Genomic DNA, 57,142 nt, shown 5'->3' with positions numbered 1-57,142 from the left:
TCGCTGCACCGGCAATATCTAAACGAGGAGGGGGCGGTGGGCCCGGCGGGCGATTATTTTCAGTTGGTGGTTCGGGCGGTTTGGCTGGTAGCCCCAATGCTTCGATTAACTCGGCTTCGGTGATTCCTAATTGTTTGGCCGCAGCGGCAAAATCTATACGGGGCGGATGTCTGCGCTGTCGATCGGGCGCGGGTTGGCTTTGGGCTAGCGGGATGTTAAAACTGACTGTAGTTCGATCGCCCAAAGTCAAGCTGCTCAATCCCAGCAGCAAAGCTGTAGCAGGTAATGCGAGTAGTGCAGGATTTTTCATGGTAGTTATAATTGCCGATCGCCAAATAGTTGATAGCAGCATCAAACTACCCAAACATGACGGGGAACTCTGCTGATAGATTACAATTTTGTAATTTAATTAAATAAACAATCACTGTATAATCACAACGCATCGGTGAATTTATGAATATTCTCTACGTTGAAGATGAAGAAAAAATCGCTAATTTTGTTTGTATCGGCTTGAAAGAACAAGGCTTTGTTGTGGATTATTGCGATAATGGCAACGATGGCTACGGGCGGGCGATGGATAATCAGTACGATGCGATCGTGCTTGATATTGTTTTACCGGGAAAAGACGGATTGTCTATCCTCAAACTGCTGCGAAAAGCGGGGCGCAATGTACCTGTGATTTTATTGACGGCTCGCAATGAATTAGACGATCGCATTGAAGGCTTGCATCTCGGTGCTGATGATTATTTGGCTAAACCGTTTTTTGTTGAGGAGTTAGTTGCTCGGATTTATGCTGTTGTGCGGCGTGCTTCTGGAAGCGGGCAAAATATTTTGAGTGTTGGCCCAGTTAAGCTCGATCGCATTCTCCGAGAAGTTACTTGCGATTCCCATACAGTCGAACTGACAACCCGCGAGTTTAATCTGTTGGAATATCTGATGCGATCGCCTGGTAGGGTACTCACCCGCACGCAAATTCTCGAACATATCTGGGGCTATGATTTTAATCCAAATACGAATGTGGTAGATGTCTGTATTCAACGCATTCGCAAAAAACTTGAACCCATCGGCGGTACGGGATGGGTTGAGAGCGTGCGCGGTGTTGGCTATCGGTTTCGCAAACCAGATTCCCCATCATGAAATTGCAATCTTTTCGCTTTCGGATTACTCTATTCTCTGCTGTTCTGGCAAGTATTTCTATAATTGGCTTTAGTATTGTTTCGTGGTGGTTGATTTACGATGCTAAGGTAAAACGTCTTGATGCTGAAATTAAGAATCAGTTAATCCAATCTACTCGCCCGCAATCAGCTCAATGGGATAATTATGCTAATTCTTTGCCATCAGTTTTGGGCATGAATGATGGGGAAACAACCGCGGCTTTGCTGGTGAATGACAGAGATGGTAATTTGCTCTACCGATCGCGCCAGTGGCAAGATGGACTTGATCCTAATTCATTATGGCGATCGCTGCCCCAACCCCCTCCCGATCCTGCCAGAATACCTTTTGAATTAGAACCTCCCCCTCCACCACATTCACTCTATCCACCACCTCCCCATCAACCACCTCCCGATCGACCCGATTCATTCTTACCGAGAGAAAGAAGACCCCCGCGCGATCGGCCTCCTCAATTCGATCAACCGGATTTTCCTCGAGTTTTCAAAGCTAAGCTAGCAACCCAGCGTACTAGCACGGCTGTTTGGCGTGTAGGCGCGATTCATTCTCCTCAGACTCAAATAGCGATCGCTGTTAACTTACAAGCGATCGATCGGGAAATGGCATCGATTGGCAATATCTTTCTAATTTCTATTCCCGTAGTGCTGTTATTCGTAGGAGGTGGAGCGTGGTTGATATCGCGGAGTATTCTGTATCCCATTGGGCGACTCACGATGGCTATTCGCAATGTCACCGTACAAGGGCTCGATCGGCGCGTCCCTGTTGGTTCGACGGATATTGAATTTTTAGAATTAATTTCTGTGTTCAATCAGATGTTAGAACGTCTGGAACGGAGTTTTAAACAAGCTTCTCGTTTTAGTGGAGATGCGGCTCACGAATTAAAGACTCCGCTGGCAATTTTGCAAGGGCAAATAGAGCTTGCTTTGCATCAAGTTGAATCTGGTTCTCAAGTGCAGCAAACTCTGAGTAATTTATTGGATGAAGTGCACCGCTTGAGTGAAATTACCCGCAAACTTCTCTTACTTTCTCTAGCCGATGCCGGACGTATGGGTTTACATTTGGTTGAGGTGAATCTGTCGGCTTTGCTATCGGAAATTGCCGAAGATATGGAACTGCTAGCACCACATTTAGAGGTGGACATGGAAATTGCTCCCAAGTTATTTATACAGGGCGATCGCGATTTGCTTGTGCAGGTTTTGCAAAATCTGGTGGGTAATGCGATTAAATATAATTTACCGAAGGGTTGGCTCAGGTTACAGGCTAACTGTCAGGGAAAAAGAGTAATTGTCAAAATTGTCAATAGCTCTCAAGATATTTCTTTGAGGGAGCGCAAGCTAATTTTTGAGCGCTTCCATCGCGGTGACTCCAGTCAAATCCAAAAAATAGAAGGATCGGGATTGGGGCTAAGTTTAGCAAGGGAAATCGCACGGGCCCACGGCGGCGATATTCAACTAGATGCTGCCATACTTGGTCAAACAGGGTTTATACTGAGTTTACCTGTGGGCGATCGCGATTAACCCGATCGATAATATGGTTGCGATTGTTTTGACTTTAATTGAGCGATCGGGTTAACTTAGAATTGAGAGTTTTTAGGAGTTGAAGTGGGAGCTATATTTGCGCGATCTCGCCACAGCAACAACGGAATGCTTAACGTTCCTAAAATCATCACAACTCCCGTCAGAATCCAAACTAGCACGCGATTAGGGCGATAATCACTTCGCTCGATTTGCCAGAAAACTCGATTGTAACGCCATGCTGCTAAGGCTATGACCGCAATGCCAAAAACGACTAAACTCAGCCCTAAAGTTTCGGAGTTGAAGAAGGGAGGGGAAGAAACTTCTTGTTGAGTCACTGTAGCTTGAAATTGACGGAGAAATAAACTGAACCGAGCGATCGCAAATCCAAAACCAATTAAAGCGAGTGAAGTTCGCAACCATGCAAGAAAGGTGCGTTCATTTGCCTGATGTTCGCGCTGTCGGTCTATTTTAGCACCCTTGTTCATCAACCCTACCTTTATAAAAAATCTTAAGCTTTCCCTCGTTGATTATTGTGTCATTTCTGGTTGCGGAGGGAAGTATCAGTATGGCGATCGCGATTCATCATTACCCAAAAATATACTATCAGTAAATCGACTAAAAAGCGATCGCCTCCTTCTCTACCCACACAAAAAAACAGGACACAGCACTGCTGCGTCCCTACAAATATCGAATTTAAAACCCAGTTTAAAAAGATTTCAATTCGCTTCCATACTTAGTTTTTTTGCTCAACCAATCCTTGCCCAATCTGATTGTCACATCCGACTGCAAAGAACCCGTACTCTCAACCAGCACATCTCCAAAACCCAAAGACTGTTGAATCGCTCGGGCACCTTTAATATCGCCGTCTTGAGCGACAATCGTGGTCTCTTCTAGCGGTTCTGGCCAATCTTTATAAACCTGGACATTCCGATAGCCAGCGCGAGTCAGAGTATTGACAAAATCTTCAACAGCCGATTCATTGCCCGTACTGTCTTGAATCGCCACCTTCAGAAAAGTCGCATCAGCATTCTCGATTGTCCAAGTATTTTGACCGAAGTCAAAATGCTCTGCCACCATAGTTTCGATCGCATTTTGGTCTGGCAACCAAAAACTTGCCTTATAGTCTTTAGGATCGCTGAATCTGCCGGGAACCATCAACATCTGCACGCCAGCGCGATCGGTTTGAGTAGCAAAACCAGCCAAAGCCACCAATTCTTCTATACTCAAATTTGTGTCAATGTGAGACTGAATTACCGACAAAATCTTCGGCAAGCGAGACAGCAAACCTACATTAACTTCCTGTTCCACAAAAGCCCGCATCAACAATTGCTGGCGCTGCACCCGCCCAATATCGCCCAAATCGTCGTGCCGGTAAAGCAAATATTGCACGATTTGTTCGCCGTTGAGAAGCTGCTTGCCAGCCTTTAAATCTATATATAAATGTTGGCTTTCATCGGTATACTTCATGTCTTTAGGGACATTAATAGTAATGCCGCCCAGTGCATCTACCAAGCTTTTGATGCCTTGAATATTGACTGTGACATAACGGTCAATTCCCACGCCGCCCAAGAGTCCGCTGACTGATTTAGCTGACGAAGCCGGGCCACCGTAGTAATTAGCTTCGTTGATTTTCACTTCACCCCTACCTTCAACATAGGTGCGGGTGTCACGGGGAATCGAAAGCACGCTTAATCTTTTATTTTGAGGGTCAAACCTCACCAATAGCATGGTATCGGTTAACCCTTTAAAAGAGTTTTGCCAGACATCGTATCCCTGTTCCTTGTCGGGATGGCCGTCGAGGTCTGAACTCAGAACCTTAAGTCCTAAAACTAAAATATTAACTGGACGAGTCAGTTCCGGCATCTTCATGTTGAGCTTTGCCATGTCGCCTTGAGAAAACACCGCCGCTTCTTCGGGAGTCAACTTTTGTTGCTGAAGCGGTGTTGTGGAAAGCGAGACGGCTAGCAGCGCTCCGGCGGTGGCTGAGAGCATTGCTACTCCAGCCAAACCAAAACCAAAACCCAACCAACGGCCTCGATGTGGCTGGTTCGATTTTTTAGTTGCAGGTTGAGCGGTTGATTGTTCGATAGGGTCTTGATTAGGAGTTTTTTGAACTGGCACTGGCTTCCTCACAGACAACAAAAATAAAAAAACATCGCGGAAATATGTAGTATCAAGCGGAAACTGCACTCAATCAATAGGGTCGGGCTTAAAAGAACCCTAAATTATGATAAATGTTTGCCGACCACTTGCTCGGCTACGCGACTTATTCCGGGCAACCATAGCGGTTGACGCTTCCAGAGACGAACCATCAGTCCCACAGAAACAATAAAATAACTGGTTGTTAGCAGGCTACTCATTAATAACATGGTAAGTGTCGGAGATTCCGCAGAAATCGCTGCACCTTCTAAAAGAATATGTCCTAGGAGCCAACTAAAAGCAAGGGCAATTGCCAAGCGGCTGACGGCTTTGCGTTCGGGGCTGCCCTGACGCCGGTAAAGATTCCACAGGGCGGGGAAAAAGCCGATGACTGGGATCATTAATACAAACAGACTTGCCCGATCGAGTTCAGGATTTTCTGAGGGATGTGTATTTTTCATAATTTGCATTCAAAATTTACAGGAGGTCTAGTTTTGCACAAAATCTATTGGTTTGACAGAAAATTGAGCTCGCAGACCAAAATTCGCAGCAGGGCTGGTTTTGCACAAACGTTGTCTGTCAGAGGCAAAATTTTTCGGTGATTGCTGGCGGTCGATCGCCCGCCAGCAACTTTTCGACCCGGAGAGCCGTATTTTGATAAACTGGATACAGCACCGCAGACAGGAGAACAGACTTAGCCATGACCAAATCTCAAAAACCGATCGTTATTTCTCCATCAATATTATCAGCCGATTTTAGCCGTCTCGGAGAAGAGATTCAGGCGGTCGATCGAGCTGGGGCTGACTGGATTCACGTAGATGTGATGGACGGTCGCTTTGTTCCTAATATTACTATCGGGCCGATGATTGTCGAAGCAATTCGTCCCGTTACTACCAAGATAATAGATGTCCACCTGATGATTGTGGAGCCGGAGAAATACGTCGAAGACTTTGCTAAGGCTGGTGCGGACATTATTTCCGTTCACGCCGAGCACAATGCTTCGCCTCACTTGCACCGCACCCTAGGTCAAATTCGGGAATTGGGCAAGCAGGCTGGTGTGGTGCTGAATCCTTCGACACCCCTAGAGTTGATCGAGTACGTGCTGGAACTTTGCGATTTGGTGCTGATTATGAGCGTCAACCCGGGCTTTGGCGGTCAAAGTTTTATCCCGGCGGTGCTGCCGAAAATTCGCCAGTTGCGCCAAATGTGCGATGAGAAGGGCCTCGATCCTTGGATTGAGGTGGATGGCGGTTTGAAGACGAACAATACTTGGCAGGTTCTGGAAGCGGGCGCAAATGCGATCGTCGCGGGTTCTGCCGTGTTTAAGGCGAAGGATTACGCAAGCGCGATCGAAGGTATCCGCAACAGCAAGCGCCCGACTCCTGAGTTGGCTGCTGTTTAGTTGAAAATGCGATCGTTTCCGGCGAATTACCCAGAATAAAACTGGTTCGCAGTCAGGACTTTAGTCCTTAGTGGCTAAAAGATTTAAGAAAGGACTGAAGTCCTCACTACAAACTGTTGCATGACTTTTTAGCTAAACAGACGGGAATCCCCACACTATACCGATCGAGGTTAGTGTGGGATGAAAAGGGATAGAAAGGATGAACGAAAGTGAATCGTCTCGACTATTGCAGGTTGCGAACCTTGGAGGGCAGATAAATTCACGATCGCCCCGGCAATAAACTACTCGCCCAGATTAATCCCGGTTGTTTGCGGCGGTATCGATCGGCCTGTCCTAGTTCTAAAATTTGCTGAATTTATTTTACATTAAATACTGACGAGTCGCAAAACAGGGTTCAACTCAACGATATACACTCTGGATTAAAGAAACACTACGAGGCTGATGTAATTCTTCACCAAAATTCAGCATTCGGTTGCGCTCTAACAAAACTTCAATTCGTCGATATGGTTGCCCATCTAAAATCAGATAACGTAATTTTTGATTGATTTCTAATGCATAAATGAGCGCTTTTTTTCCCAAATTGCCAATTCCATTCCGACAAAGATTGAGTTTCAATAAGGTTTGGTTCCGTGCGATCGAATGGGCGATCGCACTTGCACCGATATCTCCAATCTGATTGGGCTGCGATCCCAACACTCCTGTAGAAGGACTATAACCTAAATCCAGATTACTAAGTTTGGGATGGGTTGCCACTGCTGCTAATAATGGATTGCACCCTGCTACCCCAATTCCATTGCTAGCTAGTCCTAAATCAACCAGTGTTTTATTTTCTGCCAATCCATCCACTAAAACTGTAACACCTCGATCGCCCAGATGATTGACATTAAGAAATAAGCCAGTAATCACAGGATTATCAGCTAAAAGATTAGCCAGTAAAGCAGCATGGTTTTCCTGAATTTGATTGCCGCCCAAGTACAGCCGTTCAACAGTACGATTGGTGTAAGTCAAAACCTCTAAAATGGCTGCTAATCCCTCATCTCCTATTTGAGTATTGACCAAATCTAGGGTGCGGATACTTGTATTGTGACGCAACATTTCCGCTAGACTATCTGCACCTTCTACGCCAATCGGATTGCGTTTTAACCACAAACCAGTTATAGATTGATTCTGCGTCAGCGCTTCGGCAAGTGCAGCAATACCTGTCGATGAAATCGCATTGCAACCTAAATAGACAATCTCTAAACGGTGGTTACGTTGAATCAATCGCGCCACATCCTTAGCACCCCGATCGCCAATACCATTGGTTCCCAATAATAAGCTAGCGATCGCATCATTGTTTGCCAATGCTTCAGTCACTAAATGACATCCCATTACACCTAAATCTTGCTTGCACAAATCAAGTCGTCCATCGGGCATGACTGTGCCGCGCGGGAAGACTATTTTTTGAGCTATCGGTCGATCGGTTTGGAGATAATCGATTAACGATTTGAGTTCGATTACAACTTCGGAGGAAGACTCTATAGGATTGGGTAACGGACAGTGAAGAGCGGTATTTATCATCATTTGCTACCAGGGATAGGGGGCGTAGTCTTTAAGAAAATGACCGTAAATGGGAGGCTCGGGATTTTCAATACCTTGAACGATCGGATCGTAAATTCTTGCCATCCCATCTATCGCATCTAATGGCGTGTAAAAGCCTTGTTCTCCTTGAACTCGTATTTTCTTAGGATCGGGATTTTCATTGGTAATCCAACCCGTATCGACGCTGTTCATGAAAATATTATATCGAGCATAATCAACCGCCGAGGTTCGCGTCATCATATTCAAAGCTGCTTTTGCCATATTGGTATGGGGATGATAGGGTGTTTTACTGTCGCGGTTGAATTGTCCTTCCATTGCTGAAACGTTGATGATAAATCGTCTTTCAAAGGATGAACGAAGTAGTAATGGTTTGAGTTTACTGTTAAGAATGAAGGGTGCGATCGCGTTGACCACCTGTACTTCAAGTAACTCAATCGTATTTACGTCATCCAGTTTTAGCAACCAGCTATTCTCGGGGCGAAGATCCAGTTGTTGTCCGTCAGCATCGAAGCAATCGCGCGGGAAGTGATCGGCGATCGCACCCGGTAGGCTAGCTTTGTAATTCGGTTGACTTTCGAGTAAAATAGATTGATGTCGAGGTAATTGCTCCTTTAATAGATTGCGATCCATCGGGATTAATGCTTGCGCGTTGTTGCTGAGTATTTGTGATGCTTCTTCTTCTCGCTCTAAGAGATGCTGATAAAATGCCAATGGACGCTTGATAGTTTGAGCTGCATTGTTGATAATCAGATCGAGAGCGGATTCAGTATGGAATAAATTCCGTACAAATGTTTCTAATGCTGGAATATTTCGCAGATCGAGTCCGTGAATTTGCAGGCGATCGCGCCACTGCTCGAAATCGGGTTCTAGACTATAGCGATTAGCACAGTCATAGGGGAATCTTGTGGTGAGAATCACCCTAGCACCATCTTGCAACAGTCGCAATCCCATCTGATAGCCAATCTTGATGCGTCCGCCTGTCACTAATGCAGTTCGCCCAACTAAATGGGTTCGCTGTTGTCGTTTTTGGTAATTAAATTGAGCACATTTTGGGCAGAGTGAATGATAAAAAAAATGAATTTCTGTATAGGGTGTTTTGCAAATGTAACAAAGGATGGGCTTGTGCAAATGCTGCGATCTGGTTGTTGATTCTGGTAAGGCAGCCGATGGCTGTTGTTGGCGCTGATGCTGCACCATGACGGTTGATGCTTTGAGTTGCCTATCTTCAATTCGTCGTTGTTGTTGTTGAGTTTGACGCCCACCTTTGCGTCCCTGTTTGTAGATTTTGGCAATCAAACTTTTGAAGCGATCGTGTTCGCCAATGACCGCTGGATCTTCTGAAATTTGTTGCAGAACATTGAGGCAAATTTCTAATTGGTCTGGTGGGATATTCATCTTGACCAACCCCTTGAGAAATTGAGCGCGAAAACCCCTTCATATATCCACATTTGATATTGATGGGTGGGGCTAAGAGGATTTGAACCTCTAACTTCTTTCCTGCAGAGAAAGCGCTCTTCCATTGAGCTATAGCCCCCAAAAAGGTGGAACTGAGGGAGACTCGAACTCCCAACCTCTGCGATGATGTCGCTAGTGCTCTTCCAATTGCGCTACCAGTCCCAAATCTTAGAAATCGCTGATACTACATTATAGTTATATCAATTCCGGTAGCATCGGAATAATTATTGGCCGGAATGAGGAGACTATTGTTGTGCAACTCAAGCTGTTTTACGATCGCACCCGCAACGTCAGGCGCACTGTATCCCCAATAAAGTGAGGAATACGCCAGCTAAACAGCCATTTTTTGATGATTTTCAGCAACTCCACATCCGCCAAAGTCGAAGCATCAGCATCCACGACTATTCGGCTGGCGCGCACCTTATCGAAAACAATTTCTAACACCAATTCGCCGTTGATACCGGGCGGGACAGTCAGAGTTTCCAAGTGTTCGTTTAAACTATCGATCGCCTCTTCATCCAATCCCGTAGCGCTAACAACTTCTACAGGTGAGGTGCCGCGCGGGCGGGCCGGTGCGATCGGGGCGCTGGCTGGTGCGGGCAATGGATACACCCGTTTTTCTAGGCGATTAAATGTGATGCCGCGTTCTAATTCTTGTTCTTGTTCCATCCAGTCTGTGCAGCCATTATCTTCTACATAGCCTGTGCCACCAAATACACCTCTATATTCCACCGCTTCCGGCATTTCTACTGGCACATTCATCGCGATCGATTCCGTACCCGGTTCGACGCGCACATCATCGCTGACAGCCACAAAAGCCGTGTACTGCGACAGAAGCTGATATGTTAGCGCCGTTTCTGTCACTGTTTCCACCCCCACCTTGGTTTCGTACTGCACCATCTGATTCATCAAATCTTTGATGCGGTGCCGCCCCCAAAGCTGGGCAACTGCCGGATTTCCAGGATCGGTAAAGTCGAGTTGGTAGGTTTGGACGTACTGGTGTCCGCCTGCGCTAACCCCTTTAATCTGCAATATTCCAGCTTCGCGATCGCCCTTTTTTCCAAATAAAACCAGCGGTTGTTCGGCAAATAAATCCGGCGCAACTGACGGATAAATTACCGGATTTTCGCCCTCTCCCTGCCAAGTAATTTCTAGATTTATTAACACCGGATTGTTGATTTGCCGGAAGAACTTTTCCACAAATTCATTAACAGGTTCGTCATGCCGGATAATCCGCGAGATTCCCCGCCCGATTTCGGCAATGCGATCGAGCAAAAAGCGATTTACGGAACTCCCGGCACCGAAACTGTACAGGCGATTCCCAGATTTAAGGTGTTGCTGCACTTCGGCGAGAACTTGATTTTCGTTGCCGATGAAACCGTCGCTGAGGAATACCACAGTTCGCAAGCGCCCGGATGGTGCGGGAAAATCGATCGCCGCCCGAATCCCGCCCAACATTTCCGTACTATTTTCAGCGCGCAGTTTGTTGATATATTCGATCGCCTGTTGTCTATTTTCTGCTGTATTCGGTAGCGGTTGTTTTGACAGTTGTCGCACTTTGTCGGAAAAATCCAAAATCGAGAAAGTATCCGCTGGATTCAGTCCGTTAATAAATTGTCGCAACAATGCCTGACATTGCTGCAAAGGCGCACCGGATTGCGAACCGGAAGTATCGACTAAAAATACAACATCTTTCGGTACAATTTCATCAGCTTTGTATTCGATCGCCGGAATCAAATAAACTGCAAAATGTCCGCCGCGATCGTCCGATTGAGTTAATACCGTCGATTGAGTTTCTCGACCGGCAACTTGATAGCGAACAATCAAATCTTTGTTAGGAATTGTATCTTGATTTGCCAACTGAACGCGCACCTTCAGCCCATTCTTTTGCTCGCTGTTTGGGGAAGTTTGGGGAGAGTCGAAATATTCAATTTGCAGTTGGTGGGATGGAGAATTGACATTGCGAATCGGTACGCCCGCCTCAATTTCCAGCGTCACGCCGATATCCTGTCCCGATCGCATTCCCGGCGGCAAAATCGGGGCATTCAGCCGCGACGCATCGGGAACAATATCGGTAGACGAATTAACTGTCATTGGGGCTGGGGCGCTACCGCTGGCTGCAGTTTCATCCAGCGGCGTACCGGGAATATATCGCGGCCCGACAACCATCGGAAACACAAATTCATAATCCCCAGCTTGAAATTTCAAGCTGTCCGTATAGCGAATCACAACCTCGATTTCTTCTCCCGGTTTGATGTTTGCGAGGGATTGAGTGAAAATATTATCTCGCTCTTGTTCCAACAAACCCGCTGTCCGCCCTTCTTGTTTGGCTTGTTGGTAAATTCTTTGTGCTTCTTCGCGTTTTTTGATGCTGCCTTTAATAGTGTTACTGCCAATTTTAATTTCCATCTCATCAACCGCTGCTTCGGCTGGTAGCGGAAAAATATAGACGGCTTCCAGCGGCTTGGTGAAAGGATTTTCAAATGTTTGCGAGACTTCAACTCGCGATAGATTTCCGGCTATTTTGGCTCTGACTTCTGTATGTTTCAGGGGAAAAACGAGTTTTTCTCCATCGGGGGAACGCACGTATAATCCACTGGTTCGATCGGTTGGAGATATCAAGGGTGTCATGAGGTTGTTCCTCCATTCCTCCATCACTGATATATAGCGGTTATCAAAAAAGTGAGGTATGTCCTATGCCCTATGCCCAGTTTGGCTTATGCCCGATCCCGGATAGTACCTCATCTTTCGCTTGAAAGGCTATATTATAACATCATACAAACAGTAATGCTCAGTTGCGATCGACTTAAACTGCCAGTCAAACCGCAGCATTACTGTTGGCTGGTGCGATCGTAATAATGCCCATTTGCCAAATTCAATAGCAGCGTTTCTGTCAACTCCGGTTGCACTTTTTTGCGATAGAGAGGAGACAGCAATGCCCTGTCCCTACTGAGATTAATTGTAGGGACACCGCAGGTGCAGTGTCCTCATTTCGGAGAATATTAATTCCGATGCAACCGGAAATGAGATTGATTATTTCGAGACATTCGCGAGAATATTTTCCATCTCAGAAAGCTCGACAGCCCCGGAGAAAGTTTGGCCGTTCATGATAAAGAACGGAGTGCCTTCAATGCCAAGTTGTTTAGCCAGTTGCACGTCTTTCGCAATGGCGGCTTCGGCGGCGGGGCTGTTGCGATCGGTGTTGAACTTATCTAATTTTAGATTGAGCTTTTGGGCGATCGATCCGTAAAATTCTTCGCCTAAGTCTTTCTGCCCTTCAAACAAAGCATTGTAATATTCCCAGAATTTGCCCTGCTGCCCAGCAGCCCAAGCTGCTTTAGCCGCTGGCAGCGCTTGAGGGTGAATTGAAGTCAAGGGAAAATGTTTGTAAGCTAAAGTAACTTTGTCCTGGTGTTTTGCCATAAACTGCTTGACAGTCTCGTGAGCCTTCGCGCAAAACGGACATTGAAAGTCAGAGAATTCTACAAGTACAATCTGCTGCGCCGCCGAGCCCGTGGTAGGAGCATCCCCGATCGCAGATTTGGGATTAGTTTTCATCGCCTGCAAAAAAGACTCCTGCGCTGCTTTGAGAGACTGCTGCTGCTGTTGCTGGTACGCTTGTACCGAGTCTAAAATTGCTTGGGGGTTTTCGCGGAGCACCTGCAAAACTTGCTCTTTAAACTTGGGATCGACTGAATTGCCAGCCGCTGACTGGGCGGGGGAACAACCGATAAATACAAGGCAAGCTGCCAGCAGTGCAGCGAAGCAGAAGGCTTGCTGGCTGCGGAGTTTTCGCCAAATAGTGGATACGTTCATCTTTTTTTTTCTGATTCAAGGCAACACTTAATCCTACATTCTATTTTGCGGAGTGTCAGGTAGAGCCTTCCTCAAAAAGGCGAGCCATCCATCGATTTTAGATCCTTGGGCTTGTTTCGGCTACGCTGGCTCACAAGTCGCTCAGTACGAGTTTTAAATTTTAAATTTAAGATTGAATAATTGGGGAATTGAAGAAGTTATCGATTGAATAAATGAAGAATTTAATAATTGAGGTAGCCCTGAGCACCATCAAAAAGGTTTGATCGTTCGGACTTCAGTTTTTTTCCAACAAAAAATGACTAAAGTCCGAACATCCAACCTTTTTTGATAGCGTTTGATGTTCAGACTTCAGTCCTTCCTTAAACTATTTGCGACTGTTGAGCCATTTAGCAGCAACTATTCCCAAAATACCCACTACTACTGGATTCCCCAAAAACTTCATCAAACCAGGCTCTTGGGCGAGCACATCTCGGAAAATATCCGGGTGATTGTGATAGGTAAACGAGGCCAGTTTGGTAACATCGTCAGCAGTCATGCGGCTGGCGTGGTGAGTAGAAAGTCCTAATTGCTTTTCCAATTGGCGATCGTTCAATCCTCTCTTGTCCAACTGCTTGAGGAATTCGCGGGCCACATCATCGAGTTCCTTTGGCTTAATTTGGGCGATCGCCTTTTGCAATTCTGGTTCCAACTGCGCCGGCGGTAGCGAGTCATGATTCAGAGAACGCCCGAATAATTGTTTGCGCTGATCCGGCGAAGTTCTCTGAGCAAAATCGTCAAAATTTTCGTACTCTTCACCGGTTGTTTCCGGCATCACTTCTTTATTCCCCTGAGCCAAATCCTTCATGATTTGACTCTTATAATTATCGCTGCTACTCATGGTGTTTTTTCCCAAATCTACACAACTGTTATGTTTCAAATTTCGATAATTTCGCCAGCCCCCAATTCCAAAATGTTATTAAAGCTACGCGCTCATTTAAACTTTGTTGCCAAATCAAGAATTGTATTCAATTTGATTTGATTGCTGGTCGTACTTCGCCGTCAAAATTAGCTTTTTATCAGGAGCATAAATCAAAACACTTACATCCTGGTTGGGAAAATTGCGGTGAAAACCTTGAGCTAAAGACTTCGCCAAATCTTTTACTTCTTTAGGGTTCACTTGCGGGGTAATTACAACTCCCAACTTATTATTGTCACGCACGTAAGCATCCTGAACTAAGCCTTGAGCAGTCTTTGTTACCCATTGACCAAAATCTTGACCTGCAGCGGTATTGCCGCGTTCTAGCTGCGCGTAATAACCCTGACTGCCGCCAATTGCTACAGGTACATTAGTCGGTTGTTGGGCGGAAACGCTGGGGGCGCAGGCAGTAGTAACAGCCAGCATTAAAACCAACATTAGACCCGCAATTATTTTTCGACTCTGCTGCAATAAACTCACCTTTTTTCCTCCGGTATGACAACATTTTCAATAATTGAGAGGGTCAGCTTTCTCGACCCTCTCAATTAGTATTAGAATTAGTCTAATTTCTTTTTGACTTCATCTTTCACATCTTCGACTGCGTGACGAGCTTGTGCTTCTGTTTGCTTCGCTTTGCCTTCAGCTTTGTCCTTGGGATCGCCAGTAACATTACCTAGGGCTTCTTGAGCTTTGCCTTCGATGTTTTTGCCAGTTGCCTTTGCTTTATCTTCAATGCTCATTTGTTTTTCCTTATCTGTATCTAGTTTTACACTTTCTAATTATTATCATAGGGAACAACCAGCTCGGTTGCACTCTACCTGTAGGAAGAAAGTTTGGTGTACTCGGAGTGTACAGAATCTCATGGAAGCCAGGAATAGGGAATAGGGAATAAGGAATAGGGAATTAGGAAAAATTATTCTTGAATTGAGGATAGACTACGACTTTGCTGCTGACGGTTTTTTGACCTAAATTACTAGCTGCAACAAACTAAGTGTAGTATCGCAAAAAAAACTCGGCGCAAAGCTACTTGTGCACCGAGAACAGGATTGTTTTAAACTCAAAAAATGGAAAATTTTAAACTTATCTTGAATTGTACCGACTTTTATATAACTTCAAAAAGCGGGTGCGGGCAAGACCGTATTTTACCCACACCCTCTAAACATTGGCATTAGTTTTAATCGGGCGTATGGTGACATTCTTTATCTATTTTGTGCTGCAGTTCTTCTTTTAACTGTTCGACAGCGCGCATAGTTTCAGCATTGTGTTGTTTCTGCTCGCCGAGGGCTTTTTCTGTTTCCTCGCCGAGCAATGTTTCTCTGGATTTTGGTAGCGTGACTTGTAGGTCGCTGACCCTGTTGGTTGCGTTTGGTTCAATATTCATTAGTTTTCACCCAACTATTTGCAAAAGTTATTTTTAAGAAGGTTACTTATAGAGTCAACCTTAGATTTATCGTAAGGGCGATCGCAGAGACTTTCCTCTGCCTGAAGGGAGATTAGGGCTGGGGAATAGTTTTTAGTTTTTATTTCTTAATCTAATAGTTAGAGAAATCAGGGAAACTTGAATCGGCCGGAAGAGAGATATAGCCTTTCTCGTAAAGATGAGGTATGTCCGGTAATGGGTAATGGGTAATTGGGAATTGGGAATTGGGAATTGGGAATCGCAAGTGCCTATAGGCTTTCAGAGGTTTCTGGAGGTAAAGACGGCCTCCGTGCGAAAAGCTGATCGTCGCATAATTTGGCATACCTCATGTTTTTGAGAACCGCTATATAGCCTTTCGAGTTCTCCTATGAGGTACTATCCGGCATAGGGTAAACCTCACCACGCTTGAAAACCGCGATATAGCAGTTAGAACTCTCATATGAGGTATCGAAAATCGCCCAATTGCCCAATCTCCCAATCTATAATCTAAAATCTAAAACTCGTACTGAGCGAGTTGTGAGCCAGCGTAGCCGAAGCAAGCTGAAGTATCTAAAATCGATCGCTCTTCACCTTTTTGAGAAAGTCTATAGGGGAAGGGGAATAGTGCTTGAGTGCGTGAGATTGCTTTGTGACTCGCGCGTGGGGAGTGCGGGGAGTGTGGGGAGTGCGGGGAGTGTGGGGGAGTGCGGGGAGAATTTTTGGGGTATGGCGCATTTATGGACTTGTGTCGTTTGTTTGATGAGGCGGTTTCGACATCGGGACAAAATGAAGAGAGAAATAGGCGACAGATTGGTGCAGACTGAGGTCAAGGCGATCGAGTTTGACCGTTAAAATCAACAGGGTGCGGCAATTCCCAAGTTTTGTGGCGATCGCCCGAACAAATCTGCTAAACAGGAGTTAGCATCAAGGCTGACTTCCAGCAGGATCGAACTAAAATTTCTGTTATTAGTAAAAAGTATCTAAAACCCTATGGGAGCAAGCAGCAGTAACCCTCTCGAAGCAGCAGGCCTAATTCGTGAGTCGATAAAAATAGGCGTGCTGCATTCGCTCACGGGCACGATGTCCATCAGCGAAATTTCTGTTAAAGACGCGACGCTGTTGGCCGTTGAGGAAATTAACGCTGCTGGAGGAGTGCTCGGACGCCCCTTGGAAGCGGTGATAGAAGATGGAGCCAGCGATTTGCAGACTTTTGCTCAAAAAGCTAAGCAATTGCTCCTAGAAGCCCAGGTGGCGGTGGTATTTGGCTGTTGGACTTCGGCGAGTCGGAAAGCTGTACTGCCGGCTTTTGAGCAATATGGCGGGTTGCTGTTTTATCCGGTGCAGTATGAAGGGCTAGAACAGTGTCCGAATGTTTTTTATACTGGTGCTGCGCCAAACCAACAGATTGTACCTGGGGTGAATTACTTACTCGCACAGGGGAAGCGGAAAATTTTTCTGTTGGGTTCGGATTATATATTTCCCCGCACGGCAAATATGATTGTGAAAGCTCAACTGGCGGCACTTGGGGGAGAGTTGGCGGGGGAAATGTATCTGCCGCTTGGTTCGAGGAAGGTGGATGAGGCGATCGCACATATCTTAGCAGTGAAACCGGATGCGATTCTCAATACTCTTAACGGCGACAGCAATGTGGCTTTTTTCCAAAAGTTGCGGGAAGCTGGCTTAAAACCGGAAAACTTGCTGGTGATGTCGGCGAGCATAGCAGAAGAGGAAGTGCGGGCGATCGGGTCTCAAAATATTGCCGGACATTTGGTAGTTTGGAATTATTTTCAAACCGTAGATACACCCAAAAATCAACAATTTGTCAAGGCTTATAAAGCTCGATACGGGAAAAATAGAGTGACGGACGATCCGATAGAAGCGGCTTATTTTGGCGTTTATCTCTGGAAACAAGCAGTAGAAAAAGCTGGTTCGATAGATGCAGTTAAAGTCAGGGAGGCTGCTAAAAATATTGAGTTTGCCGCGCCTTCGGGCAAGGTAAAAATAGATGCCAAAACGCAGCATACCTGGAAAACTGCTCGGATTGGCAAGGTGCGATCGGACGGTCAAATTGAGGAAATTTGGAATTCCGGCGCGCCGCTGGTGCCCGATCCTTTTCTGAAAAACTATCCTTGGGCGGCGGCCCTTGCTCCGAGGCGGATTTCTGTGGGAACTCGGGCTTCTTTGATCGGACTGTTTGCGATCTTGGTACTGATAACTTGGATGGCGGCGGGAGTCGGGTGGATGGGGGCGGTGCAGATGAAGAACTATCTGGTGGCAATAGAGGCTGCCTCTGCTGCAGCGGGGGTTTCTGAGGCAGCCATGACGGTGCTGGTACAGCAAACTCTGTTGGTGGCGAGCCGCACTCAGCACTGGCTGCTGGGGACTTTGGTTTTGAGTTCGATCGCGGGGATAGTTGCTTGTGTGTCGGTGTCGGGGATTATTCGGAATCTCGGCTTGCTCAGGGAAGCAGCCCAACTGATGGCGAGCGGTGATTTGACGGCTCGATCGCCTGTGGTGTCTAATGATGCGATCGGGGTGCTATCTTCTACTCTCAATACAATGGCTCAGCAAATTAACAGTTTGCTCAAGGGTTTGGAGGTGCGGCAGCGGCAGCTAGAGGAGCGATCGCGCGAATTGGAAGTTGCTAAGAACTATGCGGAAGCTGCCAACCGGGCGAAAAGCACATTTTTGGCAAATATGACTCACGAGTTGCGAACGCCCCTGAATGCGATTATTGGCTACAGCGAGCTGCTGCAAGAAGAGGCGATCGAACTAGGCGAAGAAGAGTTTGTGATGGATTTGGCAAGCATTAATCTTGCAGGCAAACAGTTGCTAAATATTATTAGCGATATCCTTGATATTTCTAAAATTGAAGCAGGAAAGATGACTCTTTTTCTGGAAACTTTCGATGTGTGGAAGTTGATCGAGCAGGTTGTGACTACGGTTCAACCGCTGGTGGGGAAAAATGGCAACACTTTGATCGTCAATTGCGATCGCGATATTGGCACGATATATTCTGATTCCTCGAAGCTGCGACAAGCGCTGTTGAATTTGACGAGCAATGCTGCTAAGTTTACCGATCGAGGGAAAATTACGATTAATGTTTGGAAGGAAGAAGAATGGGAAGTTTTGCCTCCTGATAATTCTGAAGGACTTTCTATCGTGAACTCTGGGTGTCAAAATTCTGCGATCGTGTTTCAAGTCACCGATACTGGCATCGGGCTGACTGACGATCAGTTGTCGAGGCTGTTCGGGGCTTTCTCCCAAGCCGATGATTCTACTACTCGCAGGTACGGTGGCACCGGTTTGGGGCTGACTATTAGCCAGAGGTTTTGCCAGATGATGGGCGGCGACATTACGGTTGAGAGCGAGTTTGATTGCGGTTCTACTTTTACAATCCGGTTGCCCGTTGCGGTTAAAAGTCAGAAAGAAGCCCAAGGCGATGAATCGCTGCCGGAAACAACGGACAAATTGGGGCCGCAACCCTTGGAATTGCCAGATGCTGCTATGGTGCTGGTGATTGACGACGATCCCGACGCCCGGGATTTAATCACTCGCTGTTTGTCGAAAGAGGGATTTGAGGTGCGATCGTCAGCTAGCGGTGAAGCTGGGCTTGAGTTGGCAAAGGAGTTGCTACCGGATGCGATTACTCTGGACGTAATGATGCCGAGTATGGACGGCTGGGCGGTGCTGTCGGCATTAAAAGCAGATCCGGATTTAGCGGATATTCCGGTGATTATGTTGACTTTTTTGGACGACAAAAATCAGGGTTTGGAATTAGGAGCGGCGGAGTATTTAAGGAAGCCTGTAGATTACAAGCACTTTGCTGATTTGTTGAACAAATATCAACGTCCGTGAAATTAGCGAGCGGTCAATCGATTTTAGATTTTAGATTTTAGATTTTAGATTGAAGCATTGACCCCACGGATAAATTCGGGGGGCAAGTTTCATCGGATACAGGTTTTTTATTTCTCCACGGATGAATGCGGGGGCTTGTATCCTGGATGCTTTCGGTCATATCATGCCTGATGGATTACCATAATAAAAACGGTTCGCAGTGCGGACTTGCACAGGCTCCAATTTGCGGACTCCAGAACGCCATCACAAAAACCGTTGAACCTGAATTATCACAGTTAATCGATCGGAAAACGAGAAATTAAAGATATGACTGATAGAACTGCATTGCTTAAAAGGATTACTCAAACACCTGGTAAATGTGGCGGTCGCCCCTGTATTCGCGGCATGAGAATTCGCGTTAGAGACATTTTAGAAACTCTAGCAGATAATGTAACAGCTAGCGAGATTTTAGCTGATTTCCCCGATTTGGAACCAGAAGACATTCAAGCGTGTCTGCTTTTTGCATCTCTCAGCATAGATTTCCCCAGGATCGCAGTATGATTTTCTGGTTAAATGCTCAATTTCCTCCAAGTTTGGCGAAATGGTTAACCCAAACATTCGGTGTTAACGCTGTTACATTGCAAGAGCTCGGGCTGCAGGATGCTCAGGATATTGAGATATTTAATGCGGCTCGTACCAACGGCTTAGGTACAGTTATCATAACTAAGGATCGAGATTTTGTGGATTTATTAATTCGCCTTGGTAGTCCACCACAAATTCTTTGGCTAACCTGCGGTAACATTACGAATAGAGATTTGCAACGCATTTTCACTGGTGCTTTTCCTGATGCAGTCGATCTACTTAAAAATGGCGAAAATATTGTGGAAATTTGCCCGGTTAAATAAATCATTTTCGATGATTTAATTGCTCAATAGCGATCGCGCTCAATTTCCCTACAAATGTTTTATTAGTCATTAGTTAACAGTAAAAAACCAATGACCAATAACTAATGACTAATGACTGATTAATCTAAGAAGCCCATTAAAGTCGAGCTGTCGTCAATTTCATTTGAAGCAATGGGGCGGTCTCCTCCCATTGTGGAGTAAATTTCGTCAATGTGCAGAGTACCTACTCCAATTGGGCGAGCACCGGACATACTGAACATTTCGCTGACTTGAATGGCGCTGGAGCCGATCGGGCGTCTCCCCATTGTACCAACTACTTCCAAGTCGCTGGCTTCCACCGGGCGATTGCCTACAATGCCGTAAGTTTCGCTGATGTGCAGGGTGCTGGTGCCGATCGGGCGATTCCCCGATATCGAGACTGTCTCGCTGATGGTAAAATCATCTGGGCCGACGGGGCGGTTATCATGCATGAGTTGCGGGCGATAAAGTTGGATGCCCGCTGATTGACCTTCGCTGGTGGCTGGTAGGGCCTTGGTAGTGCCTTTGTTGCGGGCGCTCGCTTTGACTTTATCTTTGGGTGTGAGAGCCATAATTTTTTTCCTTGCTAATTGCTGGGGGTTGATTGCTGGGTTCGGACAACTGCTTTTCTGGGCTTTCTGCTTTCTATTGCGGCCGATGATTAAAATAGTATTACAAAGTTTAACTATTTTCTTAACGAAATTGCCAAATCTCTCAATTTTTGTTAAGATTTATTGGTAATAGCTACATTTTCCTATGGTAACTGCGGCAGCATCTTTTCAATTGCAAGCGCCCTTCCAGCCCACAGGCGACCAACCGCTAGCGATCGAGCAACTCGTCAAAGGCATCGAAGCAGGCGATCGATTTCAAACCTTACTCGGCGCGACAGGTACCGGCAAAACCTTCTCCATTGCTTCGGTTATTGAAAAAATCGGCAGACCAACCTTAGTTCTAGCACACAACAAAACCTTGGCAGCTCAACTGTGCAACGAACTACGCAATTTTTTCCCCAACAATGCAGTCGAATACTTTGTAAGTTATTACGACTACTACCAACCTGAAGCATACATCGCCGTCACCGATACATTCATAGAAAAAACCGCAGCAATTAACGATGAAATCGATATGCTGCGACACTCCGCCACGCGATCGCTCTTTGAACGCCGCGACGTAATTGTCGTAGCATCAATTAGCTGCATCTACGGCTTGGGAATGCCCGCAGAATATCTAAAAGCTGCTATCCCTTTGCAAGTAGGAATGGAAGTCAACCAGCGGCAAGTTTTGCGAGATTTAGTCAACGTCCAATACAGTCGCAACGACATCGATTTAGGCAGAGGCAAATTTCGCGTCAAAGGCGACGTTGTAGAAATCGGCCCCGCCTACGAAGATAGAATTATTCGCGTCGAATTCTTCGGCGACGAAATTGATGCCATTCGCTACGTTGACCCCGTAACTGGTAAAATTATGGCAAGTACAACTGCTTTAAATATTTATCCAGCCCGCCACTTTGTGACTGCTGATGATAAATTAGAAGCTGCTTGTCAAGGAATAGAACTCGAATTAGAAGACAGACTGGCAGAATTTGAAAAAAATGGAAAACTCTTAGAAGCTCAGCGAATAGAACAGCGCACCCGCTACGATTTGGAAATGCTGCGCGAGGTAGGATACTGCAACGGAGTCGAAAATTATTCGCGGCATTTAGCAGGGAGAAATGCGGGGGAACCGCCAGAATGTTTGATTGATTATTTTCCGAAGGATTGGATGTTGGTGATAGATGAATCTCACGTCACAGTGCCGCAAATTCGGGGGATGTACAACGGCGACCAAGCGCGGAAAAAAGTATTAATTGAACACGGTTTTCGTTTGCCGAGCGCTGCGGATAACCGCCCTTTAAAAGCAGATGAATTCTGGGCAAAAGAGAATCAGTGCATTTTTGTTTCTGCTACGCCTGGTGATTGGGAAATGGAAATATCGGAAGGCAGAGTTGCAGAGCAAGTAATTCGCCCTACGGGAGTAATAGATCCGACGATTTTCGTGCGCCCGACGGAAGGACAAATAGATGATTTGTTGGGGGAAATTAAGGAGAGAGTAAGTCGGGACGAGCGAGTTTTGGTGACGACTTTAACGAAGCGGATGGCGGAAGATTTAACCGAATATTTGCAGGAAAGGGGAATTAGAGTGCGGTATTTGCACTCGGAAATTCAGTCAATTCAACGCATTGAAATTATCCAAGATTTGCAGGATGGTAAGTTTGATGTATTGATTGGTGTTAACTTGCTGCGGGAAGGTTTGGATTTGCCGGAAGTTTCGCTGGTGGTAATTTTGGATGCGGATAAGGAGGGGTTTTTGCGATCGGGACGTTCGTTGATTCAAACGATCGGGCGGGCGGCGCGGCACGTTCAAGGACAGGCTATTTTGTATGCGGATAATTTGACTGATAGTATGGTTAAGGCGATCGACGAAACCGATCGCCGCCGGGGGATTCAGCTAGCGTACAATAAGATGCACGGGATTACGCCGCAGCCGATCGCGAAAAAGCGATCGACTAACGCGATTTTGGCATTTTTGGATGTGTCGCGCAAGCTGAATTCCCAGCAGTTGGAGGAGGTTTACGAACAGGTTGATGAGTTATCTTTGGATGAGATTCCTCAGTTAATCGGGCGGTTGGAGGCGCAGATGAAGGCGGCGGCGAAGAAGTTGGAGTTTGAGGAGGCTGGTAAGTTGCGCGATCGCATCAAGCATTTGCGGGATAAGCTATTGGGACATTAAACCCGGCGGTTGAAACCGCGTCTACACAAACAAAACCCGCCTGCGCGGGTTAAAGATTGGACAGCAATGAGCAAATTTCAGTTATTCGATGCAGTGACTTTAACCGAAGCAGTCGCCCTCGCTGATGGCGAGATTGCACCGCCACAAACAGCCGGGACAATTGTTGAGGTATTCAAAAACGGTGAAGCTTATTTAGTCGAATTATTTGGCGGCTGGGTGAAAGCAGAAGTTGGCGGAGATTTTGTTGCCGCAACTCAGGATGAGCCAGAATCATTTATGGAAACGATAGGTGTTGAAACAGTTTATCCGCATCAGTTGCAATTAGTAAAATCTGCTAGCGAAATGATGGGAGTTCGAGAGCGTTTACTGTCGGTTTTAAATAATTTACCTGAAGATTTAGTGGCTGAAGTCTGCGATTTTGCCGAGTTTTTGCAGGAAAAAAAGCAAAAAGTACGCGCGTGCGAATCTATCCCGTAGGGAATCGCATTAAGCATTTGCGCGATAAACGTTTAGATAATGGAGGAATAATTTAAAAGCCAAACATAGCTTTTATTCCATTTGCGATCGGCTGATACTCTTCTGCGGTTAAACTGCCAAGATACCGCAATACTCGCCGGATATCTACAGCGCGTACTTGATCCAGCAATACTATCGAGTCGGCGGTTAGATTTCCCACTCCAGCCTGAAGACTTGGGTATAAAATTGGATTTTGTGCAGTCCAATCTCCTGATTGTCTGGTAATCGGCACAACAATCACAAGTTCAAAACGGATCGTACCTGTGTTGCTTGGCCTCCCCACTACTACAGCAGGGCGTATTCCTTGCTGTTCGTGCAGTGCAGGCGTTTGAGGAGGGAAATCAACCAGTAAAATATCGCGGATGGTGAATCTATTAGCCACGCTTATTGCTGTACCCTTTCGTCTTCAAGAATAACAGCACCTACTCCCGGTATATAGCGCACGGGTTGACCAAGTTTCATCGGGTCTACATCTCCCCAATCATAGGGGGGAATTTCATTATCGACGAGGTAAAGTTGACGCCAAGGCGATTTTGCCAATGCTTCCTCGGAAATGTCAGGAAAAAATATTAGCACTTCTGGGATGCCAACTGGAAAACCATTGAGTTTGCTCAAGCCATCTATAATAGCGGCGAGGACGGATAAGTCTAAATGGTTGAGCTTTTCGGCTTTTTCGATCAGTTGGTATACGGTTTCAGGATTGAGTGTTTCGCCGACAGCTTCGACTAAGTTTTCGGGGGTGAAACCTCGACATTTCAAGTATTCGGCTAGTTGTAAGCGAATTGTGCTCATGGGTTTAGTTGAGAAAGATTTTAGGGTGAAGTGCGATCGCCCTTTACCATTATCCTATTTTATGAATGGAAAGGGCGATCGGACTTTCTATCAGATTCCTAGTCTATCTGCTGCATATTCGCGTTCCAAGGAGTCGGCTTTTGATAAACCATTGTTATCCCAGTCATTTGGCTGCCAATCACGTTCGCGCCTCAAGTCATCTATTTCTTGTTGCTGTTCAAGGACTTTTTGCTCAAAGGATTGGATAGTTTTATCCTTAGCTTTGATAGTTTCATCCTTTGCTTCGTTTTCCTCAAGCAGACTGCGGTTCCACTGCGCCAAAGCGCGGTTCGACTTCGCCAAAGCGCGGTGTGACTCCGCCAAAACAGAGAGGGTTTTCTTAGTCCGCTGAAGGTTGGTGTACAACGACTCGCATTGTGGAGTATAATTATGGGACATATATTTCAAAAGTTACGTTGACTTGTGGTGGTCTGAAGTTGAGATGTCAAACCACAGTGAGTTCGCTAGCTAAAGCAAGGCCTCTGTCTGAATCGTTACTTCAGGCGGGCCTTTTCCGTATCAGATATGATTTGCTATTGCAAAAACTACAAGACATTAAAGCGTTGTCTTTCTTACACTTGGGAATGTGAGGAAGTTTTGTTTGAGCTTGTATTTTAAGAATATATGATGTGCGGTTAGTTGTCAAGCGAGCAATAAGACCGTTTGTTTTCTTTATTACGGAGATTTAAACATCCGATTGCCGACATCCGATGCCGCTTTAATCTAATATGCTTGAATAGCCTGGTGTACCCGGTTATGGATAAAATGGGTGCTAACTAAACCTCAATTTGCCGACATCCGATGCCGCTTTAATCTAATAGGCTTGAATAGCGCAGTCTACCGCGTTATGGATAAAATGGGTGCCAACTCAACCTACATATCTATTAAGAATTAGACCCCGATTGAATCGATCGCGGGCAGATAGGGCAAGGGTTTCAGAAATATAAAAAAAAGACCGATCGCCCTTCACACCACCCAAACAAACTACTGCCCGATCGCCACAGCATCGGTATTACCCGCAAAAAAAGCCGGAGTAACAAACTCCAGCTTCTCCTTGGCTGTGATGAAACCCTTATCTACCGCTAGCTGCATCACTTCAGTCAGAAACCCTCTAAACGCATCTAATACTTAAGCGCGATCGCATTTAAACTGCTTTTCCCAGCACGAAGTCCCAAACTTGAACAATCTACAGGATAACCATAAACCACAGACACGATATTAAAAAAGTAGTAAGTTGGGCTAAGTGAAACCTAGGGTTCGCTTCCTCAACCCAACCTACAAATTAGAATTAAGGCGTCGGATTCGGATACTTAGCGTGCACAGAATTAATTTCTGCTACAATCTCTTCAGAAAGCGTCACATCCAAACTGCTGAGATTTTCTTCAAGTTGCGCGAGGCTAGTTGCACCGATAATAGTGCTACTCACAAACCAGCGCGATCGCACATAAGCCAAAGCCATCTGCGCCGGAGTCAAACCGTGTTTGCGCGCAATCTCAATATACGCTTTCACCGCATCATTCAGATTAGTTTTATCGTAACGCTGACCGAATCCAGCAAACAAAGCCAGCCGCGAATTTTCGGGAATTCCGTTCAAGTATTTACCCGTTAAAATTCCAAAAGCCAAAGGACTGTAAGCCATCAATCCCACATTTTTAAAACGGCAAGTTTCTGCCAAATTCATGTGAAAAGTCCGATTGCTCAAACTAAAAGCATTTTGAATCGAAACAACTTTCGGCAAACCGTGTTTTTCGGCCAATTCGCAAAACTCGCAAACTCCCCAAGGCGTTTCATTGCTCAAACCCAAATAGCGGATTTTACCAGCTTTAATTAAGTCAGCAAACACCTCTAACTGTTCCAAAATTGGTACAGTTTCGTGTTCTTGAGTAATATCGTAGTCCGGCGCGCCAAATAGCGGTACGTAGCGATCGGGCCAGTGGATCTGATAGAGGTCGATGTAGTCTGTTTGCAAGCGCTTCAGGCTGTCATTCAGGGCTTTTTCGACATTTGGGCGATCGATCTGATTTTTCCCTTCCCGAATCCACTTTAACCGAGTGCTTCTGCCCGCCACTTTCGTCGCTATAATAAGCTTATCCCGCTGCTGTTTCGCCAACCATTCCCCGATATATTCCTCGGTTTTTCCCTGAGTTTCCGGTTTTCCCGGCACCGGATACATTTCGGCCGTATCGATAAAGTTGATTCCTTTGGAAATTGCCAAATCGAGCTGTTGCGCCGCTTCTGCAACGGTGTTCTGCTGGCCGTAAGTCATCGTACCCAAACAAATTTCAGATACTGATAAATCGCTGTTGCCGAGTTTTTTGTATTCCATGATTATTTCGATTGCTGCAAAATTATCTCATTCTATCTATATTACCGAAAAACCTTGATTTAATTGACAACTCCCAAAAACTGCGATCGGCTTTCTCCTCTCTTCCTCTTTTCCTCTGCGCCCTCTGCGGTTAAAAATCTTAAAAAAATCTCCGCACTTAAATGTTAATATAAATAATTAGTATTCCTCTGATGTATGAGTAGTCGCCCGCCAAAAGTTCCATTTGTCAACCTCTCCCTGCAACACCAACCAATCCAATCTCAAATAACAGAAACAATTGGAAAAATTATCGAGCAAGGAGATTTTATTTTAGGCCAAGCACTCGCCGAATTTGAAACAGCATTTGCAGCAGCTTCAGGAGTAAAATACGGCGTAGGAGTGGCTTGCGGAACAGATGCGATCGCCCTGGGACTCCAAGCTTGCGGCATTAATCCGGGCGACGAGATTATCGTACCCGCCAACACATTTATCGCCACCATCATCGCCGTCATTCAAGCCAAAGCAATACCTATCCTGGTAGATTGTGACCCGGAAACTGCCCTGATTGACCTCACAGCAGCCGAAACAGCAATTACCTCGAAAACTAAAGCAATTATTCCCGTACATCTCTACGGTCAAATGGTATCGCCCAGTCAGCTTTTAGATTTTGCCAACCGCCACAACTTAATAATTTTTGAAGATGCCGCCCAAGCGCACTTAGCCGAAAGAGAAGGATACCGCGCGGGTTCCTTTGGGAAAGCAGCAGCCTTCAGCTTTTATCCCAGCAAAAACCTCGGCTGTTTTGGCGACGGCGGGATGTTAATTACTAACGATGCAGATCTCGCAAAAACCATGCGTACTTTCCGCAATTACGGAGCTCTTAGCAAATATTTACATACAGAAATTGGCACCAACAGCCGCCTCGACAATTTGCAAGCGGCCATACTCAATGTTAAATTGCCATACTTAGAAAAATGGAATCGCGATCGCAACTTAGCCGCCCAACATTACAATACTTTATTAGAGCCGCTGAAACACAAAGGCATTGTACCGATCGCCAATCACAGCAGCAGCGGTCACATTTATCACATCTATGCGATCCAAATTACTGAGAAAAGCCCGTTAGCGAAGCCCGCCCCTACGGGGGCTGCGCCAACGAAGAGGATCGACCGCAATACCCTCCAGCAAAAACTCGCCCAAGAAGGGATTGAAACAGGCATCCACTATCCCGTACCCTGCCACCTGCAACCAGCCTACCAAAACTTAGGCAATCCGGGCGACTTCCCCCACGCAGAAACCCTGTGCCAACAAATTTTATCATTGCCAATGTATCCCGGATTGAGCAATACTCAGATCGAACAGGTTGTACAGGCGATCGGGCGATCGTTGAATTGCTAATTGTTAATATCAAGTTATGCTAAAAGTGTTTACACCAGTAGAGTGCAGTTATCAAAGCATTCAAGATCAAAATCAACTCACATCCGGCACCAACCAATATCAAAAATCCGTACCTTTGTGAGAAAGGCTATATTAATGCCTGATGTCAAAAATTAACAAATATTTAACTCACAATCCCCAACCGCTTTCCCATTGCCAACCCAGCGCGGCAATATCAAAACCTCTCAAATTATGCACATCCAGCGCAGAATTCAGATTATTTTCAAGCGATACCTTTTGGGCGAAGAAATCGCGATCCTCCTAGTGCTGCTGTACGCCCCCCTGCTAGTACACTGGTACGACGGTTGGTTCAACAAAAACATCAACATCGAACACGAATATTTCAGCCACGGAATAATTGGTTTGCCCTACGCAGCTTATATTGCTTGGACGAACCGAAAGTGCTGGCTGCGCTTGCCCAACACCCCGCATCCTTTAGGAAGCTTTTTGCTGGTAATAGCGACACTTTTTTATCTGAGTCGCTTAAGCGATTTAGTGAATTTATCACTCCCATTAATGCTGGCCGGGATTTGCCTGTGCTTAAAAGGAATCGCCGGCTTAAAATTGCAGGGAAAGCCACTTTTATTCGTATTCCTGGCATCACCAAACCACATTCCTTACCTCATAGAACCCTACGCATTGCCGCTGCAACACTTCATTGCTGAGGCATCAGGTTTAATCTTAATTAAAGTAGGCCTCAACGTCAGAGTAGAAGAAATTTATCTCTACGTCAACAATCGCATTGTAGAAGTTGCGCCCCACTGTGCCGGCTTAAAAATGCTGTTTACCAGTCTTTACGTCAGCTTAATTCTGCTAGATTGGACGGGAGTTTGGAGTTCCTACAAAAAAAGCCTTTTGTTTTTAGTAGCTACATCTATCATTAGCATCACTTCCAACATTCTCCGCAACACATTGCTAACTTACTTTCACGGAACCGAGAGAGAGACGCTTTTTAATTGGCTGCACGCCGGATGGGGCGGAGACTTGTACTCTGCTTGTATACTAGGTTTATTGGTACTTCTCCTCAACGGCATGGAAAAGTATTCCCCAAACCAGTATGGCAATTGATGAAACAAATAATTTCAGCACAGAAACTACTGCAGCGTTACCAATTATCAAAAATTGTGGTACTGGTATTTTTGTTGATATTGGTTGGGGCGGTAGCAATTCCCGGCTACGCGACGGGAAATTGGCCTTGGACAAACCAACCAATTCTTGCAAACCTCAAGCAATTAAAAAGTTTGCGCCAAAACGGGATGACACTTCCCGGCTGGAAAGAGACCCGCCTCCAGAATAACGTCGTAATTGGCGGTCACAGGTGGTTAGTTCAAGAAATTAAAAATCATCAAACAATAGCTATTTTATTGCTGTTGCCTCAAAACGACCCCAAAAACCAGCCCCAAGTAGAATGGCTAGATATCGATGGATTTCACCGATGGCAAACAGACTCTCATCGCACTTTGAGGTTTAAAGTTAAATTAGCGACAACACCCGACAAGCCGCCATCTACCATCGAGGCTCGGTTTTTCCGAAGTTGGACTCCCCAACAAACTTTTGCGGTCGTGCAGTGGTACGCTTGGCCTAACGGAGGTTCTCCAGCAACCAGCCGCTGGTTTTGGGAAGACAGTATGGCGAGACTGTCGAACCGCCGCGCCTCTTGGGTTGCTGTCAGTATCATCCTTCCCATTGAAGCGCAAAGCGAGATTAAGATAGTTGAACCGCTGCTGGAATCTCTGAGTCAAACTGTTCAAGCTCAATTAATGGCAGAAACTTTCTGAGTTTAATCAAGAGTGCGATTGAAATCGCTTTTATACAAACAAACACCGCCTCTGCGGGCTAGAAGAATCAAGCAATTTCAATTGATTTGGTATCAAGAAAAAAAAATAGTTGAGATTTGCCAAACCAAAATGAAATTTAAAAAAACAACTAATTATATCATCTCCGATCGCTTACCATAACAAAAACAGTAGGATCGCGCGTGCGCCAGTCAGTGTCAGCGACCGGATTGCGGACTAAACCGCACTACGAACTAATTTTAGATCGACCGGACAGGATATTATTCCAAATAATACGAGATTTTATCTGCCAATAAAAATGCGGGAAAAATTTACAATTAAAAATCGCGTTGCTTTTTCCTTGGCTGGTCTGCACTCAACAGCTTGGACTCTATCTTTTGCTGCTGTATTCTGGGGCTTTAACGGCAAAATTTTTCCCGAAACGGCTTTAGCTCAATCCGTTGTTCCTAGTGCAGAACAGTTGGTGCCGCCGCCACCACTGCGCGTACCGCCGCCGCCAGCCAACTTCAACCGGCAAATTAACCCAGCTTTTCGGAATCGGCCTTACCGCCTAGGCCCTGGAGACCAGATTTCGGTTCAAGTTCAGCGCTTCCCAGAGCTGAATTTTACAGGTGCTATCAGCCCTGAAGGGATAATTGTACTGCCACTGATTGGCTCAGTAAATTTGCGCGGTTTGACTGTCGAAGAATCACAGCAGCGACTCCGCGAGCGCTTTGCCCAATTTATCAAAAATCCTCAAGTATCGAGTGCTTTGCTGGTTCAGCGCCCGGTAGTGGTGACGGTGACGGGGGAAGTGGCGAGACCTGGTTTTTATCCGCTGCAAACCCCGCAACTTCCGGCGGCTTTGGCGGCTGCTGCGGGGACTAATCCTACGGCCGAACTGCGGGCGGTGCGGGTGCGGCGGACTCTGCCGGGGGGGGAAGTGGCGGAGCAAGTTGTTGATATTTTGACACCGCTGCAAACTGGTATTGCTCCGCCAGATTTGCGTTTGGAAGATGGAGATGCGATCGTCGTACCGTATAAACAGATTACAGCCGATCGCAAGTCCGATCGAGATTTAGTATCCAGGTACAGCCTAGCCGCTGCCGCCCTTCCCGTCCAAATCACCGTCACCGGAGAAGTCAGCAAACCTGGTTTTTACACGCTTCCGGCTGGTTCCGGTCGAATTTCCGCTGCTTTGGTGATTGCGGGGGGAGTCACGGGAAAAGCCGATTTGCGCGAGGTGCGAGTGCGGCGGACGCTGGTGGACGGCTCCTCAGTGGATGAACCCATCGACCTCTACACTCCCCTAGCCAACGCTCAGGATTTGTTCGATTTTCCTTTAGCCTCGGGAGATGTAATTGTCATCCCGGAACTGGACGCTAGTACCAAAAACCTAGACTACGACAAAGCTCTGGTGGCGCGGTCTACCTTGATTAAGCCCAGGATCTACGTTCGAGTTTTGAGTTACGCTAGTGGTAGTTTGACTTCGTTCTACCTAGAAAATGGCAGCAAGTTTTTGGATGCTATCAACAACTTACCTGTAAATCTAGCTGACTTGCGGAAAATGGCCTTGATTCGGTTCGACCAAAAACAAGGTAGAGCTATCAACCGCAAGATAGATGCTAAAGCTGCTTTGGAGGGCAATGTTTCTGAGAACCCGATGCTCGAAGATAATGATGTGATCGTAATCGGTAGGAATCTGGTAGAGCGCCTTGGTTATGTAATCAATACTTTTACTCGACCGTTCCGCGATATTTTGGGTTTTATTCTGTTCTTCGATCAGTTAAGAAATGGGGTAACAAATCTATTCGGCCCATCACCTAATAATAGGTAGTCATTGGGCATTGGGCATTGGGCATTGGGCATTGGGCATTGGGCATTGGGCATTGGGCATTGATTGGGCATTGGGCATACCTCACTTTTGTGAGAACCGCTATATTAGTGATGGTTATTAGTTATTAGTTATGATTTCCTCAAAATAAACAGTTAACAGTTAACAGTCAGCACTTAACAGTTAACAGTCAACAATCAGCAGTTAGGATCGAAAACTTAATAACTGAAACATCTCCTACAGTCCTATCTCCTGTAAGTTGCCTTCCTCAAAGGAGGCTCTTCCTCGCCCCAGAAGCATTACCAGGCAGAGCGAAAGTAACGAACAATCGCTTAAGTTATTAAATTTTAATTTCTAACAGTCAACAGTTAACAGTCAACAGTCAACAGTCAACAGTCAACAGTCAACAGTCAACAGTCAACAGTCAACAGTCAACAATCATTATGACTTTATCCGTTGTAAAACGTTATTTAATTGCTTTCGACCAATACAAGTGGGTGGGACTGGCTACTCTGGCGACGACTGTGGGCGTGTCGGGAGTAGTGGCTTTGCCGCCAACTCCCGCGCCGGTTTACGTTGCTTCCGGTACGCTGGCATACCGCAGGCCGAGCGTGATTTTTTCATCGACTACTACTAAAATTCAACAGGAAGGACAAGAAATAACTAAAGATATGCTGCTGGATCAAGAAAATGTGATTAAACCAGCAGCAGAAAAACTCATCAAAGCCCAAAAAAAACCAAACACAAAAGTAGCAGCAATAGTCAATCCAAAAGAAACGGAAAAAAAAGTACAAGTTTTGACTAAAAAGCTGGCAGACAAGGTGCAGATCAAGATGCCGATTAAGAATAATGACCCCAGCGCTTTGATTCAAATATTGTACAAAAATGCCGATCGCACAACAGCAGAAGAGGTACTGGAGGTGCTGATGAACGCAATGGTGGAGCGCAGCCAAGATATTAATACTTCTAGATTGCGAGAAACGATCGCCCAAATTCAAGAACGCTTGCCGAAAGTAACTCAGGAACTCAGAGAGACGGAAGCAAAACTAGAAGCCTACGAAAAACGAGAAGGGACTTCAATTTTAGCAGCTCAGAACGGTACGCTGCCGCAAGCGATTACCGGCAGCCAACAGCTGCAGCGGCAACTCCGCGTGCAGTTGGGAGGAATTGAAGCTCAAATTAATAGCTTGCAGGATCGCTTGGGATTGAATGTGGAGCAAGCTTACGTCGCCCAAGCACTTTCTGCAGATCCAATTATTGCACAACTGCGAGTGCAACTATTCTCGATCGAATCTCAGCTCAAAATTCTCCGTAGCGACTTGCAGGAAGAACACCCGAAAATTGTAGAATTGCTCAAACAAAAACAAGCTTTTGACGAACAGTTGCAGCAGCGACAATCTGAGGTGCTCGGCGGTAACGGGGTGGCGGCACCGCTCAGAAGTACCGATCGCATTCGGATAGACTCTTCTTTAGATCCCGCCAGACAACAGTTAGCTCAAAATTTGATTACTTTGCAAACCCAGCGGGAAATGGTGCAACAGCAAATCAAAGGAGTCGAAAAAACTGAACAACTATTGCGCTTAGAACACGCCACAATTCCCAACAAGCAGTTAGAACAAGCGCGGCTGATCCAGCAAGTGGGGTTCAAAAAAGCTCTCTATGACAAGATGCAGTCAGCTTTGGTAGACGCTCAAGCGGCGGTAGCGGAGACAACGGGGAGTTTGAGAATCGCCCAGCTTCCCAAAACTGATGATGTTGACTCAAACAAGAGAGGTTTACTGGTGATGTTGGCGGTGGGGGGATTTGTAGGATTGCTGCTGGGCGGTGGGTTGATATTTTTGTTGGGGATGCTCAACGGCAAGTTTTACAGTTGGGAAGAAGTGCGGGCGGCTTTGGTGGAAAAAGAGGTGCCGGTACTGGCAGTTTTGCCTGAAGCGATCGTGTTTGATTCCTACGAGGATGATATGCCTCTGGCTTTGGAACCCAATTCGCCCTATTTGGAGTTTTACGAGCGGTTGCGGACTAATTTGCGTCGAATTGGCGAAAGTCCGGTGAAGGTAGTGTTGCTGACTTCTGCAGCTCCTTTGGAGGGAAAGAGTTTTAGTGCTTACAATTTGGCAATTGCCTCGGCTCGATCGGGCAAACGGACTTTATTAATTGAAGCAGATTTGCGATCGGCTTCCAAGGTAGAATCTTTGAGAATCGCTACTGATCCTCTAGCGGCGGTGGAACCTTTGCACTATTACGCCAATATGAGCGAGTGCGTCCATTTGGTTCCAGATGTGGAAAACCTGTATGTTGTGCCGAGTCCGGGCTATTTGCGGCAGGCTTCGGCGGTACTCGAATCGAGTGAAATGCGGAGATTGTTCGAGGATGTTCGCAATCGCTTTGATTTTGTGGTTGTGGATTCTCCGGCGTTGAGCGAGTGCAATGATGCGTTGACGCTGGAACCGTACACGGACGGTATAATTTTGGTGGCGCGGGCTGGTTATACTCTGGCTAGTATGTTGTCTGAAGCTGCGGATCAGTTGATGGAATTTGACGACGAGGATTCGCATAAATCTGGGCCACGGCTGTTGGGGGCGATTATCAACGGTGCTGATATTCGGGTGAAGAAGTTCCGCAATGATAACGATATTGATGAGTTGGAGTGGCCTTTGAGTGATGCGGGCGATCGAGCTATTGAAGTGCGATCGAGGCAATTACCGCACCAGTCTAAGCCCAAAAACAAAGTTATTCATAATAAATTTAACTAATTTACGGGGCTTGATTGGACGAGCAATTGCATTCATTCATTCATCAACTATTTTCAAATTATCTGCGTTCAGCAACGTTCATCAGCGGTTTTCCTGTAAATCAAAAATTCATACAAGAGTTGTTTAGTCTCAACTCCAAATATCATTATCAAGCGAGGATGAGGCAGCATTTAAATCTGTCTGCCTCTCCCACTTGACATTGGTGACAACTTTAAAAGTTATCACCAATGTTTAAGACTTAGTAACGCAAATCGCTAGTCAAAAAACGCACTGAGCAAATTGGTTAAAGGCGACCAAACTACCATCTAAGCCAGCAATAGATTCGGGGCACTGCTGCCCATAATCGGCTCTTTGGGTAAATTCAACCAATTATCTGTGGTACCGAAATTGCCGATCGAGTTAGTGGAATTAATCCCGACGTCAGAGGAAGTTCCTGGGCTTGCCATCGCCATTCGGCCCAAAGAGTTGGTGAAATTGCTCATCCAATCCCCGTTCTGAATATCGGTACTGCCCTGCAAGGGAATCGCATTTTGCCCGCCATTGCTAACTTGGTTGTTCGCATTAGCCGCAGCAAAGTTAGTAATTGGATCGTCGAAGACAAGGCTAGATGCAGTTAAGGTACCAGCGATCGGAGCAGGAGCAGGAGCAGGTGCAGTATCATTGTCTATGATGCTCAAAACCGTGCTGCTTTGGTTTCCAATTGTGGCGCCTATAGGGCTAACCAAAGTTAAACCGAGAGTTTCGTCACCCTCAAATAAAGTGTCATCGAAAATGGGAATGGTGATGGTTTTGGGTACTAAATCCCCATTGCCAAAATTGACAGCGATCAAACCATTAGTGTAATCAAGGCCGGCTGTAGCAGTACCATCGGACAAGCTCACCGTCGCTGAGACTGCACCGACAGCACTACCAGTACGAGTGACTGTCACTGCTGAAACAGGCGTTCCATTTTCGTTGACACTGAAGAACGGGGCGCTGAATTGCAGGGTGCTGTCATTGTCTACGATCGTCGTAACGGCGGTACCTTGGGTTCCAATCGTGGCATTGCCGGTCGGGTTAACCAAACTTAAATTGATAGTTTCGTTACCCTCCACCAAAGTGTCATCGATAATGGGAATATTGACTATCTTGGGTGCAGAATCCCCAGCGGCAAAATTGACAGGGATGGCAGTATTGTCGTAGTCAGCAGGGGCAACAGCAGTACCATTACTGAGGTTCACGGTAGCTGAAACTGCACCGGTACTACTGCCAGTGCGAGTGACTGTCACGGCTGCAACGGCCGTTCCATTTTCTCTGATCCTGAAGGTAGGAGCACTAAATTGCAGGGTGCTGTCATTGTCTATGATGTCCAAAGTGGCGCTACTTTGGGTTCCAATCGAGGCATTCCCTGTCGGGCTGCCCAAACTTAAATTGACAGTTTCGTTACTCTCCAACAAAGTATCGTTGACGATCGGAATATTGACCGTCTTGGGTGCAGAATCGCCAGGGGCAAAATTAACAACGATCGCATTAGCATTGTAGTCAGCAGGGGCTGTAGCAGTACCATCGGTTAAGCTGACGGTGGCTGAGACTGTACCAGAGGTTACACCAGTGCGAGTGACTGTCACGGCTGCGATCGGCGTTCCATCTTCGTTGACACTAAAGGTAGGGGAACTAAATTGCAGGGTGCTGTCATTGTCTACGATGGTCGTAACGGCGGTACTTTGGGTTCCAATCGTGGCATTACCTGTCGGGTTAATCAAACTTAAATTGACAGTTTCGTTACCCTCGAACAAAGTATCGTTGACGATCGGAATATCGATCGTTTTGGGTGTAGAATCGCCAGCGGCAAAATTGACAACGATCGGACTATTGGCGTAGTCAGCAGGGGCTGTAGCAGTACCATCAGCCAAGCTCACCGTCGCTGAGACAGCAGCCACACTACTGCCAGTACGAGTGACTGTTACAGCTGAAACGGCGGTTCCATCTTCTCTGATTCTGAAGGTGGGGGCGCTAAATTGCAGGGTGCTGGTCGGGACAGCAGCGTCATTGTCTACGATGTTCAAAGTGGCGGTACTTTGCGTTCCAATCGTGGCACCTGTCGGATTGGTCAAGCTTAAGTTGACGGTTTCGTTACCTTCCACCAAAGCGTCATCGACAATAGGAACGACGATCGTCTTGGGTGTAGAATCCCCTGCGGCAAAATTGACAGGGATGGCAGTATTGGCGTAATCAGCAGGGGCTGTAGCAGTACCATTGGTGAGGTTCACGGTAGCTGAGGCGGCAGCGGTGCTGCTACCTGTGCGAGTGACTGTCACGGCTGCAACGGGCGTTCCATCTTCGTTGACGCTGAAGGTTGGAGCGCTAAATTGCAGGGTGCCGACAGGGACAGCAGCGTCATTGTCTACAATGTTCAAAGTCGCGGCACTTTGCGTTCCCAAGCTGACACGGCTGGTGCCGGTGGGATTGGTCAAGCTTAAGTTGACGGTTTCGTTACCTTCCACCAAAGCGTCATCGACAATAGGAACGACGATCGTCTTGGGTGTAGAATCCCCTGCGGCAAAATTGACAGGGATGGCAGTATTGGCGTAATCAGCAGGGGCTGTAGCAGTACCATTGGTGAGGTTCACGGTAGCTGAGGCGGTGCCGGCGCTGCTACCTGTGCGAGTGACTGTCACGGCTGCAACGGGCGTTCCATCTTCGTTGACGCTGAAGGTTGGAGCGCTAAACTGAAGGCTAACCGGATCTTGAGTCCCTTGATATTCAATGTTCCGCAGCAGGTAGTCGGAACTATCGTCTTTGAAAGAGGTGGCGGTGTAGGCAGCGGTGGGGGTATCGTAGGCTTTGGCTGAGAACCGCAGTTCGTCAAAACTAATGTTGCTCAGAGGGTTTGCTTCTATTTTGAATTTGAAATTGCCATCGGTGCGATCGCCCGTGAATGTCACTCCATCTGAACCCACAGTAATGGGTTTTACGACTGCGGGAGAGTTTAGACGAGTAATCGTAAAATTGCTGGCCGGTACGAGAGTCCCATTATTAAAGATTTGCAGCAAACCAACTTCATTACCTTGATCGCCGAGTCCGGGGTTAGTTTTGGGACTCAATGCGCTGAGGTCGATCGTCGCGCTATTAATATTTTGGTCTTCTGCCCATTTCAGCTTCAGTACCTGAGATTGACTGGTGTTCGGATCGTAATTAATTTCCGCCCGATTTTTATTAGGATCGGTGAACCAACCATTATAAGAGGATGGCACACCAATACCAGGGGTGCTGCCGTAACTCAACCAACTTTTAGGGTTTTCATTCGTTGGTAAAGTGAGATTGGCGATCGCTTGAGGATTGAGGTAATCTGTTTCGACGCCATCAAAAGCTACCCCAGACAGTTTAATGCCTTGATTCTGGGCAGCAGTAGGCCATTTTGTGATTAGGTCATTGACGCTGGTGAAATTAGTGCTTTGACCCAAAGAACCATTGAAAGAAGTAGGCATAGCTTTTCTTTTGGTAGTAATTAAGGATTGGAAGTGACTGAAACTTTCAGCGTTGGGCTATAGTTCTCTGTCACGATAAGAAACATTTCATCCTCAATAACTTCGATCCGGAAAATTTTTCCGATATTTTTTTTATTCCTAGACGCACTCAGACACAAAAACCGCGTTTTTTACCTTATTTGCCGATAACAACGGGTATTTTCGTAAAAACTCCCTTTTTGGCGATCGATACGTAAGTTTTAATTTTTTCATTTCTGTAACAAGCGTTTTTTTACATCCGTACAGGAGAGCTTAAATAATTGTCGAAATCCGTAAATTTACCTATAAGAATTATCAAAATATGTGAAGCAATGCGGTGCAGGTGTAGGTGGCGGTTGAAACCAGCTTTGCACAAACGATGTCCGGCGGAGGCGACTGAAGAAAATAACCTAATTTTAACTGCCCGGTATTCATCCCGGACTCCTCGGCTCCAAGCTTGTACAGACGCGCTTTCAACCGCTTTTGTCTACTTAATCCAAGCGTATTGATATGTGAAGGTGCAGTTGCACGCTAGCAGGGCTGTTTTTCTTGCACCCTAAAGCTTTGAGCCGTTGCAGAGTAGAGGGATGAATTAAGCAGGTAATATCGTTTCCGGCTGCATCGTCAGGTGATAAATTAGAGGGCAATTCATGAATGATTTTTACAAGTCACCACCTATCTCGGTGCAATTTTCAGTTGTTCGATTCACCGTCAACAGTCAACAGTCAACAGTCAACAGTCAACAGTCAACAGTCAACAGTCAACAGTCAACATCATGAGGAGTGCAACCGGAATTGATATAAACGAACAGCCCAGAATTTGAGATAGTGAAGTAACAATCGAATAGAGTGCTTCTACATTTCCTCAGATTTGGAATAATATCGTTTACGGTCGATTGACAACAATAAGATTCGATCGCGCTTGCGGGCTTCAGTATCCGCACTACGAACCGTTTTTGTGATGATAATCGACAGGAAATGATTTAAGAGGCGTTGCTGAATTCTTACTTTCCTAATCGCATAATTTATCTTCCAGTAAGTTTTAAAAAATCAAAAATCAAAGCGATTCTCCGTTATCCAGAAGTGGAGATTTTAAATTTTATTAATTAAGCGATTGAGCTATTAATGCTAGTATATCGCGGTCGCCAAACTAACAATAGTAAAATTCGTTTGTAGTGCGGACTTGCATACGCTTTCATGTTGCGGACGCTGACTGACGCACGAGATCGAACTATTTTTGTGATAGTAATCGACAGGACATGATATTACTGATAAAAATGCTTTGAAATAATTTCACTATCTGTGTCTGTTTTTATAACCAGTTAGATAGTTGAATGTGTTGTAGGACATTCGATCGCTAATAGCTGTCAGCTACTAATTCACTATCTCAAACAATAAATTATGTCAGTCGCTCCACATTCACCGCACTCGATCGCCTATCCCAACAATTTACAGACAAAGACTAACCGCAGTATAACCGCTGGCCCGATCGCACTCGGCACGGCAAAATCCAACCGGGGCGATCGCCCGCCAGCTTCTATCATCCGTCATTGATCGGATGTGATTGCTTAAAAATTTTGAGCGCTATTGATTAGATTCCGGGCGTTTCTGGCGTTTTTGCTGCACAAACTGTTCCAAATCCGCGATCGCATCTTCAAAATCAGACAAATTAATTTTCGCAGATTTAGCCTTCTTCGGCGGACTCGAAGGCTGAGGAGCAGACTTAGTTTGAGGCTGCGGAGACTGAGGCTGCGCCGCTTCTGTGTTGGCAGTTTCTATATAATCGAACAATTCATCCAAGGACTGAAAAAAAGATTGAGCCGAGGCCCGGCGTGAATCTTTGCGATCGTCGTCATCCATCATAAGCTACTCCATAGACTCTAAAACTTGCCGAGAAACTCCGCCCCCCGGCGCGTACAGATATTGGACATCAAAACCCCAATCAGCTAAAACCTTGATCGGCAGGGCTTTTCGTCGAGTCTCGATCTCCCTGGCATCCCCCAGTCAAAGGGGAGTAGGGGTTGGTGCAACACCGCTTCCGGTTCCCGTGCATCGTTGCGGGGGTGTGGGGCGATGGGGGCTGTAACATCAAACACTAAACCGGTACTGCATTTGACTTGGTTGTAGGCACCAATCGGCACTGTCACCCCTCAAACTGTATCTAGTTTTACCCGCCCTGTCAGTGATTTGAAACTTGGCACACGCGGAGATCGAAACCATTGACCCTAAAAAAATCTCAGTTACTGTCTAATTAACCCTAGTCTAGTCGAGAATAAGGACACAGGACTTATGCAACTATTACCGCTGTTCAAAGGTTGCGATCGCAACCTACAAGCTTAAAATGACGGACAGAGGGTGTTTTTTGCTTGAGTCCTAAGATTTCAAAGGCATTAGGAGATTTTAAGGTGACTCAGGGATTTGATTACGATTTAGCAATTATCGGCGCTGGCGTGGGCGGACACGGCGCGGCCATACACGCGGTTAGCTGCGGGCTGAAAGTGGCAATTATCGAAGCGGGCGATATGGGCGGAACTTGCGTCAATCGCGGCTGCATTCCCTCCAAGGCGCTGTTGGCGGCTTCCGGGCGGGTGCGGGATTTGCGAAATGCCCACCACCTCAAGATGTTGGGTATTCAGTTGGGAAACGTGGATTTCGATCGCGGGGCGATCGCCAATCACGCTAACACTATTGTTAGCAAACTTCGCGGCGACTTAATCAACAGCCTCAAACGCTTGAATGTCGATATCATCCAAGGTTGGGGCAAAATTGCCGCCGCTCAAAAAATTACCGTCGAAACAGATAAAGGCGAGAAAACGATTACCGCCAAGGATATTATTCTCGCTCCCGGTTCGATTCCTTTCGTTCCCCCAGGGATAGAAATTGACGGCAAAACTGTATTTACCAGCGATGATGCTGTCAGATTGGAATCATTACCAAAGTGGATCGCAATTATTGGTAGCGGTTACATCGGTTTAGAGTTTTCGGATATTTACACAGCATTAGGCTGCGAAATTACGATGATTGAAGCTCTAGATCAATTGATGCCGACTTTTGACCCAGATATTGCTAAATTGGCCGAACGAGTGTTAATTACACCCCGCGATATTGAAACAAAAGTGGGATTGTTGGCTAAGAAGATTATTCCCGGTTCCCCGGTAATTATTGAATTAGCTGATTTCAAAACGAAGGAAGTTGTCGACGTTTTGGAAGTTGACGCTTGTTTGGTAGCAACGGGGCGAGTTCCGGTGAGCAAGAATTTGGGGTTAGAAACTCTTGGCGTGGAAACGATGCGCGGTTATATCCCCGTTAACGATAAGATGCAGGTTTTGGCGGCGGGAGAACCGATCGCGAATTTGTGGGCGATCGGCGATGTTAATGGCAAAATGATGTTAGCGCACGCTGCATCGGCCCAGGGAATTGCGGCTGTGGAAAATATTTGCGGGCGCGCCAGGGAAGTTGACTATTTGAGCATCCCGGCGGCGGCGTTTACTCACCCGGAAATTAGCTATGTGGGAATGACTGAACCTGCGGCGAAAGAGTTAGGAAAAGCTGAAGGGTTTGAGGTCGCTTCTGTCAAGAGTTATTTTAAGGGAAATTCTAAGGCTATTGCGGAGGGTGAAACCGACGGTATGGCTAAGGTGATTTACCGGAAAGATACTGGGGAATTGTTGGGAGTTCACATTTTTGGTTTGCACGCTTCGGATTTGATTCAGGAGGCCGCAAATGCGATCGCCCAGCGCGATTCTGTCAACACTTTAGCGTTCCGAGTTCACACGCACCCGACGCTTTCGGAAGTGCTGGATGAGGCTTTCAAGCGGGCGGCTGGAGCGGGTAGTCATTAATCTGTAGGGGCGGTGTTCTTGTTTGACAGGACTTATGCACTGCGCCAAAGAAACCGGGTTTTTTACCTGAGCTGCGGGTTAGAACGAAAGATTTTCGTAAAAAACCCGGTTTCTGGCCCCGCGCGTCCAGGACTATTTTTAGATACCCGATTTTTTCAAGAAGTCGGGTATCTGGATATCTTATTTTATGGCGGCGGTAGAGTGCCGATCGCATTTTGGGCTAATTCGAGAAATTGCTCACCACAGTTAATTTGCTCCGCAGCTTGTTCGACAGTTACAGTATCAAGTCCCCCGTAATCCCCACTATTTCGCAAATCTTGAGCATCGATTAAGAATCTGTGAAACTCAACAGGAACTCTTCCTGTACGGGCAAATTCTCGGCCAAAAGCTCCAATGACTGCGGCATGACTCGAAAATGACATTCCTTCGCCATCTAAAAATGCCTCAGCAATATAAAACATGGCATAATAAGCGCGGGATGCTGCATAATCTGGGAAACCATTATTGAGTAATAGCCTTGCCGCCGATAAACTTTGACGAGCTTTCAGAAGTAAGTCTAATTGTTCGGGTTTCATAAAGCTATTCCCTCTTTACGAATATTCCTCAATAAAGGCCCGTTGTAGTGTGTAAATCGCTGTTCGTCCATAAACAGACAGCTAATTACTTCATCATTTTGGAGCGACAAATCGGCTCTAATGTGGCTGGTTCTTTTAATTTCTTCGCCGGGATTGACTTGCCCTTTAAGAACTACTAACACATCTATATCTGAGTCTGGATGTGCATCGCCTCGCGCTTGGGAACCGTAAAGTACCATTGTGACAAGGCGGCTGTCGTAGATTTTCTCGAAGTGCGATCGTAATTCTATCAATATGTTCTTAAGTTTCTCGTTAACGATCATATTTGTTGTCAACTGTCGGACATTTAAATTGTATGTTCAGGGCGTTGCTCAAAGCCCACCCCACAAGACGGGGAATTGTTATTTGACATAGAATTTATATATAGCGGTTCGATCGCGTTGTGAGGTATGCCCTATGCCCTATGCCCTATCCCCTATGCCCTATGCCCGAAATTACCTCATATGAGAGCTCGAAATGCTATACACAACAGCTTAACTAATTCAGTAGTGGAAATATTGAAACTTCCGGTAGTCCTCAATCCTGGTCTATAGCTTTCAATGCTGCTAAATATCGCTCTTGAATGTCTTTGCGATCTAATTCATCGAAATTTGCCTGCTGGCTGGCGCGTTCAGTCTGATCGGCGTGTCGCCTGAGTGCTTTTCGGTGTGTGGTTCGATCGGTGAAACGGGCCACAACCGCGATCGCCTCTAGCAACCGCATCGTGACAGCTACATTCGATTTTCCATTCTGTCGAATTTGGTTAAAGGCTGCATCGATCACGTCAGTAAAGGCGATGGGTTCTGCAATCATCCGAAGCTGGTTGCTGTCGTCGTAGCGGTAGGGAGAGGGAATTTCTCTTTGGGTTAAACGACAAAGAGCCGCACTCAGTTGGTCAATACAGCGGATAGCCGTAAATGGATCGTTGATTCCTGGGGAAAGAGCGCGTACTGCAATCTCAACGAGTTGGTCGATCGAAAACTCTACATCCTGCCGCTCCGTGCGCTGCGATCCAATCAGAAAAGCACCGTTAATCTTGGATGTAAGTTCCTCGTTTACCTGTTTTCCAGGAAAGACTTGTACAAGTTCACTTCCTTCGACAGTAAAGCGACCGGGACGCTGTTGAATTTGTAACAGCAGGTTATGCTCGCTAGCAATTTGCATTAGTTGGTCATTATTAATGGCTTGAATGTAGCCACCATTCTTTGTTGAAACTGGACGGGCATCTTGCTCAAAATTAGCTGGAAGATCGGCGGAAATGTCCGATGGATTGTCTTGCTGCTTGTTGTTAGCTTTACTGGTTCCCATACTTTCTGGAAACAGTCGATCGATCGCATTATCAAGTTCCTCACCAACTAATTTAATCACATGATCGACCTGAATTGATAAGGCAGAATGATGAATGAAATAAATCAATACGCCAATGCTGGCGATCGCCAAACCAATGCCACAAGTTACTGCTAGGTGGGGGACAAACTCATGTTCATCTAACCCGTTGATCGTTCGCAGCACCATCAAGCTATATACAAATGTGGAAATGAACGTTCCCAGCACAATTTGGTTGCCCTTATCTTGCATAAAGTTACGCAGCAAGCGAGGGCCAAACTGCGAAGATGCAAGTTGAAGGGCAACGATTGTAATTGAAAAAGCTGTGGTAGCAACGCTCATCATTGAACTGGCGATCGCCGAAAGAATCGCGCGCGAGCCGCTCGGGCCTAGAGTATAGGCCCAACCCAATTCTCCAATCAGCTTGGTTTTTTGATTTTGGTCAATCCCAATGGTGACAAACGAAAGTGCGATCGCCAAAAAAACCATGACGCTGGGAACAAACCAGAAACTCGAATTCAAGGACTCCCACAAGTTGCTCAATTTCGTATTTTTCACCGATCTTTCCCCTCAGTATGTTTGTTGTTGGAAATTACTTTGCCATCCTCAGATTTAGTGCGTTGAAACTCTGTTGCGGCCAGTTGTCTGAGGGCGCGGCTGATACTGCGCGATTTGGGAACTTCAGCTTGTCCGGCGGGCCAGCCTTCGCGCTGACGTTTGCGATCGCCATCTGTGTCTTCTGTCTGATCGTGGAACAAAATCTGCTGAGTTGGGAAGGGCAGATCGATCCCATTTGCTACTAGCTTGTTTTTAATGTTAGTTAATACGCGGTCTTGAAAATCTAAGAGTTCGGCACGGCGAGGTGGCTGCACCCACCAGCGGGCCCGAATGTTAACACTGCTACCAGCTAATTCTACGACGATCGCATCGGGAGCCGGATCTTTCAGCACTCCATCTACTTCATGAATTGCCTCTAAAATTAATTGTTTTGCAGTATCAATATCATCGCTATAGCCAATGCCGATGTCATACTGCAAACGGCGATTTTCAAAGGCTGTGTTCACGATTACAGAGTTAGTAAATAGTTCCGAGTTGGGAATTACAATCCGTCTACCATCATAGGTTTTTATTATCGTCGCCCGCGTTTGAATATTTTCTACAGTTCCCTCAAAGTCTTTGAATACAATTTGATCATCAATGTGGAAAGGTTCAGTCAGCAGGATCAAAACACCCGCCAGAAAATTTTGCAGGATATCGCGAAACGCAAACCCGATCGCCACACCACTAATTCCCAATAGCTGAATAAGATCGCTGGCTTTGATGGAGGGAATGACAACCGACAGAGCAATAAACAATCCTGTAAGAACGGTTGCTCCTTGTGCTAATCGTCCCAGCACTAATCCTAAATTGCGAGCTTGACGGTGAGCGCTGGTTAGTTTTCTGACCGTTCGTTTCAGGGTTTGGCCAATAAAACAGAAAATTGCGAAAACAATCAGTGCCAGTACAATATTTGGTAATAAAATCAGGAAATCATTGGCCATTGCCTGGACTTTACTCCAAACATCGGTGATTTTTTCTGTTGTATTCACAAGAGTTTTAGTCAATAGGTCAAGTCAGATTCTATGCCTAAGCGATGGAATCGGCATCTACCAAAGGTTAGGAATTTGCCGAAGTGGAGCGCCCTGAATGCCTGCTATCTTGGTTGGGGCGCTGGTAGATGGGCGGCGGTTAAGGTTTAAGTTAAAGTGCAATTCCCGACGGGATAGCTACCCTAGGGGAACGCGAAAGCGAACGCTGGTGCGTACTTTTAGTAATTCAGTTAAGATGAGATATTTGTGAGGAACCGCTGTTAAGAATCACGTCAGCTATGTCTTGGCGTGTAGCACCAAAGGTAAGCAAGGTGCGAATCAGGAGATCGAGGGAAGCGGAAGGATCGCCAGCTTCTATTTTAGCAACTCTTGATTGGCTGGACTTAATTCTTTGAGCAAGTTCGTGCTGCGTCATCTGTTGGTTAATCCGGTTTTGTTTGATGGCTTTACTCAGTGCAAGTTTCATTTCTATGAAGGCTGTTTCTTCTGCTGAAAGTCCTAGAAATTCCTCTGCTGTTCCGATAGTCCATCCCGCTGCTTGTAGGCGTTGGCGTTTAGCTGTGTCCATAAAAATACCTTCCTGATATCAATTCAAATTTGGTCGTATTGTTTCAACCGTTTTTTACATTTTTCAATGATAAAATCCGGTGTTTTGTTCGTGGTTTTGTTAAAGACATCGAGTATAATGATAGCATCTACGTCTATTCGATAAATGATGCGCCAATCCTTGCTTGTCCCTGAATCGGCTAGACGGATCTCGTGACAATGAGCTCCGATGCTTGGCATAGGGCGAGAGAAAGGCATGGATAGGCTTTCGCCATCCTGTAGCTTTCGCAGGAAAAATCCGGCTTGAATACGCGCCTCAGTAGAAAAAGGCGGTGTTTTTACTTCCCGACTAAGCCAGACAAGGGGTTTGCTTTCCGAATCTACCATCTATATTTTAGGTTTTTTTAGATTATATGTCAAATCAGACATATTAGCAAACTAGCTTGTCTGCTGCAAATCCGGCTGACTTTTGGCAACAACAAAAGGAGATTCGACATCAATTAGCCAGTTTTCATCAATAACTGTCTGATTCGTATCTAAAATCAGAGTTAGTTCGCCAATTTCCTCATCGTCATCATCGCTAACTAGGTTGTTTTCGCTAGCAGATAAATCTGCTTTGAGTAAAAATTTAAGCTTAATCCAGTCAGAAGTCGGATGATTGTTGATAATGTTTGTGCCGATCGGGCGATCGATCAATTCAGCATAGATTGGATGAATAAAAGCTATTTATTCATAGAACTTATTATTGCTATCCCAGTAACCTCTTATTTTGTAATTACAGGATTCTAAATGTTGGGTGACGAGGTGATTTATATGAATAGGTTCTAAGATTTTAGCAATTTCATCCCAAATTTTGTGATTTGTCAAAGTTACTGCATTCAATAGATTCCATTGGGTTGTGTGCGATCGCGATTCTTTGATTATACCAAAAACCGATCTCCAATTTTTTTCTACTGAGTATAGCTTGTCTGATGAATGGTTGTCAAAGCGGTAAAAATCTCCTATGGTGTTGGAGAAACAGAATTAGTGATACTCGAAAAAAGAGCGATCGCACTTCAATCATATAAGGGCGATCGCTTTTTCAGCAGCTAAGTTAATTATCAGAAATACCAGAACAACATAGCCTATGCTTAGCATTCTCAGGTCGTGGATTTAAAAGACTACTGGGGTTTAGCTGCTTCAACTATAGCCTGAACCATCTTAATTGCCTCTGTGATAGGTATTTGACCACTTTCGACAGCCCTCATTAAATCCTGAGCCCTTTGAGGGGTAATTAGATTAAGCCTAACTGGTTCTTTCAAGGAAACCATAAATTTTGTCTTGTCACTCTCTCCAACCTTAGATGCTCTTTCTTCTTTTTCAACCTCTTTTAGCTGTTCTTTTAACTGGTCGAGCATTGCTTTTTTTTTCCCTTCGTTGAAATTGCCATCGATGATCCTCTTTGCTCCAACGAGAGCTGCTGCACCTAATGCTGCACCGCCAACAACCAATCCTACTGGGGGTGCAACCGCTATTAGCCCAAAAAATATGGCTTGACCGCCGAAAGCCGCAACAGCAGCACCAGCAGCACCAGCACCTACCACACCAACCCCAACATCAGCTAAAATTCCGAGTTTATCATCTGGATTTTTTTCCAATTGCTCGATCGCTTTAAGGATTTGCTCCTTAGTTAGGGTTTTATTTGCTGACATATTAAGCCTCGTGATTGTTTCAAATTTTCTTATTTAAGCAGTGATAACGTTGCGAAAAACTTCAGTGAAAACATCAATCAGTAGTTGAAAAAATAATCGGGCGATTTGAATAAACTCTTGTGTTACTCCAACTATGCCATCTACTTGACGGTAGCCTTGATCTAGTCTATGTCCAGCGATCGCACCAACAGTTATACCTAGCACTGCGGCCAATGGCGCTAACACTGGGCCGATAACTGGTACTGAACGTACCAATAGTCCCACAGCAACTCCTAGAGCAATGCCCGTAGCTAAATTAGGATGTGCTTTGACAAACTCGATAATTTTGAGCAGAATAATTTTCCCTACAGCAAACACTTTGTTACCAGATTTTTTCGTGTAGCTAGCCAACTCGTGCAATCTGATGGTGACTTCGTGGGGCAAGCCGATATCATTTAACCAGACATACAGATCGCTACTACTCATTGAATCGGCATCTACTTGCCAGAGAACCATTTCTAAGTTTGCTTGGGGGAGGGATAATGCTTGTGTAGTCATTTTTTTCCTATGGTAAAGCTATAATAGTGCCTCTTAAATATGATTGTGACTCTAAAATCTCAGTCTTGTCCAGTCGGAAAAAATCGGAAAAAGTAGGCATTTTTATATCATTTGCCATTTACCCACCCCAGAAAAAGCTGGACAAACTCGATCGGGTCGGAAAAAGTCGGATCGAGTAGGATATAATAAGCAAAACCCCAGCATTAACCCGACCTATGGACGTTCAAGAAGTCTTAAAACTTGCCGACGACCTAGTTTTTATCAATACGGGAAAACACTTAGACAATCTGCAAGAAGTGATACTGCGGGGAACTTTACAAGGTCAGAAATACTCAAAAATAGCCGATGAATCTCACTGTAGTGAAGGTCACATTAAAGATATTGCCTCTGCATTATGGAAGCTACTATCAGAAGTATTAGGCGAAGAAGTCAATAAAGGAAATTTTAGAGTCAGATTGGAGCAAGTAAAATTCTCAAATTTCTGGAACTTCAATAAAGATATTGTACAAATTGGTGAAGTCAACTTCTGTGAAAATAATTCACATTCCCCAAAAGTCCCCAACTCACCAATTGATGAAGAACCTCTAAACAAAGGCAACAATGAACCAAAATTGCGTCAATTCTTAGCTGAAATGCCTAAATCTGGCATTTGCTACGATCGCACCACCTCTCTCACCACCCTCAAACAGTGGATTCTCCACGAAAACACCCGCCTACTCGCCATACACGGCATAGTCGGCATTGGCAAAACCGCACTCGCCGCACAACTTGTCCAACAAATCAAACATGAATTTGATTTCGTCATCTGGCGAAGTCTCGCCACATCTCCACCCCTGTCAATACTTCAAACAAATATAATTCAATTATTCTGTAGGGGCGGTGCCCCCGTATCCGCGCCAGAGGATGGGACGATCGCAGGGGGATTGCCCCTACTGGAATACTTGCAAAAATACCGCTGTCTGCTGATACTCGATGACGTACAAATGGTAAATAGCAGCGGACAACTCGCTGGCAATTACCAAATTGGATACGAAGATTACGGCACGCTATTTCGACAAGTAGCAGAATTATCTCATAACAGTTGCTTAGTGTTGCTTAGTTGGGAAACACCCAGAGAAATTGCCGTATTAGAAGGCAAAAACCAACCAGTGCGATCGTTACAACTGAATGGTTTAGGTGGTGAAGCGGGGGAAATCCTCAGAGAAAAAGGTTTAGCGGAACATGAAAAATGGTCAGAACTAATTGAACTATACAGAGGCAATCCCTTGTGGTTAAAAATAGTTGCTACAATGATTCAAGATTTATTTGACGGCAGCCTATCAGAATTTTTATCTGACGAGCCACTATTTTTAGGTGATTTAGAATCTTTACTGCATCAGCCATTTAATCGCTTATCCGAGTCAGAAAAACAGGTAATGTCATGGCTAGCTAGTGAAACCGCGCCAGTTTCCATCTCAAAAGTGCCAGAGAATATGCGATTATCCCGATCGCAATTTTTGAAAGTTATGCAATCCTTGGGACGGCGTTCATTAATTGAAAAAATCCAGAAGGACGATTCCCTACGGGATAGCTACGCTTCACGCACATTTTTTACCCTTGCACCGATACTAAAAGAGTATGTCAAAACGAACTATTCCCCAACATAGAACAAGAAGCCCGATCGCCCTTTTAGTAAAATTGGGGTTTTAGCCGATCGCACTTAAATCTGATAGAATTAGGTATCTGCAAAACATCTGAACGATCGCTAAATGCACGTTATCAGTCGCAAAAAATTAAGAGACTACTGCCAAAATCATGCTGATTCCTGCGAAGCCCTCGATGATTGGTACAAAATTGCTAGTCAAGCCAACTGCAATAAACTTATTGAAGTTCAAACCATTTATCCTCAAGCTGAAGCAGTTGGAAATTTTACAATTTTCAATGTCAAAGGAAATAAATATCGCTTAATTGTAAGTCTTAACTATCAAAAGCAGATTGTTTATATTAAGTACATTTTGACTCATGCAGAATATGACAGAAACAACTGGAAAAATGACCCTTACTTTTGACTCCGACAGGTACAGCAGCTTGCTATCTCAATATCAACCTCGCATTATCAAAAATGAAGATGAAAACGAAATATTTTTAGAAATAGTTGAAAGCTTGCTTTCTCGGAACAATCTAACCCCCGAAGAAGATACCCTCCTAGAACTATTAGTCAAACTAATTGAAGATTTTGAAGAAACGCATTATCAAATAAATGCTTCAACGCCCCACTCAAGACTTCTTCATTTGATGGATGCTAGAAATCTAGAGCCAGCGGATTTAGTAGAAATTATGGACACACTTGAGATAGTAACTCAAATCATTAATAACCAGCTAGAAATTACCAAAAAACAAGCTGAGGCTTTGGGAAAGTTTTTTGATGTCAATCCGAGTTTGTTTATATTTAATTAATTACAATCTTTCATATCTCTGTAGTCAGCGCAGGCGGACTTCGTTTGTTTAGACGCGATTTCAATCGCCGAATAATTTATCGACTTAGGCCGATCGCACAACAGCAGATTCAGCAACAATTCCTTCATCTTTACCACTCAAACCAGTTCCGAATTCAGTATATTGCCGCACTTGAGGATGTCTAAAACCGAGTACAATATCTTCTTTAGGAACACCTGCTGCTAGTAAATCGGTAGCCACTCCTTCTTCCGTATCATCATATTGAATCCAGATTTTATCGCCAATTAAATTGATGTGAATTGGTGTAGCGTGAAGGTACTTGTTCTCATTCCAACCAATATCCAAGACTAAGTAGCCTCCTCGTTCATCATCAAATAAAATTTGAGACTGATAGCCGTCAGGTATAGTATTGCGAAAGTTAGCGTGTTCCCGAAGTATGGTTTTGATGATTTCTTGGTATCTCAATCGGGTATCCATTGAAGTATTGCCTCACTTTTTTTATCAAAAACAAGCAGTTTAACAAGATTATTTTTCAATAATACTTGCCCTAATTCTATGGTAAATACGCTATTAAAAACTTCCTCAGAAATAGCCAGATATAAATTTCTATTTATCTGCATTTCATTAAGCACTTGGCGGTAAAGAACGTACTGTCCCAAAGCTTGTTCCAAATCTTTTACATCCGATCGCCCTACAAAACTCTTGACCTCAACAACAATTTTTTCGGTTCCTTTTTCCGCATTAATTAGACGCTCTGCACCCAAGTCGGCAGATAAACGCTTGCGACCAATTTGCATGGGAAATGGATCGTGAGTAATTGTCCAGCCATCCTTTTGTAGGGCACGCTTAACTGTATTGTGATAAATATCTTTAGCTGACACGCATTAGCACTCTGAGCCTGGAGGATTCACTGCAACCATTATATAATAAGTTGAAACTTGTCGCGATCGCCCTTAATCCCCCCTATCATGCTTCCAATCCGCCGCCGTCCCCCCAGCACCTCAGTCTCCGTACTCTACCTCAGCTACGAAATCGCCGTACCCGACTCCGAACCCCGCCACATCCTCGAAGAAATCGTCTGGCAAAAAGAGGCAGAAGTGGCCCAAAAGCGCGATCGCACCCCGCTAGCCGAACTTCACAAAAGACTCCCCTTTGCGCCCCCCATCCGCGACTTCCTCGGCGCGCTCAAAAACGGTAAAACCACACCCGCCATCATCGCCGAAGTCAAAAAAGCTTCCCCTAGCAAAGGCGTAATTCGTGAAGATTTCGACCCCGTGGCGATCGCCCAAGCATACGAACAAAACGGCGCTAGCTGCATCTCCGTACTCACCGATGAAAAGTTCTTTCAAGGTAGCTTCGACAACCTCGCTAAAATCCGTGCCGCCGTCGAATTGCCACTACTTTGCAAAGAGTTTATTATCTATCCCTACCAAATCTATCTCGCCCGCATTCACGGCGCAGATGCTGTATTGTTAATTGCCAGCATTCTATCTGACAAAGACTTACAATACTTTGTAAAAATTGTCAAGACATTGGGCATGACTGCTTTAATCGAAGTTCACACTCTCGAAGAACTCGATCGAGTATTAACCCTACAAGGTGTCGAATTAATCGGCATCAACAACCGCAACCTAGAAAACTTTTCCGTCAGCCTAGAAACCACCGGTCAACTATTAGCCGATCGCCAAACCGACATCCAAGCAAAAAACATCCTCACCGTCAGCGAGTCAGGAATCCACACAGCAGACGACCTCAACCGAGTGGCCAGCGCCGGAGTCCAAGCCGTCCTCATCGGCGAGTCCCTAGTCAAACAGCCGGATCCGGGCGCTGCTTTAGCTTCCCTAGCCAAGGCTCATCCGCAAACCTAAAAGGCCAGACCGCTTGACAAACACCCCTGAATTCTGATAGAAAATGATTAAGTATGTAAATAATCAGCATTTCTGGCCTGTATCGACTCAATCGCTTAATTTATGAAAAATTAGCATTCGCAGCTATATTTCATAGAAATAGCTGGCAAAAAACCAATTAAATCTATTCGCTCTGGTTAGTCGATCGCAAAATTTAGCGCTGCCAACGCACCCAGCCCCCGAAAATTTGATCGGCAAAGCTGGGGTTTTTGTACGGCTAGCAAACCGATAAAAAATCAGGCATCTAATGTCCACCTGCGATGCCCCATGCAATTGTAATGGGGTGTCTGTTCGCTGAGGTATTTTAGCTTTCATGGAGCCAATTCCCCTGCCTTCGTACATTCATTATGAATTGCTACTTCAATTGTTAGAACGCAAAACAATGTTGGCTGTTAGTCCACAATCGCCGCAGCAGCAACAAGTTCACCAACTTATTATTACACTCCGCAAAGCCCTGGCGATTCAAAAGCAATTAGAACAAAGCTGCGAGCGATCGAACTTAGCGGTAGAATATCGCTGGTCTCTAAATGAAACTAACTCTACGGGAGTTAAAAATTAAAAGTTAAAAAACTTAGAGTGCAGACTTTAAAGTTTCAATTTTTGATTTATTCTATTAACTCCCACAGAAAAAGTTAGGACAGAATTATGGACAACAAATTAATGCTGATGATTCCCGGCCCGACGCCGGTACCTGAAGCGGCATTGTTAGCGATGGCAAAACACCCGATGGGCCACCGCAGCAAGGAATTTGACGCGATTTTTGCAGAATGTACCGAAAACCTCAAATGGCTGCACCAAACCAAAAGTGACGTGCTGAGTTTAACGGTTTCTGGTACCGGCGCGATGGAAGCTGGGATAATTAATTTCTTGAGTGCGGGCGATCGAGTTTTGGTCGGCACCAACGGTAAATTTGGCGAACGCTGGGCCGAAGTCGCAGAAGCCTACGGTTTAAATGTCGAAATCATCAAAGCCGAGTGGGGCCAACAATTAGACCCCGAAAATTTCCGCGAAAAACTGGAAGCTGATACAGAAAAGCAAATCAAAGCTGTCATCATCACCCACTCGGAAACCTCCACGGGCGTTCTCAACGACCTCGAAACCATCAACCGCCACGTCAAAGCCCACGGCGAAGCTTTAATCATGGTCGATGCTGTCACCAGTTTAGGTGCTGCCAACGTACCGATGGACGCTTGGGGAATTGACGTGATTGCTTCTGGTTCTCAGAAAGCTTACATGATTCCCCCAGGTTTAGGTTTTGTGGCTGTTAGTCCGAAAGCTTGGAAAGCTTACAAAACTGCGACGCTGCCCCGCTATTATTTGGATTTGGGCAAATATAGCAAAGACGCTGCCAAAAATACCACTCCTTTTACTCCGCCGGTCAATATGTTTTTTGGACTGCAAGTAACATTGCAGATGATGAAAGCCGAAGGGTTAGAAAACGTTTTCGCGCGGCACAAACGGTTGATGACAACTACTCGCGCTGCTGTAAAAGCTTTAGGTTTGCCGTTGTTCGCGGCTGACGGTGCAGCCAGCCCTGCGATTACTTCGGTGATGCCGCCTGAATCTGTAGATGCTCAAAAAGTGCGGACTTTGATGAGAAAGAGATTTGATATTGCTCTAGCCGATGGACAAGACCATTTGAAAGGTAAAATCTTCCGAATCGGTCATTTGGGCTTTGTGTGCGATCGCGATATTCTAGCAGCTATTTCCGCCTTGGAAGTCGTATTGCAAGAATTGGGCCATGAAGGCTATACTCCTGGTGCCGGCGTTGCCGCTGCTGCGAAACTTTTGGCAGAATCTTAATCTAAGTTATTAAAGGATTTTGGATTTGGGATTTTATTATCTAAAATCTAAAATCCTTTTAATATGCTTGCGCCAACCAATCAAAGATTTTATCCAACTGGTCGAGAGTGACTAAACCGTACTGCCACAGAACCATCGGCAACGAATTCGGGTCTTTGTCGCGCTGCCGCTGTTTGTCGCCACGACGTTCGGCTACGGCTATTGAAGCGGGAGAAATCGCCAAATCTTCTTGTAAAAATCGAATTAATTTAGTGTAAGTAGCGGGTGCCATGTCATTTTGCCTCCAAGTATAGGACACCATTTTCTGATGTGAACCTGATGTTTGTGATTAGTAATAAGCCAGTTTTAAATCTGTCTTTTAACCGTGGCTTAGCTGTTTTAACAGTATTAGCGGTTGTTGAAAATGTGAAACTTAGTGCTGGGTGGGAGTTGAAAGCCAATCTTTCCCAAAAACCAAAAGATTTTGTACTTTTGCGGATAGCCCGAACGCTCAATAGATCGCGATCAAAACCTAAACTGAATACCTCGGCATCTGTGAAGCACGAATCGGAAATAAATTCTGCTACTGAAAACTAATAAACTAGGTTCAGAGTCTAGCTTCATCTGCGAAAATGCAGAATCCGCAAATTTACTGCCGCAATATTGGTCAGATATTTTGCTCTAACCCGAATCTGCTACCTGAGATCAACTTTGCCAATTAATTTAGCGCGTCGCATCTTACTTCAGATAGGTTTAGTAGATTGAGGTCGATCGCCTGAAGTTCCAGAAAATTGCCTTTCGCGATCGAGGTCTTGGAGACCACCACCGTCTCTCAGGATTGATAACGAGTCGCTGACTCGTCTCATAGCTTGTAAAAGTATAGTCATTTATTACATGACACGGGAGGCGTTGAGTCCCTCCCCTTTCGCTCTCACTTCGAGCAGATTAACCCGCCTCGGCTGAACTACGCAGCTCTCTATCCCATTACTAAAAGCATTTGGGATTGCTTTTCTAAAAATATTGTAAGACCTGCGACGCACAATCTACAGCTTCCACAAACAAGCTCAAGTCTAGACTGACTGAGATTGACATCGTAGCAAATCTTTTCCTATTTGTGCTGAATCTTACATTAATAATCTAACAAATTTTGTAAATTTTTGTAAAGTTTATAAATTTTTGCTGGTTATACAAAGCCGAACTCAGCCGGATCTGAACGGAGAGTGATATCAATTCCGGTTGAGCTCATACATGACTGTTGACTGTTGACTGTTGACTGTTGACTGTTGATTGTTGATTGTTGATTGTTGACTGTTGACTGTTGACTGTTGATTGTTGACTGTTGACTGGTCAAAAAACTGAATGGTTGAGTGTTGACTGTTGACTAGATTTGATTATTCCGATGCAACCGGAAACGCTATGACGGGTGATAATTATTACTTGAAAAACTCGATTTCAATCCGATCGCCCACTTTGACACCGAGTTCAGCAGCCCGCCCGCCACGAAGTTCGATCACTCGATCGACAGGAGTATCAGGCCCGTAGGTAGGACAAGGCTCGGCTGTACAGGGAGGCGCCTCGGCTGCGATAGCTGTGACTACTCCATCCTGCAGAAAAATCATATCCAGAGAAATCTGGCAATTTTTCATCCAAAAATTGACCCACCGCGCCGGTTTAAACTCAAACAGCATTCCTCTGTCATCGGCCAGAGAAGTTCTGTACATTAAACCCATAGCCTGTTGTTCCGATGTTTTAGCGACTTCGAGTTCGATCTGGCGATCGGCTATCCGAGCTCTAGCAGAAATAGGCAGCACTTGACCCGATGTTGTCGCCGTCGGAGACTGCGAGGCTAAAATGCCAGTAACACCAGCATCCGCGACAGGTAAAGCCGGCGAACATCCCAGCAAAAATATAATTACCCCAATATTTAGGAAAGTAGCGAAATAACTCATAATGATTTTATATTGTTGACTGTTGACTGTTGACTGCGTTGAGTGATGACAACTGACAACTGACAACTGTCAACTGACAACTGACTAATGACTGATGACTAATGACTGCTTCAAGCTTCACGCATCACGTAGCCAACACCCCGCACCGTCTGAATCAAGCGTTTTTCGCCTTCATCTTCAATCTTGAGCCGCAGATAGCGGATGTAAACTTCTATCACATTCGACTCGCCCAGAAAGTCGTAACCCCAAACATTCTCTAGAATTTGTTCCCGAGTCAAAACCTCGCGGGGATGTTCCATCAAATACTTTAGCAGCTCAAATTCTTTCATCGTCAGGTCGATCGTCCGTCCGTTGCGGAGGGCGCGCCTAGAAGCCAAATCCAAAACTAAATCGCCAAACCTCAACTGTTCGCTGCTGGGGCGTTCCGGCTGCAAATACAAGCGTACCAAGTGCAAAAACTCGTCAGTGCGGTAAGGTTTGAGAAAATAATCGTCCGCCCCTGCTTCCAGACAAGCCACGCGATCGTCAACTGTATCACGACCGATCAATAATAACACCGGTACCCGATTGCCGCTGCTTCGGAGGTGAGAACACAGCGACAGTCCCGACTCAGGGCCGAGTATGCGATCGATTACAATCAAAGCTGGCTGCAATTCACGGGCTAAATGTTGGCCGGCGGCGGTATTTGAAGCTATTACCGGTTCGTAGCCTGAAGATTTTAAGTCGAGACTCAAGTGTCCGGCGAGAACTTCGTCTGTTTCTACTAGCAGGACACGGGGATTGCGATCGAAAGTAATTGCAGCCATTGAATTGACCGGTGAAGACCATAACTGTTGTAGCACGTTTGAGGGCAGTTGGTTGTTGGCAGTTGGTAGTTGGCAGTTGGTAGTTGGTAGTTGGCAGTTGGCAGTTGGCAGTAATTATTAGCTCTTGTTAACAATTAACAACCAATAACCAATAACCAATAACCAATAACCAATAACCAATAACCAATAACCAATAACCAATAACCAATAACCAAT

At 45.5% G+C, this 57,142-nt stretch carries 57 protein-coding genes, 2 tRNA genes and 1 pseudogene (1 of these 60 cut by a window edge); 21 read left to right on the top strand and 39 right to left on the bottom strand.

All coding sequences use genetic code 11. The features are described from left to right. A protein-coding gene (locus tag QT998_RS21480) for a hypothetical protein (RefSeq protein ID WP_333090889.1) crosses the window boundary here: on the bottom strand, positions 1-352 show its 5' portion. 101 nt of this gene lie to the left of the window's left edge; 352 of the gene's 453 nt are visible here — the first part of the coding sequence; the start codon lies at positions 350-352; its stop codon lies beyond the left edge, outside the window. Positions 353-453: 101 nt separating this feature from the next. Between QT998_RS21480 and QT998_RS21475 the strand changes: the two genes are divergently transcribed. Beyond that, entirely contained in the window at positions 454-1,137 is a 684-nt protein-coding gene (locus tag QT998_RS21475; protein WP_333090890.1) for a response regulator transcription factor, read from the top strand. Then, the gene (locus QT998_RS21470; RefSeq protein WP_333117688.1) at positions 1,134-2,687 is read left to right on the top strand and encodes a sensor histidine kinase; all 1,554 of its coding nucleotides are present in this window, start codon (positions 1,134-1,136) and stop codon (positions 2,685-2,687) included. The genes QT998_RS21475 and QT998_RS21470 overlap by 4 nt, the downstream gene beginning before the upstream one ends. A 56-nt stretch (positions 2,688-2,743) precedes the next feature. On the opposite strand, the gene QT998_RS21465 is transcribed toward QT998_RS21470, so the two are convergent. From QT998_RS21465 to QT998_RS21450, 4 genes are all read right to left on the bottom strand, one after another. Further along, positions 2,744-3,172, bottom strand: a complete 429-nt coding sequence (locus tag QT998_RS21465; RefSeq protein WP_333090893.1) for a YidH family protein — start codon at positions 3,170-3,172, stop codon at positions 2,744-2,746. A gap of 220 nt (positions 3,173-3,392) precedes the next feature. Continuing rightward, entirely contained in the window at positions 3,393-4,808 is a 1,416-nt protein-coding gene (locus tag QT998_RS21460; RefSeq protein WP_333090894.1) for an LCP family protein, read from the bottom strand. A 104-nt stretch (positions 4,809-4,912) separates the two neighbouring features. Continuing rightward, positions 4,913-5,287, bottom strand: coding sequence for a hypothetical protein (locus QT998_RS21455; protein WP_333090896.1), 375 nt, complete (start codon positions 5,285-5,287; stop codon positions 4,913-4,915). Between the two features lie 118 nt (positions 5,288-5,405). Further along, on the bottom strand, positions 5,406-5,528 hold the full coding sequence (locus tag QT998_RS21450; protein WP_255515891.1) for a hypothetical protein: 123 nt from the start codon (positions 5,526-5,528) through the stop codon (positions 5,406-5,408). On the opposite strand from QT998_RS21450, the gene rpe reads away from it, so the two are divergent. Continuing rightward, positions 5,527-6,228 (top strand): ribulose-phosphate 3-epimerase, encoded by a 702-nt coding sequence (gene rpe, locus QT998_RS21445; protein ID WP_194009673.1) that lies wholly within the window; start codon positions 5,527-5,529, stop codon positions 6,226-6,228. The genes QT998_RS21450 and rpe overlap by 2 nt on opposite strands. Before the next feature lie 399 nt (positions 6,229-6,627). Here the strand turns inward: rpe and QT998_RS21440 are convergent, their stop codons facing one another. The 11 genes from QT998_RS21440 to QT998_RS21390 form a co-directional block, all read right to left on the bottom strand. Continuing rightward, a complete protein-coding gene (locus QT998_RS21440) occupies positions 6,628-7,791 on the bottom strand; it encodes a ribonuclease inhibitor (RefSeq protein WP_333090898.1) in 1,164 nt (387 codons plus the stop codon). A gap of 3 nt (positions 7,792-7,794) precedes the next feature. Then, entirely contained in the window at positions 7,795-9,204 is a 1,410-nt protein-coding gene (locus QT998_RS21435; RefSeq protein WP_333117686.1) for an SDR family NAD(P)-dependent oxidoreductase, read from the bottom strand. A 67-nt stretch (positions 9,205-9,271) separates the two neighbouring features. Then, positions 9,272-9,343: transfer RNA gene (locus QT998_RS21430), tRNA-Ala, on the bottom strand. Positions 9,344-9,351: 8 nt separating this feature from the next. After that, positions 9,352-9,427 (bottom strand) — tRNA-Asp (locus QT998_RS21425). Positions 9,428-9,534: 107 nt separating this feature from the next. Beyond that, a complete protein-coding gene (locus QT998_RS21420; protein WP_333117684.1) occupies positions 9,535-11,895 on the bottom strand; it encodes a VIT domain-containing protein in 2,361 nt (786 codons plus the stop codon). Between the two features lie 402 nt (positions 11,896-12,297). Continuing rightward, positions 12,298-13,080: a DsbA family protein gene (locus tag QT998_RS21415; protein WP_333090903.1), complete on the bottom strand. Its 783-nt coding sequence runs from the start codon at positions 13,078-13,080 to the stop codon at positions 12,298-12,300. Between the two features lie 364 nt (positions 13,081-13,444). Next, positions 13,445-13,957, bottom strand: coding sequence for a hypothetical protein (locus tag QT998_RS21410; RefSeq protein WP_333090905.1), 513 nt, complete (start codon positions 13,955-13,957; stop codon positions 13,445-13,447). Positions 13,958-14,071: 114 nt separating this feature from the next. Then, a complete protein-coding gene (locus QT998_RS21405) occupies positions 14,072-14,473 on the bottom strand; it encodes a hypothetical protein (RefSeq protein ID WP_333090907.1) in 402 nt (133 codons plus the stop codon). Positions 14,474-14,592: 119 nt separating this feature from the next. After that, entirely contained in the window at positions 14,593-14,775 is a 183-nt protein-coding gene (locus QT998_RS21400) for a CsbD family protein (RefSeq protein ID WP_106334039.1), read from the bottom strand. A 434-nt stretch (positions 14,776-15,209) separates the two neighbouring features. Next, positions 15,210-15,416, bottom strand: coding sequence for a hypothetical protein (locus QT998_RS21395; RefSeq protein WP_333090909.1), 207 nt, complete (start codon positions 15,414-15,416; stop codon positions 15,210-15,212). A 588-nt stretch (positions 15,417-16,004) separates the two neighbouring features. Continuing rightward, positions 16,005-16,169, bottom strand: coding sequence for a hypothetical protein (locus tag QT998_RS21390; RefSeq protein WP_333090910.1), 165 nt, complete (start codon positions 16,167-16,169; stop codon positions 16,005-16,007). Between the two features lie 255 nt (positions 16,170-16,424). Between QT998_RS21390 and urtA the strand changes: the two genes are divergently transcribed. The 3 genes from urtA (at position 16,425) to QT998_RS21375 (ending at position 20,176) form a co-directional block, all read left to right on the top strand. Continuing rightward, complete coding sequence (urtA, locus tag QT998_RS21385) at positions 16,425-19,292, top strand: urea ABC transporter substrate-binding protein (RefSeq protein ID WP_333090911.1); 2,868 nt, start codon at positions 16,425-16,427, stop codon at positions 19,290-19,292. Between the two features lie 306 nt (positions 19,293-19,598). Further along, positions 19,599-19,832 carry a DUF433 domain-containing protein gene (locus QT998_RS21380; RefSeq protein WP_333117680.1) on the top strand — a complete coding sequence of 78 codons (234 nt, stop codon included), beginning with the start codon at positions 19,599-19,601 and terminating at the stop codon, positions 19,830-19,832. Further along, positions 19,829-20,176, top strand: a complete 348-nt coding sequence (locus QT998_RS21375) for a DUF5615 family PIN-like protein (RefSeq protein ID WP_333090914.1) — start codon at positions 19,829-19,831, stop codon at positions 20,174-20,176. Before QT998_RS21380 ends, QT998_RS21375 begins: the two co-directional genes overlap by 4 nt. 119 nt (positions 20,177-20,295) lie before the next feature. On the opposite strand, the gene QT998_RS21370 is transcribed toward QT998_RS21375, so the two are convergent. Next, positions 20,296-20,766 carry a hypothetical protein gene (locus tag QT998_RS21370; RefSeq protein WP_194009683.1) on the bottom strand — a complete coding sequence of 157 codons (471 nt, stop codon included), beginning with the start codon at positions 20,764-20,766 and terminating at the stop codon, positions 20,296-20,298. 184 nt (positions 20,767-20,950) lie between these two features. Here QT998_RS21370 and uvrB point away from each other — a divergent pair, with 184 nt between their 5' ends. Both uvrB and QT998_RS21360 read left to right on the top strand, forming a co-directional pair. Further along, entirely contained in the window at positions 20,951-22,963 is a 2,013-nt protein-coding gene (gene uvrB / locus QT998_RS21365) for an excinuclease ABC subunit UvrB (RefSeq protein ID WP_333117678.1), read from the top strand. A gap of 66 nt (positions 22,964-23,029) precedes the next feature. Continuing rightward, complete coding sequence (locus tag QT998_RS21360) at positions 23,030-23,440, top strand: DUF2281 domain-containing protein (RefSeq protein ID WP_333117675.1); 411 nt, start codon at positions 23,030-23,032, stop codon at positions 23,438-23,440. Positions 23,441-23,492: 52 nt separating this feature from the next. Here QT998_RS21360 and QT998_RS21355 read toward each other — a convergent pair whose 3' ends face one another. From QT998_RS21355 to QT998_RS21340, 4 genes are all read right to left on the bottom strand, one after another. Next, positions 23,493-23,861 carry a type II toxin-antitoxin system PemK/MazF family toxin gene (locus QT998_RS21355; protein ID WP_333090919.1) on the bottom strand — a complete coding sequence of 123 codons (369 nt, stop codon included), beginning with the start codon at positions 23,859-23,861 and terminating at the stop codon, positions 23,493-23,495. Positions 23,862-23,863: 2 nt separating this feature from the next. Continuing rightward, positions 23,864-24,271 (bottom strand): hypothetical protein, encoded by a 408-nt coding sequence (locus QT998_RS21350; protein ID WP_333090920.1) that lies wholly within the window; start codon positions 24,269-24,271, stop codon positions 23,864-23,866. Positions 24,272-24,361: 90 nt separating this feature from the next. Beyond that, positions 24,362-24,709 (bottom strand): hypothetical protein, encoded by a 348-nt coding sequence (locus QT998_RS21345; protein WP_333117673.1) that lies wholly within the window; start codon positions 24,707-24,709, stop codon positions 24,362-24,364. A gap of 889 nt (positions 24,710-25,598) precedes the next feature. Beyond that, positions 25,599-26,636 carry an NADP(H)-dependent aldo-keto reductase gene (locus QT998_RS21340; protein ID WP_333117671.1) on the bottom strand — a complete coding sequence of 346 codons (1,038 nt, stop codon included), beginning with the start codon at positions 26,634-26,636 and terminating at the stop codon, positions 25,599-25,601. Between the two features lie 195 nt (positions 26,637-26,831). On the opposite strand from QT998_RS21340, the gene QT998_RS21335 reads away from it, so the two are divergent. From QT998_RS21335 to QT998_RS21315, 5 genes are all read left to right on the top strand, one after another. Continuing rightward, a complete protein-coding gene (locus tag QT998_RS21335; protein ID WP_333117670.1) occupies positions 26,832-28,013 on the top strand; it encodes a DegT/DnrJ/EryC1/StrS family aminotransferase in 1,182 nt (393 codons plus the stop codon). A 231-nt stretch (positions 28,014-28,244) separates the two neighbouring features. Further along, positions 28,245-29,120: a cyanoexosortase B gene (gene crtB / locus QT998_RS21330; RefSeq protein ID WP_333117717.1), complete on the top strand. Its 876-nt coding sequence runs from the start codon at positions 28,245-28,247 to the stop codon at positions 29,118-29,120. Continuing rightward, complete coding sequence (locus tag QT998_RS21325) at positions 29,120-29,830, top strand: cyanoexosortase B system-associated protein (RefSeq protein WP_333117669.1); 711 nt, start codon at positions 29,120-29,122, stop codon at positions 29,828-29,830. The genes crtB and QT998_RS21325 overlap by 1 nt, the downstream gene beginning before the upstream one ends. A gap of 316 nt (positions 29,831-30,146) precedes the next feature. Beyond that, positions 30,147-31,664, top strand: a complete 1,518-nt coding sequence (locus tag QT998_RS21320; protein ID WP_333090931.1) for a polysaccharide biosynthesis/export family protein — start codon at positions 30,147-30,149, stop codon at positions 31,662-31,664. Positions 31,665-32,104: 440 nt separating this feature from the next. After that, positions 32,105-34,417, top strand: a complete 2,313-nt coding sequence (locus tag QT998_RS21315; RefSeq protein WP_333117667.1) for a GumC family protein — start codon at positions 32,105-32,107, stop codon at positions 34,415-34,417. Between the two features lie 305 nt (positions 34,418-34,722). On the opposite strand, the gene QT998_RS21310 is transcribed toward QT998_RS21315, so the two are convergent. After that, entirely contained in the window at positions 34,723-37,884 is a 3,162-nt protein-coding gene (locus tag QT998_RS21310) for a beta strand repeat-containing protein (RefSeq protein ID WP_333117665.1), read from the bottom strand. A gap of 1,418 nt (positions 37,885-39,302) precedes the next feature. Here QT998_RS21310 and QT998_RS21305 point away from each other — a divergent pair. Continuing rightward, a complete protein-coding gene (locus QT998_RS21305; RefSeq protein WP_333090935.1) occupies positions 39,303-39,455 on the top strand; it encodes a hypothetical protein in 153 nt (50 codons plus the stop codon). A 30-nt stretch (positions 39,456-39,485) separates the two neighbouring features. On the opposite strand, the gene QT998_RS21300 is transcribed toward QT998_RS21305, so the two are convergent. After that, complete coding sequence (locus QT998_RS21300) at positions 39,486-39,764, bottom strand: hypothetical protein (RefSeq protein ID WP_333090937.1); 279 nt, start codon at positions 39,762-39,764, stop codon at positions 39,486-39,488. 542 nt (positions 39,765-40,306) lie between these two features. On the opposite strand from QT998_RS21300, the gene lpdA reads away from it, so the two are divergent. Beyond that, positions 40,307-41,743, top strand: coding sequence for a dihydrolipoyl dehydrogenase (lpdA, locus tag QT998_RS21295; RefSeq protein WP_333117664.1), 1,437 nt, complete (start codon positions 40,307-40,309; stop codon positions 41,741-41,743). A 185-nt stretch (positions 41,744-41,928) separates the two neighbouring features. Here the strand turns inward: lpdA and QT998_RS21290 are convergent, their stop codons facing one another. The 9 genes from QT998_RS21290 to QT998_RS21250 form a co-directional block, all read right to left on the bottom strand. Next, positions 41,929-42,318 carry a HEPN domain-containing protein gene (locus QT998_RS21290; RefSeq protein ID WP_333090940.1) on the bottom strand — a complete coding sequence of 130 codons (390 nt, stop codon included), beginning with the start codon at positions 42,316-42,318 and terminating at the stop codon, positions 41,929-41,931. Next, a complete protein-coding gene (locus tag QT998_RS21285) occupies positions 42,315-42,641 on the bottom strand; it encodes a nucleotidyltransferase domain-containing protein (RefSeq protein WP_333090941.1) in 327 nt (108 codons plus the stop codon). The genes QT998_RS21290 and QT998_RS21285 overlap by 4 nt, the downstream gene beginning before the upstream one ends. A 253-nt stretch (positions 42,642-42,894) precedes the next feature. Continuing rightward, positions 42,895-44,241, bottom strand: coding sequence for a DUF2254 domain-containing protein (locus tag QT998_RS21280; protein ID WP_333117663.1), 1,347 nt, complete (start codon positions 44,239-44,241; stop codon positions 42,895-42,897). Then, positions 44,238-45,272, bottom strand: a complete 1,035-nt coding sequence (locus QT998_RS21275) for a mechanosensitive ion channel family protein (RefSeq protein WP_333117662.1) — start codon at positions 45,270-45,272, stop codon at positions 44,238-44,240. The genes QT998_RS21280 and QT998_RS21275 overlap by 4 nt, the downstream gene beginning before the upstream one ends. A gap of 226 nt (positions 45,273-45,498) precedes the next feature. After that, positions 45,499-45,840: a helix-turn-helix transcriptional regulator gene (locus tag QT998_RS21270; protein ID WP_194070083.1), complete on the bottom strand. Its 342-nt coding sequence runs from the start codon at positions 45,838-45,840 to the stop codon at positions 45,499-45,501. A 23-nt stretch (positions 45,841-45,863) separates the two neighbouring features. After that, positions 45,864-46,205, bottom strand: coding sequence for a type II toxin-antitoxin system RelE/ParE family toxin (locus tag QT998_RS21265; protein WP_333117660.1), 342 nt, complete (start codon positions 46,203-46,205; stop codon positions 45,864-45,866). A gap of 51 nt (positions 46,206-46,256) precedes the next feature. Then, positions 46,257-46,514, bottom strand: a complete 258-nt coding sequence (locus tag QT998_RS21260) for a hypothetical protein (RefSeq protein ID WP_333117659.1) — start codon at positions 46,512-46,514, stop codon at positions 46,257-46,259. Between the two features lie 464 nt (positions 46,515-46,978). Then, positions 46,979-47,455: a hypothetical protein gene (locus QT998_RS21255; protein ID WP_333117657.1), complete on the bottom strand. Its 477-nt coding sequence runs from the start codon at positions 47,453-47,455 to the stop codon at positions 46,979-46,981. An 87-nt stretch (positions 47,456-47,542) separates the two neighbouring features. After that, on the bottom strand, positions 47,543-48,046 hold the full coding sequence (locus QT998_RS21250; protein WP_333117655.1) for a hypothetical protein: 504 nt from the start codon (positions 48,044-48,046) through the stop codon (positions 47,543-47,545). Between the two features lie 215 nt (positions 48,047-48,261). On the opposite strand from QT998_RS21250, the gene QT998_RS21245 reads away from it, so the two are divergent. The 3 genes from QT998_RS21245 (at position 48,262) to QT998_RS21235 (ending at position 50,482) form a co-directional block, all read left to right on the top strand. Continuing rightward, a complete protein-coding gene (locus tag QT998_RS21245; RefSeq protein ID WP_333090947.1) occupies positions 48,262-49,692 on the top strand; it encodes an NB-ARC domain-containing protein in 1,431 nt (476 codons plus the stop codon). Between the two features lie 102 nt (positions 49,693-49,794). After that, complete coding sequence (locus QT998_RS21240) at positions 49,795-50,094, top strand: type II toxin-antitoxin system HigB family toxin (RefSeq protein WP_333090948.1); 300 nt, start codon at positions 49,795-49,797, stop codon at positions 50,092-50,094. Further along, positions 50,057-50,482, top strand: coding sequence for a helix-turn-helix domain-containing protein (locus QT998_RS21235; RefSeq protein ID WP_333090949.1), 426 nt, complete (start codon positions 50,057-50,059; stop codon positions 50,480-50,482). The genes QT998_RS21240 and QT998_RS21235 overlap by 38 nt, the downstream gene beginning before the upstream one ends. An 84-nt stretch (positions 50,483-50,566) precedes the next feature. Here the strand turns inward: QT998_RS21235 and QT998_RS21230 are convergent, their stop codons facing one another. Further along, positions 50,567-50,959 (bottom strand): XisI protein, encoded by a 393-nt coding sequence (locus QT998_RS21230; RefSeq protein ID WP_106333600.1) that lies wholly within the window; start codon positions 50,957-50,959, stop codon positions 50,567-50,569. Continuing rightward, on the bottom strand, positions 50,944-51,363 hold the full coding sequence (locus QT998_RS21225; RefSeq protein WP_333117652.1) for an element excision factor XisH family protein: 420 nt from the start codon (positions 51,361-51,363) through the stop codon (positions 50,944-50,946). The genes QT998_RS21230 and QT998_RS21225 overlap by 16 nt, the downstream gene beginning before the upstream one ends. Positions 51,364-51,450: 87 nt before the next feature. Here QT998_RS21225 and trpC point away from each other — a divergent pair, with 87 nt between their 5' ends. The 3 genes from trpC to QT998_RS21210 all read left to right on the top strand — a co-directional run bounded on the left by trpC (position 51,451) and on the right by QT998_RS21210 (position 54,192). Next, entirely contained in the window at positions 51,451-52,350 is a 900-nt protein-coding gene (trpC, locus tag QT998_RS21220) for an indole-3-glycerol phosphate synthase TrpC (protein WP_333117650.1), read from the top strand. 352 nt (positions 52,351-52,702) lie between these two features. Next, positions 52,703-52,948 (top strand): DUF5340 domain-containing protein, encoded by a 246-nt coding sequence (locus tag QT998_RS21215; RefSeq protein WP_333117648.1) that lies wholly within the window; start codon positions 52,703-52,705, stop codon positions 52,946-52,948. A gap of 86 nt (positions 52,949-53,034) precedes the next feature. Further along, a complete protein-coding gene (locus QT998_RS21210; RefSeq protein ID WP_194070099.1) occupies positions 53,035-54,192 on the top strand; it encodes a pyridoxal-phosphate-dependent aminotransferase family protein in 1,158 nt (385 codons plus the stop codon). Between the two features lie 58 nt (positions 54,193-54,250). Here QT998_RS21210 and QT998_RS21205 read toward each other — a convergent pair whose 3' ends face one another. The 5 genes and pseudogenes from QT998_RS21205 to nblR all read right to left on the bottom strand — a co-directional run bounded on the left by QT998_RS21205 (position 54,251) and on the right by nblR (position 56,926). Next, a complete protein-coding gene (locus tag QT998_RS21205; RefSeq protein WP_194012183.1) occupies positions 54,251-54,463 on the bottom strand; it encodes a DUF2949 domain-containing protein in 213 nt (70 codons plus the stop codon). A 451-nt stretch (positions 54,464-54,914) separates the two neighbouring features. Continuing rightward, on the bottom strand, positions 54,915-55,058 hold the full coding sequence (locus tag QT998_RS21200; RefSeq protein ID WP_333090957.1) for a hypothetical protein: 144 nt from the start codon (positions 55,056-55,058) through the stop codon (positions 54,915-54,917). A 3-nt stretch (positions 55,059-55,061) separates the two neighbouring features. Then, positions 55,062-55,199 (bottom strand): annotated as a pseudogene (locus tag QT998_RS21195) (RNA-guided endonuclease TnpB family protein); the annotation flags it as partial. 405 nt (positions 55,200-55,604) lie between these two features. Continuing rightward, on the bottom strand, positions 55,605-56,120 hold the full coding sequence (locus tag QT998_RS21190; protein ID WP_333090958.1) for a DUF192 domain-containing protein: 516 nt from the start codon (positions 56,118-56,120) through the stop codon (positions 55,605-55,607). A 110-nt stretch (positions 56,121-56,230) separates the two neighbouring features. After that, entirely contained in the window at positions 56,231-56,926 is a 696-nt protein-coding gene (nblR, locus tag QT998_RS21185; RefSeq protein ID WP_194012185.1) for a response regulator transcription factor NblR, read from the bottom strand. Positions 56,927-57,142: the final 216 nt, after the last annotated feature.

The organism is Microcoleus sp. S1D4, from assembly GCF_036700765.1.
In the GTDB taxonomy this organism is placed as follows: domain Bacteria; phylum Cyanobacteriota; class Cyanobacteriia; order Cyanobacteriales; family Microcoleaceae; genus Microcoleus.
The sequence above is the reverse complement of the archived record's forward strand: the minus strand, read 5'-3'. Positions and strand labels throughout refer to the sequence as shown.

What these genes read in the sequence shown, in the direction of transcription:
- QT998_RS21475 (WP_333090890.1), top strand. Translation starts at nt 454, where the DNA reads ATGAATATTCTCTACGTTGAAGATGAAGAAAAAATCGCTAATTTTGTT.
- QT998_RS21470 (WP_333117688.1), top strand. Translation starts at nt 1,134, where the DNA reads ATGAAATTGCAATCTTTTCGCTTTCGGATTACTCTATTCTCTGCTGTT.
- QT998_RS21465 (WP_333090893.1), bottom strand. Translation starts at nt 3,172, where the DNA reads ATGAACAAGGGTGCTAAAATAGACCGACAGCGCGAACATCAGGCAAAT.
- QT998_RS21455 (WP_333090896.1), bottom strand. Translation starts at nt 5,287, where the DNA reads ATGAAAAATACACATCCCTCAGAAAATCCTGAACTCGATCGGGCAAGT.
- rpe (WP_194009673.1), top strand. Translation starts at nt 5,527, where the DNA reads ATGACCAAATCTCAAAAACCGATCGTTATTTCTCCATCAATATTATCA.
- QT998_RS21450 (WP_255515891.1), bottom strand. Translation starts at nt 5,528, where the DNA reads ATGGCTAAGTCTGTTCTCCTGTCTGCGGTGCTGTATCCAGTTTATCAA.
- QT998_RS21440 (WP_333090898.1), bottom strand. Translation starts at nt 7,791, where the DNA reads ATGATGATAAATACCGCTCTTCACTGTCCGTTACCCAATCCTATAGAG.
- QT998_RS21435 (WP_333117686.1), bottom strand. Translation starts at nt 9,204, where the DNA reads ATGAATATCCCACCAGACCAATTAGAAATTTGCCTCAATGTTCTGCAA.
- QT998_RS21420 (WP_333117684.1), bottom strand. Translation starts at nt 11,895, where the DNA reads ATGACACCCTTGATATCTCCAACCGATCGAACCAGTGGATTATACGTG.
- QT998_RS21415 (WP_333090903.1), bottom strand. Translation starts at nt 13,080, where the DNA reads ATGAACGTATCCACTATTTGGCGAAAACTCCGCAGCCAGCAAGCCTTC.
- QT998_RS21410 (WP_333090905.1), bottom strand. Translation starts at nt 13,957, where the DNA reads ATGAGTAGCAGCGATAATTATAAGAGTCAAATCATGAAGGATTTGGCT.
- QT998_RS21405 (WP_333090907.1), bottom strand. Translation starts at nt 14,473, where the DNA reads ATGTTGGTTTTAATGCTGGCTGTTACTACTGCCTGCGCCCCCAGCGTT.
- QT998_RS21400 (WP_106334039.1), bottom strand. Translation starts at nt 14,775, where the DNA reads ATGAGCATTGAAGATAAAGCAAAGGCAACTGGCAAAAACATCGAAGGC.
- QT998_RS21395 (WP_333090909.1), bottom strand. Translation starts at nt 15,416, where the DNA reads ATGAATATTGAACCAAACGCAACCAACAGGGTCAGCGACCTACAAGTC.
- QT998_RS21390 (WP_333090910.1), bottom strand. Translation starts at nt 16,169, where the DNA reads ATGCGCCATACCCCAAAAATTCTCCCCGCACTCCCCCACACTCCCCGC.
- urtA (WP_333090911.1), top strand. Translation starts at nt 16,425, where the DNA reads ATGGGAGCAAGCAGCAGTAACCCTCTCGAAGCAGCAGGCCTAATTCGT.
- QT998_RS21380 (WP_333117680.1), top strand. Translation starts at nt 19,599, where the DNA reads ATGACTGATAGAACTGCATTGCTTAAAAGGATTACTCAAACACCTGGT.
- QT998_RS21375 (WP_333090914.1), top strand. Translation starts at nt 19,829, where the DNA reads ATGATTTTCTGGTTAAATGCTCAATTTCCTCCAAGTTTGGCGAAATGG.
- QT998_RS21370 (WP_194009683.1), bottom strand. Translation starts at nt 20,766, where the DNA reads ATGGCTCTCACACCCAAAGATAAAGTCAAAGCGAGCGCCCGCAACAAA.
- uvrB (WP_333117678.1), top strand. Translation starts at nt 20,951, where the DNA reads ATGGTAACTGCGGCAGCATCTTTTCAATTGCAAGCGCCCTTCCAGCCC.
- QT998_RS21360 (WP_333117675.1), top strand. Translation starts at nt 23,030, where the DNA reads ATGAGCAAATTTCAGTTATTCGATGCAGTGACTTTAACCGAAGCAGTC.
- QT998_RS21350 (WP_333090920.1), bottom strand. Translation starts at nt 24,271, where the DNA reads ATGAGCACAATTCGCTTACAACTAGCCGAATACTTGAAATGTCGAGGT.
- QT998_RS21345 (WP_333117673.1), bottom strand. Translation starts at nt 24,709, where the DNA reads ATGTCCCATAATTATACTCCACAATGCGAGTCGTTGTACACCAACCTT.
- QT998_RS21340 (WP_333117671.1), bottom strand. Translation starts at nt 26,636, where the DNA reads ATGGAATACAAAAAACTCGGCAACAGCGATTTATCAGTATCTGAAATT.
- QT998_RS21335 (WP_333117670.1), top strand. Translation starts at nt 26,832, where the DNA reads ATGAGTAGTCGCCCGCCAAAAGTTCCATTTGTCAACCTCTCCCTGCAA.
- crtB (WP_333117717.1), top strand. Translation starts at nt 28,245, where the DNA reads ATGCACATCCAGCGCAGAATTCAGATTATTTTCAAGCGATACCTTTTG.
- QT998_RS21325 (WP_333117669.1), top strand. Translation starts at nt 29,120, where the DNA reads ATGAAACAAATAATTTCAGCACAGAAACTACTGCAGCGTTACCAATTA.
- QT998_RS21320 (WP_333090931.1), top strand. Translation starts at nt 30,147, where the DNA reads ATGCGGGAAAAATTTACAATTAAAAATCGCGTTGCTTTTTCCTTGGCT.
- QT998_RS21315 (WP_333117667.1), top strand. Translation starts at nt 32,105, where the DNA reads ATGACTTTATCCGTTGTAAAACGTTATTTAATTGCTTTCGACCAATAC.
- QT998_RS21310 (WP_333117665.1), bottom strand. Translation starts at nt 37,884, where the DNA reads ATGCCTACTTCTTTCAATGGTTCTTTGGGTCAAAGCACTAATTTCACC.
- QT998_RS21305 (WP_333090935.1), top strand. Translation starts at nt 39,303, where the DNA reads ATGTCAGTCGCTCCACATTCACCGCACTCGATCGCCTATCCCAACAAT.
- QT998_RS21300 (WP_333090937.1), bottom strand. Translation starts at nt 39,764, where the DNA reads ATGATGGATGACGACGATCGCAAAGATTCACGCCGGGCCTCGGCTCAA.
- QT998_RS21290 (WP_333090940.1), bottom strand. Translation starts at nt 42,318, where the DNA reads ATGAAACCCGAACAATTAGACTTACTTCTGAAAGCTCGTCAAAGTTTA.
- QT998_RS21285 (WP_333090941.1), bottom strand. Translation starts at nt 42,641, where the DNA reads ATGATCGTTAACGAGAAACTTAAGAACATATTGATAGAATTACGATCG.
- QT998_RS21270 (WP_194070083.1), bottom strand. Translation starts at nt 45,840, where the DNA reads ATGGACACAGCTAAACGCCAACGCCTACAAGCAGCGGGATGGACTATC.
- QT998_RS21265 (WP_333117660.1), bottom strand. Translation starts at nt 46,205, where the DNA reads ATGGTAGATTCGGAAAGCAAACCCCTTGTCTGGCTTAGTCGGGAAGTA.
- QT998_RS21250 (WP_333117655.1), bottom strand. Translation starts at nt 48,046, where the DNA reads ATGACTACACAAGCATTATCCCTCCCCCAAGCAAACTTAGAAATGGTT.
- QT998_RS21245 (WP_333090947.1), top strand. Translation starts at nt 48,262, where the DNA reads ATGGACGTTCAAGAAGTCTTAAAACTTGCCGACGACCTAGTTTTTATC.
- QT998_RS21240 (WP_333090948.1), top strand. Translation starts at nt 49,795, where the DNA reads ATGCACGTTATCAGTCGCAAAAAATTAAGAGACTACTGCCAAAATCAT.
- QT998_RS21235 (WP_333090949.1), top strand. Translation starts at nt 50,057, where the DNA reads ATGACAGAAACAACTGGAAAAATGACCCTTACTTTTGACTCCGACAGG.
- QT998_RS21230 (WP_106333600.1), bottom strand. Translation starts at nt 50,959, where the DNA reads ATGGATACCCGATTGAGATACCAAGAAATCATCAAAACCATACTTCGG.
- trpC (WP_333117650.1), top strand. Translation starts at nt 51,451, where the DNA reads ATGCTTCCAATCCGCCGCCGTCCCCCCAGCACCTCAGTCTCCGTACTC.
- QT998_RS21215 (WP_333117648.1), top strand. Translation starts at nt 52,703, where the DNA reads ATGGAGCCAATTCCCCTGCCTTCGTACATTCATTATGAATTGCTACTT.
- QT998_RS21210 (WP_194070099.1), top strand. Translation starts at nt 53,035, where the DNA reads ATGGACAACAAATTAATGCTGATGATTCCCGGCCCGACGCCGGTACCT.
- QT998_RS21205 (WP_194012183.1), bottom strand. Translation starts at nt 54,463, where the DNA reads ATGGCACCCGCTACTTACACTAAATTAATTCGATTTTTACAAGAAGAT.
- QT998_RS21200 (WP_333090957.1), bottom strand. Translation starts at nt 55,058, where the DNA reads ATGACTATACTTTTACAAGCTATGAGACGAGTCAGCGACTCGTTATCA.
- QT998_RS21190 (WP_333090958.1), bottom strand. Translation starts at nt 56,120, where the DNA reads ATGAGTTATTTCGCTACTTTCCTAAATATTGGGGTAATTATATTTTTG.
- nblR (WP_194012185.1), bottom strand. Translation starts at nt 56,926, where the DNA reads ATGGCTGCAATTACTTTCGATCGCAATCCCCGTGTCCTGCTAGTAGAA.